This window comes from Streptomyces sp. NPDC058864 (genome assembly GCF_042742985.1).
Lineage (GTDB): Bacteria > Actinomycetota > Actinomycetes > Streptomycetales > Streptomycetaceae > Actinacidiphila.
Genome location: NZ_JBHYMQ010000003.1, coordinates 228821 through 278597 on the forward strand (window position 1 = coordinate 228821; position 49777 = coordinate 278597).

Sequence of the window (49777 nt, forward strand, 5' to 3'; positions counted from 1 at the left end):
GGCCGGGCCCGGTGGCGTGGGGCCACCGGGCCCGGCCTGGGCGGTCACGGCGTCGACCGGTAACTCCTGTGAATTTCCGGGGCGGTTGAACACTCCGGGGGAGGCGCCCGTATGTATCGGCGGCTTGTCGTGTTCAGGCCGCCAATCATCAGGCGCGCAGGAGGGTTTCCTTGGTACGCAATTCGCGCAGACGTGCTACCGGTACACGTAGCGGCACCTTTGTAGCCGTCGCCCTGATGCTGGGAGGCGGTGTCCTAGTCACGGCGAACGTGTTCGCCTCGGCGACCGAGGGGGAGACGGCGCAGACGACCTCCGCGGGCCAGGCGTACACCGTCGACTGCCCCGACGTCGGCACACAGCTGACCTCCGTGCCCGAGCAGGCGAAGGAGGACGTCGACAAGGAACTCGCCCTGCTGGACCAGCAGATAGCCGAGGCCTACCAGAGGCTCAAGGAGACGTCGGCAGCCCAGCAGCAGGACCCCGGTTTCGTGGACAACGCGATCCTGGGCCCGCTGAAGGACAAGCGCGCCGCGACGATCGCGCGCATCCTGCAGGCCATCGACCGCGTGGGGGACCCCCCGCAGGGTGTCGAGGCCCTCGCGGGGTGCACGGCGGTCCGCTCCACCGGCGCCGAGGAGGGCCAGGAGGGTCAGCAAGGTCAGGAGGGCCAGCAAGGTCAGGAGGGCCAGCAGGGCAGCCCCCAGCCGTCCACGGGTGACGGCGGCCAGAACGGCCAGGCCGGACAGGGCGACCAGGGCAACCAGGGCGGCGGAGAGCCCGGCGGCGGGCAGGGCGGCAACGGCCCCGTCATGGCGGACTTCGCCGACATCATGAGCGTCAGCCCGAACGCGCCGCGCGGCCCCCAGCCGTCGGACGCCTCTTCCGGCACGTTCTCATCCGACTGCGGTGTCAACGCCAACGGTCTGTTCAACTCCGACAACATCATCGTCGCCCCCGGAGTGACCAACGGCGCCCACCACTTCCACGACTACGTCGGCAACCAGTCCAACAACGGACTCGCCACCATCGACGACCTCGCCAAGGCCGAGACGAGCTGCAAGGACCAGGGCGACAAGTCGTCGTACTACTGGCCCGTGCTGCGCGTGCAGGACGGCACCGTCGAGCGGGACGCCCAGGCGCCCGGCGGCGGCACCGAGGGCAACGCGGGCAAGATCGTGACCCCCAGGCAGGTCACGCTCACGTTCGTCGGCAACCCCGTCAGCAAGGTCACGCCCATGCCGCGCCTGCTGCGCATCATCACCGGCGACGCGAAGGCGTTCGTCAACGGGCCGGCCAACGCCAACGCCTCCTGGAGCTGCACGGGTCTCGAGGACCGGCAGCTGAAGGACAGGTACCCGCTCTGCCCCGACGGCAGCGACGTGGTCCGCACCTTCCGCTTCCAGAGCTGCTGGGACGGCCAGAACGTCGACAGCGCCAACCACCGCACCCACGTCGCGTTCGCCGACGCGGGCGGCAACTGCCCGCAGGGCTTCAAGACCATCCCGCAGCTGGTCCAGCGCATCGTGTACGACGTCAAGGCGCCGAGCGTCCAGGACGGCGGCAAGACGGTGCCGTTGTTCGCGGTGGACTCCTTCCCCGAGAACCTGCACAAGCCGGTCACCGACCACGGCGACTTCATCAACATCTTCGACGAGGGCCTGATGCGGGAGGTGGCCGACTGCATCAACGAGGGCCGCACCTGCGGCCCCGGTGATGACGGTGCGGAGGAGCCCGGCAACGGCGGGAACGACAACCCCGGCGGGGAGGAGCCCGGTAACGGGGGCAACGACAACCCCGGCAACGGCGGGAACGACAACCCCGGCGGGGAGGAGCCCGGTAACGGGGGTAACGACAACCCCGGCAACGGCGGGAACGACAACCCCGGTGGGGAGGAGCCCGGTAACGGGGGCAACGACAACCCCGGCAACGGCGGGAACGAGAACCCCGGCGGGGAGGAGCCCCCGGCGGACACCCCGGACGACGGCCAGAACGGAGGCCAGGACGACGGCCAGAACGGAGGCGGCGACACCCCCGACGCCCCCGTCACGGTGACGCCCAAGGCCGACTCCACGCCTCCGGCGGGCCAGGACGACACGGCCGCCCCGCCCGCCGGCGGCCACGAGCACCACGGCGAGCAGCAGCCGGCGCAGCAGTCGGAACAACAGCCGGGGCAGCAGTCGGCGGCGCCGGTCCAGCAGACGCCCGCCCCCGGTGCGTTCGCCCCGAGCCCCGCGGGACAGGCCGGCCAGCAGGCGATCAACGGCGGGCTGGCCGACACCGGGACCAACCTGTGGCCGGCCGGCCTCGGAGCGGTCCTGGCGATCGCGGGATTCCTCCTGCTCCGCCAGGTGAAGCGCGGTTCGAACTAGCTCCGCCTTCCAGGCAGCCGCAGTGAAGTCCCCCTTGGCGACCGGGCCCACCGCCCGGTCGCCAAGGGCGTTGTGCCGCTAGACCGGCACTCCCGCGCCGTCGAGGAGCCGGTGCATGTCCTCGGCGGGCAGGCTGGGGTTGCCGGCGGCGAGATGGGTCGTGTCGGGATTGTCGAGCAGCTCGCGGAGCAGTGGTACGGGGACCCGCGGGTGACGGGCCGCCGCCCATCGCCGCTCCGGGTCGCGGGCGAACTCCGCCAAGGTCTCCGCGGGCAGTTCCGGGTCGGTCAGCGCGAGACGACGTTCCTCGGGGTCCGTCGAGTCCGCGAACCGTGCCGCGAGACCCCCGGCGGGGAACCGCGGATGGGCGGCGAACATCAGGACCGCGCGGTGGCTGCCGTGCAGGTAGAGGTCCAGCAGGAGCTCCGGCGGCGGCTCCGGGTGGAACTCGCACAGCAGGAGCCGCACGGCGAAGTCCTCGTCCCGGGAGAGCAGTTCGACGAGATCGGGTTCCAGGCCGGGGCACACGGCGGCGCTGCGGCGCAGCCATATGTGCGCGGAGGTCGCGCATCGCCGCAGGACTTCCGGGTCGTCCCGGGCGTCCCACACCCAGTCCAGCACGTCCAGGCGGTCCTCGGGGCCCACGGTGTAGTCGACGGCCGCGCGTTCCCGTTCCGTCAGTTCCGGCCTGGCGGAGACGACCAGCCGCACGCGCGGATCCGGATGGGCGGCCAGCCGCCGGACCAGGTCCGGCGGGAGGAAGGGGTTAGCGGCTACGAACCCCGGGTCGTCCTCGGCGACCAGGCGTTCGGCGAGTTCGCGGCTCAGCATGCCGTGGCGCAGTACCGTTTCCCGGTGCCAGGAGTTCGCGAGGCTCTCGACGAGCCAGGCGGTGCGTTCGGCGTCCTGGCGGCAGACCTGCAATGCCGCGGCGCGTCGCACGTCGAGGTCCTCATCGTGGAGCAGCGCCTCCTTGGCGTCGTCGGTGAGTGTGTCCCACGCGCGGCAGGCCGCCTTGCGCAGGGGTCCGTCCGTATGGTCCGCCAGTCCCGCCAGTAGGTGGGCGGGCACGGCGTGCGAGGTGACGGCCTCGCCGCGGATCCGCCGGTCCGGGTGGGCGAGGAGACGTTCGTACGCCCGGTCGGGCAGGGGCTCCACGGCTTTCCGGTACGCTATCGGCCCGATCGCCAGGGCCATGAGGACCTTCGGCGACGGATCGTCGAGGAGGCGGGCCCGCAGCGCGGGGTCCGCGTTCGCGCTCAGGGCGAATTCCGAACGCAGTTCCGGGTCGGGGTCCGCCAGGATCACCTCGGCCACGTGCACGGGCAGATCCCTGCGTTGGACGACGTTCCGTCGGATCGCCCGGTCGTCGTGCTTGAGCAGCCGCAGCAGGACGTCTGCGGGCGCGGAGGGGTTCCAGGACAGTTCCGGCAGGGCGGCGAGGTGGTGGTCGGCCATGGGGTCAGGCACCCCCCACCGTGCTGCGCCCGGCGATCCTGAAGGTGACGGCGGCCTCCCGGGTGCCGGTCACACCGCCCGCCGCTGCCGGCGGTTCGACGTCTTCTGGTGGCCCGTACGCCAACGACATCGCACGCACTCCGTGTCTCCCCACGCTCCGAATTCCGGTTACGGCGGGCGATTCTGCGGTACTCGCGGGGCCTTGCCGCAAGCCCCCCGGTGCGCTATACGTTGGGAACGGATTGGAGTGGACGCCCTCCTTTCCTTTTCTTTTGCGCGCTCGCGCCGGAGCCCGCCGGAGGGACGCTCAGGCGCCGCCAGAGCGCCGAGACCCGGGCCCCGCCCCGAACGCGAGAAATCCCCGTACCGCAATTGCGGTACGGGGATTTCCTCACGTATATTGAGTGTTTCTGTGCGCGCACAGAAACGGCCCCTCACCGGGGGCCACTGGAAACAGCATATCCGACAGGGAGCGAATGTGTCAACTCGCGAAAGCGTCGAACTGCAGAAGGAGCAGGAATTCATCGACCGGCTCTACGAGCGGGTCGACGCGCTGCGCGGGGTCGCCGCCCAGCGCGTGGACGACGCACTGTCCCCGGTGGGCAACGGCATGCAGGCCCGTCTCGAGCGCGACGTCCTCGTCGCCGAGCGGTCCGGGCTGCTGGCGGCCCTCGACGCCGTCGACGGCTCGCTGTGCTTCGGCCGGATCGACCTCCACGGCGGTGCCGCGCACCACATCGGCCGGATCGGGATCCGTGAGGACGACACCGACCACACCCCCCTCCTGATCGACTGGCGCGCGCCGGTCGCCCGGCCGTTCTACGTCGCCACCGGGCACACCCCCATGGGTCTGCGCCGGCGCAGGCACATCACGACCGAGGGCCGCCGGGTCACCGAGCTGCACGACGAGATCCTCGACCTCGAGGACGGCGACCGCAGCGGCTTCGAGGACCGCACCGGCGACGCCGTGCTGCTCGCCGCCCTCAACTCGGCCCGCACCGGCCGCATGGCCGACATCGTGCGGACCATCCAGGCCGACCAGGACCGCATCATCCGGGCCCCGCACCGCGGTGTCCTCGTCGTCGAGGGCGGCCCCGGCACCGGCAAGACCGCGGTCGCGCTGCACCGGGCGGCCTTCCTGCTGTACGAGCACCGCGAGCTGCTGGCCAAGCGCGCCGTCCTGATCGTGGGGCCCAACCCGGCCTTCCTGCGCTACATCGGCGAGGTGCTGCCCGCACTCGGCGAGACCGGCGTCATGCTCGCCACGCAGGCCGAGCTCTTCCCTGGTGTCCACGCCCGCGGCACCGACGCCCCGCGCGCGGCGGCCGTCAAGGGCGCCGCGGCCATGGCCGAGGCGCTCGCCCTCGCCGTCCGCGACCGCCAGGCGCTGCCCGAGCCGGGTGCGCCGATGGTCATCCGGCACGACGACGGCGAACTCGTCCTGGACTGGGAGATCGCCTACCGGGCCCGGGAGGCCGCCCGCGAGACGCGCCTGCCGCACAACCTGGCCCGGCCGTACTTCGCGTTCCACGTCATCGACGCCCTCACCGCACAACTCGCCGACCGCATCGGTGCGGACCCGTACGGCGGCCCCAACTTCCTGGGCCCGGACGACATCGCGCAGCTCGGCAAGGGCGTCGCGGCCAGTGAGGAAGTGCGGGCGGCCGTGGCGGAGCTGTGGCCGATGCTCACCCCGCAGGAGTTCCTCGCCGACTACCTGGCCGAGCCGGCGTACCTGCCGGACGCGGACGCCGGGGCGATCCGCCGCGCCCCCGGTGAGGACGAGTGGACCCCGGCCGACGTGCCGCTCCTGGACGAGGCGGCGGAACTGCTCGGCGTCGACGACAGCGCCGCACGGGCCGCCGCGGAGGCCGAGCGCCAGGAGCAGATCGCCTACGCGCAGGGCGTCCTGGAGGTGTCCCGCGGTTCGGAGTCCTTCGAGTTCGAGGACGCGGAGTCCGAGGTCCTGGCCGCCCACGACATCATCGACGCCGAGCGGATGGCCGACCGGCACGAGGAGGCCGACCACCGCAGCGCCGCCGAGCGGGCCGCGGCCGACCGGACCTGGGCGTTCGGGCACATCATCGTCGACGAGGCGCAGGAGCTGTCGCCGATGGCGTGGCGCCTGCTGATGCGCCGCTCCCCGACCCGCTCGCTGACCCTGGTCGGCGATCCGGCGCAGACCTCGGAGGAGGCGGGCGTCGGCTCCTGGGACAAGATCCTCCAGCCGTACGTCGGCGACCGCTTCGAGCACGTGCGGCTGGGCGTCAACTACCGTACGCCCGCGGAGATCATGGACCTGGCCGCGCAGGTCGTACGCACCGAGGACCCCGGCTTCGAGCCGCCGCGTTCGGTGCGTTCGACGGGCGAGAAGCCGTGGACGCGGCACGCCGGCGCGGATCTGGCGGGCGCGGTGGCGCGGGCCGTCGCCGAGCTCACCCCGCAGGAGGGGCGCCTCGCGGTGATCGCGCCGCGCGCGCTGCACGAGGAGATCGCCGCCCCGCTCGACGGCGTCACGCCCGGTGCCGAGCCCGATCTCACCCGGTCCGTGGTCCTGCTCGGCCCCCGCGAGGCGAAGGGGCTCGAGTTCGACCACGTCCTGGTCGTGGAACCGGCGGCGTTCGGTACCAGCGACCTGTACGTGGCCCTGACCCGCGCCACCCAGCGCCTGGGCATCGTCCACCGCGAGCCCCTGCCCGAGTCGCTTCGCTGACGGCCGGCGCGACGCGACGACCCCGGCCCGGTGCGCCCGGGCCGGGGGGCGTCCGGAGTCGTCCGGGCCGGGGGGAGCGTCCGGGGACGCCGCGGTGTTCCCGCGAGGTGCGCTGACGCCTCACGGGGCCGGGCACCGGCTCATCACGGTCACCGCCCTCCGCGGCGGCCATGCGGCGACAAACCGGGATGCGCGGACCGCAGGCCCCGTGAGAGTCTGCGGCGGTGCTGTTGAACGATCACACCGTCAGTGTCGAACTCTGGCCCGTCGGTTACCAGTTCCCCGCGGGACGCGGAAATCCGCACGACGACAACTGGCTGGTCATCGGCGGCGCGGTGACCACGCCCGAAGGCCGCTGGCGGTTCACCGACCCGAGCCTGCTGACCCATGAGGCGCAGGCGGTCACCAGGTGGCTGCGCGGGGTCGCCGCGGGGACGACAGCGGTGACCGGACCCGACGCCGAGGGCCATCTGTGGCCGGACGCCTGGTTCACCGAACCGGTCCTGGGGTTCAGCCTGGCGGAACGAAGCGGGGACGGGGCGCTGATCCGCGTCCATCTGTCCATGGAGGCGTTGCCGCCGTGGCAGCGGGGTGCCAACGGGGCCGACATCTACCAGTACACCGTTGACGTGCGGACCGAAGCGGCCGCTCTGCTCCATGCGGCAGACCGGTGGGAAAGCGCCCTGGCCGCCTTCCCGCCCCGCTGAACGTCCGCCGGACGGACGCCGCTGGACAAGGCCGACTACCGCGAGCGCCACGCGGTCGAGTGCGGGATCAACCGCCTCAAGCGCCACGGGGCCGTGGCCACGAGATACGACTGGCTCGCCGTCCGCTACGAGGCCACCGTCACCATCGCCGTCATCAACGAGCGGTTCCGACCTTTCCCACCAGCTTCGGTCCGCGAGAAACGCGGTATCGCTGCAGGTGGCCAGGCACTTAGCCTGTGACGCATGCATCAGCCACGAAGGCGCGACCGGCGCCCGGCTCGTCGCGCGCCGTCCAGGCCGGCCCAGCGCCGGCCGTTCCGCCTCACGGTCGTGGGCGTTGATGTCGTCCTGGTCGGCTACTTCTCCGCCAAGCAGAAGGACTTCGAAACGCTGATGGCCTCGGCAGCGACAGAACTGGCAGCACGCGGGGCTCGGGTCATCGTGCAGATCGTGCAACGACGAGGCGTCTCGGATGGCGGGGTCCGGAAGATGAGCCAGCCCTATTCCTCGCGGACTCTGCTGAGCCACGGCAAAGTCCGTGAGGTAGCTCAGGCCTGCGACCAGGCCAAAGCCGACGTGGTGATCTTCATCGGCACCTTGACCGAGCGACAGCGGCGTACGCTGACGGACCTGCTCGGCCGTCCCGCTGTGAGTCTCGCCGATATCGTCGCCACCGACTGACCGCTCACGCGAAGCGGCCTTTTGAAAGCGGCCCTAGTACCAGTTGTTGGCCTGCCAGAACGACCAGGCGCCGCACGGGCTGCCGTAACGGCTGTCCATGTACTTGAGGCCCCACTTGATCTGGGTGCCGGGGTTGGTGCGCCAGTCGGCGCCCGCGGAGGCCATCTTGGAGCCGGGCAGGGCCTGGACGAGGCCGTAGGCGCCGGAGGAGGAGTTCGTCGCGGTGTAGTTCCAGCCGCTCTCGTGGCCGACGATGTTCGAGAAGCACTGGTACTGGGAGGCGTCGCCGATGATCGCCTGTGCCATGGCCTGGACCTCGGCGACGGTGTACGAGGCCTTGACGACCAGCGCGGCGCGGGCGGCGGCCTTGGCCTTGCGGTCGGCCTCGGCCTTCTCCGCGGCGTCCTTGCGGGCAGTGGCGTCCTTGGCGGCCTGCTTCCGCGCGGCCTGCTCCGCGGCCTTCCTGGTGCCGACGTCAGCGGCGTCGGACTGAGCCTGCACCTGCTGCGTCAGGGAGGCCTGCTGGACCCGCTGGCCGGCGGGTATGTCCGCGAGGACGGTGGAGTCGGTGGCGGCGACGGGCTGCACGCTCGCCTGACTGCTCGAGGCGACACCGACGACGGCGCCCACGGAGGTGACCGCCGTGGCCGAAGCCACCGCGATCCCCCGGACCGAGATCCGGCTCACACGGTTTCCTTCCAGCGTGGCCCGTTCGGCGACCTCCCGGACACGATCGTGCCGCTGCCGCCAACTCCGTTGCCCCGTACGCGCGTACGTACGGATGTGCGGAGGACAGGGCCTGACTGGAGCGACAGCCTGCCGTAGGAGAACGGCTCAAGGCAATTCCCCCGGCACATTTACTTACCCACGCATCATCGGCCCCACGGGTCATCCCCCGTACCGGCCCAGCCGGCCGGCGGCGTTCAGTGGCCGGCGAGTTCGCCGGTGAGCCTGCCGTGGAGCGCGGCGCTGGGCCGGTTGAGGCCGGGGCGCGGACGACGCGGCCCCGGCCGAAGGAGAAGGGGCAGGGCCACGGACGTCGGCCCTGAGCGGGACGGACGCGCCTGCATCACCGGCCGTACGCCCGCTACGGCACCCTCAAATCCCCCTCTGAACCCGGCTCCGGCAGGCTTCGGACACCCCCGGCGATGGGCACGTACCCGGCAGAGGCACGGGGGGAGACGCCATGGACGAGGCAACGGCGGTCCGGCTGGAACCGCACGAGATCGCGATGCTGCGCGGCGGCCCCAGAGCCGCCCTGACGGTCGCCGTGGTGGCGCTGCACCTGCGCGGTGCCGTGGAGTCCGGCCGGCCGGGCACCCTGCGCCGGGAGCCGTCCCCGGAGCAGGCGGACCCGCCGCCGCACCGTCATCCGCTGGAGAGGGCGGTACGCGTCGGGCTGTACCGGCCGGCGGGAATCAGGGAGCTGCTCGACCGCGCGGTCGTGCGCAAGGCGCTGTCGCGGATGCGGGCCGAGCTGGCCGCGGCGGGGCTGCTGCGGCTGGTGCGGGCGAGCCCGACCCGGGCCGCCCGACGGTACATCGCGGGCCTGCGGCGGAACACACCGATGCCCCGGGACCGCACAGGGCTCGCGGAAGAGGACGTCCTGCTCGCGGTCGCCCTCTACGGGGACCCCGCGCTGACCGCGCTCGTCCCCGCCTTCACCGGTGAGGCCGGGCTGATCGGCCGGGGAGCGGTCGCGGACGAGGGCCTGTTCCCGTTCGGCCGGCACGACTTCCTGCGCTGGCGCGCCGACCACCCCGACGACGGATCGGGTTACGGCACCGACGGCACCGACGGCACCGGCGGCGGCGCGGGCCACAGCGGCCACTCCGCCGGCCATTCCGCCGACCACTCCGGCGGCGGCTTCAGCTGCGGCGGAGGGGGCGGCGGTCCGGACTGACGACGGCGACGGAGCGGGCGCCGGGCGCGCGGCAGCGGTCAGAAGCCGAGGGACTTCGTCGTGTAGGCGCACTCGGTGTAGATGTAGCCGGGCTTGAGGCTGGCCGTGTCCGACGCCGGGCTCGACCCGTCGGACGACGTCGACTTGTGCAGGAAGTACGTGGTGCCGACGGGCAGCCGGATGGTGCGCTGCGGGTACTTCTTGCCACTGTCCTGGCAGGGCTTGAAACCCGCCAGCGAGGGCGTCAGCAGGGAGTACGAGGTGCAGCTGCCGCAGGCCTTGAGCGTGAGGCTGCCGGTCACCGGCCCGGTGTAGAGCACCGTGATCGGGTTGGGGCTGTCGTTCTTGATCGTGACCGAGATGCTGCCGCCGGAGGCCAGTGTGGGCAGCCGCTTGCCCGCCGAGGGGATCTCGTCCGCGACCTCCGCGGCGATCGCGAACTTCTTGGCCAGGGCCCGGTTCCCGGCGCTCTTGTTGTCGGCGACGTATTTGTTCATCGTCTCCCGCGCCTCGCCGAAGTCGCCGTCCTTGTACTGGTCGACCCCGCAGGCGTACACCCCGGAGTCGGCGCTCCTCCCGGCCCGGGCGGCGGAGGCGGCGACGGCGTCGCCGGCGTCCCCGCTGCCCGCGTTCAGGCCCCCGGCCTGGGTGCCCAGGGTGCGCAGCCGCTCGACGGCGGCGCAGGGATCGGAGCCGCTCACGCCCTTCGCGGCCTTGCCCACGGCCGAGTCGACGGCGGGTGCGACCTTCGCGGCCTGCTCGGAGTCGGGGAAGGTGCGCAGGAGTTCCCCGAAGTTCCCCGTCCAGTCGGCGTCCTCACCGGTCAGGCGCTGCGCGCCGCACTCGTAGAGCGAGGTGGCCAGGCGGTCGTCGGGCCACGCGGCGAGCGTGCCGAGGGTCTGCCTGCCCATGGTGGCGGGGACCGTGCGCAGGTAGGTCAGTGCCGGTATCGCCGCGCAGTAGTCCTTCTGCTCGTAGGCGGCGCCGACGGTCGTGTAGTAGGTCTTCAGGCGGTCGGGCACCCGGGCGGCGGCCCGGGAGTCCGGGTGGCCGGACCTGATGTCCCGGTACTCGTGCAGGGCCTTGCGGTAGTCGGACTCGGCCACCTCGAAGGGATCGCTCCCGCCGGCCCGCACCAGCCGGTCGGCCTGGTCGAGCCGGTCGAGGAGCGCCTGCTCGTTGGCCTCGTCGCGCGCCATGTCGTACAGCACGACGCCCCCGGCCGGCACCGCCAGCAGCACGATGCCGAGGGCGATCGCCAGGGGGGAGCCCGTGGGCCACACCAGCCGGGTGCGCAGGCCGACCACGGCGCCGTGGACGGCCGCGGCCAGGAGGAAGAGCAGGTAGACGACGACCAGGCCCACGGGCACGCCGTCCGGGTCCGCGGGCAGCGCCACCAGCAGCAGGAGGCCGGTCGCGAACCAGCACACAACCATGGGCACCCAGCGCCGGGTCAGGGCGTAACCGAGGCCGAGGCCGCTGAGGTTGAGCAGTCCCACCGCCGCCGCCCGGAGCCCGTCCGGCGGCGCGGGCGGTGGTGAGGAGGGCATGGGCGGGACGGCGAAGCCGTATCCGTACCCGTACGCGGCGCCGTGCGGTTGCTCGGACATGGCGGCTCCCCCTGGTCAGCAACGCCCGCATGCCTGCAACTTGACAGTGTACGGACGGTAGCCGTATCCCGACAGTGAGTTCGGGAGGGGAATCGGCCCGAGGGGGCATGGGTGCGCCCGCGGCCGGGGCCCGGTCGGCGGCCGCTCGCCGACCGGGCCGGCGCCCGCGGCTCAGGCGGCCTTGAAGGGCTGCCGGTAGGACTTGCGGAGGGACGCGGCGGCGACGGGGAGCAGGGTGGCGAGCACCTTGCCCTTGAGCGTGCCGGGTGTGCGCGTGAGCTCGACATCGACCCGGGTGCCGTTCCCCTCGGGGGTCAGCTGGAAGACCCAGCCGCCGCCGGGCCCGAACACCTTGGAGTCGTGCGTGGCGACGGTGACCCGTCCCCGCTCGGCGTCCCAGTCGTAGCGCGCCCGCTCCCACGCGGAGGCGGTGCCCTCGGTCACCTCGGCCCAGGTGTCGCCGATCGCGTGGACCGTGAGGTGCTCGGCGTCGATGGTGGGCCAGTTCCGGGCCCGCTCGGGACCGAAGTCGGTGAGCACCGCCAGCGCCTCCGACGGGGTGAGCGAGGAGATCAGGTGAAAACGTACGACAGCCATTGCGGCGTCCCCCACATCATTAAGTAACCGTTCTGAACGGTGACGACCGTCCCACGGAGTGAAGTCACCTGTCAAGCCAGTGACGAATCCCGGATCACCGGTTAGGATGGTGATGTGAAACATGCCTTTCCCTGCGGGACGCTCGCCCTCGACTTCCTGGGCACGCTGCGCGCACGACGCAACGCGGTGCCCAAGGAAATGCTCGCCTCGCCCGAACTCCTCGACTCCTGGTTCGTCGAGTCGCGGATGCTCGACCACGAGCCCGCCGCCGACGCGTCGGACCTCGCGGCGGCCGTGGAACTGCGGGAGTCGATCTACACCCTGGTCGAGGCGCGGCTGGACGGTGCTCCGCTGCCCGCCGACGCCGTCGCCGCGGTCAACCGCCACGCGGCACGGGCCCCCGTCGTCGCCCAGCTCGCCCAGGGCGGCACGAGCCGCTCCGGTTCGGCCGCCCAGGGCCTCGCCGCCCTCGCCCGCGAGGCGGTCGAGATCATCGGCGGCGACGAAGCGGCCCTGCTGCGCGAGTGCTCCCGCCCCGAGTGCACCCAGGTCTATCTCGACCGCTCCCGGGGCCGCCGCCGTGAATGGTGCGCGATGCGCACCTGCGGCAACCGCGTCAAGGCCGCCGCCTTCCGCGCCCGCCACCGCCCCACGCCGGCGTGAGCCCGGATCCGGCCCGGTGAACGGCTCCCGCCCTCAGAACCCGACGAGGAGGTGCCGGGGCCCGCGCAGCATCGCGTTGCGGCGGTAGGGCGGCGGGTCCTGCAGCAGGGTCGCCGTGCCCAGGCCGGGGAGCAGCGCTCCGAGAGCGGCCTGGGCCTCGATACGGGCGAGCGGTGCTCCATAGCAGAGGTGGATGCCGCTGCCGAAGCCGATGTGCTCGTTGTCCTTGCGGGCGGGGTCGAACCGCTCGGGGTCCTGGAACCGCAGGGGGTCACGGCTCCCCGAGGCGAGCGCGAGGATCACGGACGTCCCCTTCGGGATGACGGTGCCCGCGATCTCCACGTCGGCGAGCGGGATGCGCTCGCGCAGGTGCACCGGCGGCTCGTACCGCAGCAGTTCCTCCACCGTCTCCGGCAGCAGCTCCGGTTCCTGGCGGAGCCGTTCCAGCTGGTCGGGGTGGCGAAGCAGGGTGAGCACGCCGTTGGTGATGAGGTTGACCGTGGTCTCGTGCCCCGCGATGAGGAGCAGGATCGCGGTCATCGCCAGCTCCTCGTCGGTGAGCCGCAGCTCCGGGTCCGGTTCGTTGACGAAGTCCGAGAGCATGTCGCCGGTGGGCCGGCCGCGGCGCTGCCCGGCCAGACCGAGCAGGTACGCCCCCATCTCCAGCCGGGCCCGGCGGCCCGCCTCGGCCCGCTCGGCGGTGTCCTCGCCGGGGCTGATGTCGGCGGAGGCGACGAGCAGGTCGGTCCACTCCCGGAACCGGGGCTCGTCCTCACGCGGGACGCCCAGCACCCGGCAGATCACCGTGACCGGCAGCGGGTAGGCCAGATCGTCCACGATGTCGACGTGGTCGCGGCCCCGGAGCCCCTCGACCAGCTCCCCGGTGATCCGGGTGATCTCACTCCGCATGGCGTCGACCCGGCCGGGGCTGTGCGGAGGGCCGAACGGCCGCATGGCCAGCGTGCGCAGCCGGTGGTGCTCGGGGTCGTCGAGCCGCAGGAACGGCAGGTGCTGCGTCTCCTCCGACGACGGGGGAGCCGGTGTCGTGCGGTTGCGCGGGTCCGCGCTGAGCCTCGGGTCGTGGAGCAGGCCCACGACCTCGTGGTACGTGCCGACCAGGTAGCTGCCGTCCGTCTGGCGCACCACGGGCCCGGCCTCCCGGAGCTCCGCGTACAGCGGGTACGGGTCGGGGCGGCTGGCGTAGTCGGTGATCCGTTCCAGCAGGGTCTCGGCGGTCATGCGTGGTGGCTCCTCGTGGATGGGCGGGGTGGATCACCCGGTGGGCCTCGCCAGGACCAGCCGGCGGTCCGGCAGGTAGCCGGTGAGCGCGACGGTCGGACCGTGCGAGAGCCTGCTCGGGTCCGGCACGTCGGAGGGGAGCGGGACCTCGGCCGCCGCACGCCGGTCCGCCGCCCCCGGCGGGGGCGGGAACGGGGCCGCGGTCTCGATGAGGCGCTCGTAGTACTCCAGCGACTTGGCCATGTTGACCGTGACCGCGGCGGTCACCCGGCCGCGGTAGCCGTAGACCATCACCAGGCGGCGCTCCTCCAGCGAGCCCTGGGCGATGACCACCTCGTCGGAGAACGTCGGGACGCCCACCGACTTGATGTTGTAGCCGAACTGGCTCGACCAGAACGTCGGGACCGAGAGGTGCGGACGCCGCAGCGGCCCCGGACTGACCATGTTGTGCGCGGCCACCGCGGCCTGGTCCACCGCGTTGCGCCAGTGCTCAAGGGAGAGCAACTGGTACTCGTACAGCGGGTGCGGGAAGCGTGAGACGTCGCCGGCCACGAAGACGTCGTCCGTGACGATGCCGTACATGTCGAACGCCCGGCACCCGGCGTCGCAGGCGATCCCGCGCGGATCCGCGGCCAGCCCCGACTCCGCCAGCCACTCCACGTTGCGGACCGCGCCCATGGCGACGACGCACACGTCCGCGTCGACGCGGGTGCCGTCCGACAGGTCCGCGCCGGTGAACCTGCCGCCGGTGCCGCGCAGCGAGGTGACGGTCACCCCGCAGCGGAGGTCCACACCGTGCGCCCGCTGCATGGCGGCCGCGAGCTTCGACAGCGTCCCGCCGAGCGCGCCCACCAGCGGGGCGGGGCCGCGTTCGGTGACCGTGACCTCCAGACCGCGCTCGCGGCAGACCGACGCGATCTCCGAACCGGTGAAGCCCGCCCCGATCACCAGCACCCGGCGCGGCCCGGCCGCCAGCCGCTCGGCAAGGCCCGCGGCGTCGTCGCTGGTGCGCAGCGTGAACACCCCGTCGAGGGCGGCCTCCTCGGGAACGTGCCAGGGCCGCGCCCGCGTTCCGGTCGTGATCAGCAGCCGGTCGTACGGCAGCGAGGAGCCGTCGCCCAGCAGCACCTGCTTCCCGACCGGATCCAGCCCCGTGGCGCTCACCCCCAGCCGCCACTCCGCCTCCGGATCACGGCGCATCGGCAGCTCGGTGGCGTCCGCCGACGCCTTGCCCAGCAGCACGTGCTTGGACAGCGGCGGCCGGTCGTACGGCGGGTGGGGCTCGTCCCCGACGACGGTCAGCGAACCGGTGAAGCCCTCGTCGCGCAGCGCCTCGGCGGCCCGCAGACCGGCCAGCGACGCGCCGACGATGACGATCCGGCCCTCCTTCAGGTCACCGGACACCGGCGCTCACCGCCTCGCCCACCAGGATCGCCTGCACCGGGCAGGCCGCGGCCGCCTGACGCACGCGTTCGTACTGGTCCTCCGGAACCGCCGGGTCGTACAGCAGTGCCTCCTCGCCGTGCAGTTGGAACACGTCCGGCGCAAGGAACACGCACTGTGCATAGCCTTGGCAACGGGTGAGATCCACGACAACGCGCATGCCCAGCCACTCTCTCCGGCCTTCTGGTGTCCCTTCATTGGTAAGCCCTGCGGGGGCCGCGCGCGCGTCCGGCTACTCCGCCAGGATGCGGCCGCGCCCGGGCGGGGCCAGGCTGAGCTGGTGCCATGCCGAGTGATCGTCCACCCGCCGTCGGGCAGCGGCGGCCGCCGTGTGCGGTACGACGGCAGGATCCTCGGGCTCGCCCACGGCCCCCGCGACGTCCTCGCGCTCGTCCGCCGCGCCGGGCTCCGCATGCGGCTGGGCGACCTGTACGACAGCGACCTCGTGGAGTGGCGCGGCGCCGGGCCGACGACCTGGTGACGGGCGCGCGTGACGGGCCCGCCCCGGGGGCCGTGCGGGCGCGGCTACGTGCGGCTACGAGCGGCTACGACGCGACCGGAGCGGCGTCCTCACGCCCGGGTCGATCACCGGCCGCCACTCCGCGGGCGGGATCGCCCGCTCCGGCACGAACCGCTCGTCCGGACGCCCGTCGCATCCGTCGAAGCCTCGAAGCAGGTCGCCGCCGGCGCCCCGGTTCCGGCGCCGGGACCTCCACCGCGATCCGCATCGTGCCGCCGCGGAAGGGGCCGGGCAGTGACCCCGGGCTCGGATCGCCGGTCGGGTGCACGGCCCGCACCTGCCCCGGCCCGTCGCTCAGACCCCGGCCGCGTGACGTGGAGAAGCAGCATGCGGCGGCGTGCGGGCGGATCGCCGCCGCGTACGTTTCCGGGATGTGCCGACGAGCGCCGCCGGCCGCAGGCGCCCGGGCGGCGTCCGCGTGCGGACGCCGCGAACGCAACCGGCGCGGTGCGACAAGTACGGGGTGAGACCGTCGTGCGACGGTCGGATACGGAGATTCCGTGGAATCGGAACACGACGCGCGCGGCGATCGCGACGGTGACGCCCAACTGTCCCTGGCCGCGGACGATCCGGCGGCGTTCACGCCGCTGGTCGAGAAGTACTCGGCGGCCCTGCACGGCTACTTCGTGCGGCGGATGCCGGGCGCGGCGGACGATCTGCTGGCCGAGGCCTGGTTGCAGGCGTTCGCCGCCCGGCGCACGTTCGACGCCTCGCGCGGGTCCGCGCGGGGCTGGTTGTTCGGGGTGGCCCGCAACGTCCTCGCGGGCCATGTGAGGCGGACCGCGCGTACCGAGCTCCCTGCGGGGACGCAGATCACCGACCCGTGGCAGGCGGTGGACCAGCGGCTGGACGCGGCAGCGCTGGCACCCGCCCTGCGCACAGCGCTGGCCGAGCTCCCCGAGGCGGAGCGGGAGGTGATGCTCCTCGTCAGCTGGGAGCAACTGACGCCGGCCGAGGCGGCCGCCGCCGTGGGCATCCCCACCGGAACGGCCCGCTCACGGCTGCACCGGGCCCGGAGCCGGCTGCGTGAACGGCTCGCGCCAGCCCGCCTCGCGGGACGGGGCCTGACCATGACGGGAGACCTGGGATGAGCACGTACGAGGTGGAGGAGACGGACATGACCGAGCGGCAGGCGCTGTTGGACTTCCCGGGCGCGCAGGCGCTGCAGGCGGCGGGCCGGGTCGAGGCGCCCTCGGCGCGGGTGGTGGCCCGGGCGCTGGCGGTCGTCGAGGAGGCCGCGCGGGAGGGGACGGCGACCGCCCCGCGGGCCGAATCGCGGGAGAACGCCGTGGTGAAGCCGTTCCGGATGCGGCGCCGCGTCGTGGCCGTGCTGGCCGCCGCCGCGGTCGCCGCCGGCATCGCGGTGACGAGCGCGAACACGGGGACGGCACCGGCCGGCACGGGGCACGGGACGCGGGCGGAGTCCGCGTCGCTCTTCCTGAACGACATCGCCGAGATCGCCGCCACCCGGCCGGCGGTCTCGGGGAAGTACTGGAAGGTCCGTTCCGGGACCGGCACCGCGTACATCTCGCGGTCCATGGAACTGACCTACGTCGGCACGGGGAAGGGCAGCCTCAAGCGTCACTTCCCCGGTTGGCGGTTCGGCTCGAAGAACCTGGACTGGAACGGACTGAACGGCCTGCCCACCGACCCGGGGGCGCTGCGCCGGATCATGCTGAGCACGAAGCAGGGCCCCTGGGAGGAGGACGCGGGCACGGTCGCGTTCGAGGAGGCCGGCGTCCTGCTCAGCAGCGCCCCCGCGAGTCCGCAGCTGCGCGCCGGGCTGTTCAAGGCGCTGTCCACGCTGAGGGGCGTCACGATGGCCGGCACCGCCGAGGACGCCGCCGGACGCAGCGGGATCCGGCTGGTGTACCACGGGGGCATCGGCACCACCGAGGTGATCGTCGACCCGAAGACCAGCACGCTCCTCGAGCTCCGCACACCGTGGAAGAACGACCGGAACGACCGCCGGGTGACGGTCCTGTCGGCCGGCCCGACCGACACGATCGGCTGACGGACAAGGTCGAACGGCGCACGGTCCCGGCCCGTAAGGGGCCGTGCGCCGCGGCCCGCGGGGGCGTTCCGAAGCCCCTGACGGCCGTCCGCGCCCACCGCCACCAGGCGACGAGGGTTCCGCCCGCCGCCGCGGTGGCGGCCCGTCACCCCGTCCGCCGTCGAGCGCGTGCGCCGCCGGCGCGCTTGACAGTACCCGGGGGTGATTTGTCCGGTTCGGCAACACGTCGTCGGGCGGGCACGGGCGCTCCCGCGCCGGACGGCGGACGCGTCATTCGTCGTCGCACCGCTCCAGGACCAGTTCCACGGACCCCTCCGCCAGTCCCATCCCCGGCTCGAGGTGCACGTGCGCACCGTCCGGTGTGCCGTCCTCGGCGAGCGTGAGCAAGTGCCGTGCGAGGGCGCGGAGTCCGTCGGCGTTCGCCTCGACGACGACCAGGTGCTCGAGGGCACGGACCTCGATGCGCGCGTCCTCGTCCCAGGTGAAGTCGCGGGCCAGTCCGTCGGTGAACGTGGTCAGGTGCATCGACGCGGGCGGCGCGGGACGCGATTCGGATGCCATGGCGGCCATCATGGCCCACGCCCCGGATCACGCCAGGCAGTCGGCCTGCTCTGTCGGTGGCCGCCCATATGGTGCGGGCAACGTCGTCGAGGAGGAGTTCCCGTGGGATTTTCAGGACACCTGGTTTTTGCCCGCAGCGGGCGCCCGCTGCTGGAAGCGCCCGTGTTCGACGGCGTCGACCAGGAGCTGAAGGACGCCGTTCATACGTGGCGCCCGCGGGAAGGCGGTTGGCAGACCCTCCAGTTCCGCAATGAGATCTGGGAGAACGACGATCTGCCCGCCCTCGTCGAATGGACCGGCGCACCGGCCTGCGTCGCGGACGTGTCCGAGAGCAGCCTCGCCCTGGTGAGAGGTCTGGGCACCGATGGGCGGCGTTGGCAGGCATGGCTCAACCTGCACATTGCCGCGGGATTCCTCACCGACGTGCCCGAGGACGTGGACGAGGTGATCCATTGGGTGGGCACACCCGAGTTCGACGTGGCTGTGAGTCGCACACGCGCGGAACTCGACGCGGAGGTCCCTGCCGACGCCGCGGGCGCTCTCGCCTGGGCCGCTGCGGCGGGGGTCCCGGCCGCGGCGTCGCAGTCGCGGATCGAGGAGCTGCTGCGCTCGGAGGAGACATTCGTCGAAGACCTCTTCGGCATGATGCTCGACGCTTTGGGCTTTCCAGTGGCGACGGAGCCCACGTCACAGCGGTAGGGGACCGCCTGTTACAGCTTGGTCATGCGTTGAGCCAGGGCCCATGACGTGCGGGCGCCAGGGTGATCGCCGACGCGCCGCGATCCGCGTGCCGTCGGTTGATCTCCTCGCGCTCGAAAGGCACGGCATTGTTCGCTCTCGTCTTCGGAGGGCACATGTTGTACCTCCTGCTCGTCGCCCTCGTCTCCGCGGCCGTGCTGGGGGTCGTCGCGACAGCCCTGCGCGGCCGTTCCGACCGGCCCTGGACCTACGGGGCCTGGGCGGCCACGACGACCGCCGCCCTGTTCCTGACGCTCTGGCTGAGACCCGTCGGCACTGGGGCGGTGAGGTGCACGGTGAGCAAGGACGTATGGGAGTCGTTCGGGACGACCCAGGGCTGGATGAACGTCGCCCTGTTCGTGCCGATCGGATTCCTCGGAGTACGCGCCGCCCGGCGTCCGCTGCCGCCCCTGCTGCTGTCCGTCCTGCTGGCCTGCGGCATCGAGACCGTCCAGGCATGCCTTCCCGTCATCGGCCGCTACTGCGACACCAGCGACTTCGTCACCAACGTCACGGGCGCCGCGGCGGGGGCGGGCGCCGGTCTGCTGTCCCTGCGCCTCGCGGGTTCGGGGCTGCCGCCCTGGCCCACCCGTCACCGCGGGTTCCTGGCCGTGACCGGGGCGGGATTCGTCGCCGTCGCCTGCGTGCTGTCGACCGTCGTCGACGTGCGCGTGGTGGACCACGCCGAGCCGAGCAGGCAGGCGTCCGCGGAACAGCAGGCGTTGATCGGGCAGGCGGTCCGCGAGGCGCTGGGCGACGACGTCGCGATCGGCCGCGTCTCGGACAACACGCCGTGCGGTGTCGACGGCGTGAACGAGGAGGTCTGGGCCGAACTGGAGCCGACCGGGATCGCCTTCATGAGCTGGCCCGACAAGGACCGGTTCGTGGTGGACGTGTCCATGGGGCCCCGAACCGAGGCCGCGGCCGTCGGGAAGCCCATCCCGGGCGCCGCCGGGCACGTGCGTGACGCGGCGGCCGCCGGGCGGACCGCCGGCCGCTACGTGGCCGCGCACTATCCCGCCGCCGACACGAAGCAGCCAGCGGTGGCCCACGCCGACGACGGCACGGGGGGCGGGACTTGGACCGTCACGTACCCCTACCGCAACGACCGCATGCCGGCCGTGACGTCGCTGGAGGTGAGGGTGAACTCCGCCGGACGCCTGCTCGGCGTCCGCCTCGCCGCACCCGCCGGCGACAACCCGCAGAAGAACTCCGCCAACTGCGCCTGACGCCCCGGTGGTGGCGGCGGAGGCTCCGTGCGTGCCGCCCTTCGAACGCCGCCTTCTGCCGGGGATCCATGAAGCCCTGGGGACGTTGCGGGCCTTCTCCCCGAGCCAGTGCGCCTCGTCGGCGCCGTCCCGGTTACCGCGGACGCGTCCCGGGGATTCCTGGAGTGGGTCCAGCGGTGGCAGTCCGGGGAGGCCGACTGGGTCTGAGTCGTTGTTCCCCCTCTGGCGACCGGCTGCTCGGCGGCAATACGCTCCCGGCATGGAACCGGGGGATGGGGACACGGGGTTCGCGATTCTTGCAGCCGGGCCCGGGCGGCTTTCGCCCGTCCGGCACGACGGCAGCGGCTGGGCGTCCGGGGTCTGGGGGCTGGTCGCGGTGCTCGTCGTCGTGACGCTCGTTGCGGTACTGGTGATCTCCGTGCGACGGGGTTCCTCACCGGACGACGAGGACTGAGCCGGCCCAGGCGGTGCGGCGGCCCCCGCAGCGGCAGGCGGCGGCGGCAGGACGCCGCCGGTGTCGGTGGTGGCGCCTAGCATCGGGCCGGACATCACGTTCCGCCACGATCACCAGCGTCACCGGAGGCCGCAGTTGCCCTCGATCCATGACTTCGCGACGTGGGAACCCCTGCTGAGGGTCCTGCGGGCCGGAAACGCGGCGAAGCTTGCCACCCCCGGCGGCTACGTGGCGGGACGGATCGGCCTCCACTCGTGGAGTGTGCCGATGCCGCCGAGGTTCCCGCAGCCGGGACGGGCCCTGCAGATCGAGGACATGCAGGACGAGTTCGACGCGGTGGGTCAGGTGCGGAGCGCCCTGTCGGACGCCGGTGTCGACGACGTCTCGTTCACCGCCGAGATCGAGCCGGACGGGAGGACCGTCCTCCACCTGCACGGTCCTGGTGCCGCGGTGGAGCCCGGGATCGGTACGCACCCGGGCGCGCTGGTCCTCGTCGAGGGCGCGGTCCCGGAGCCCTGGCGCCGCCTCCCCGAACCGGCGCCGGAAGCGGTGCCCGCCCCGACGGCCGATCCGGCGTGGCTGGAGCGGACGCTCCGCGAACGGATCCCCGACGCCATCGGGGCGACCGAGGCGGAGATCGCCGCGGCGGAGGAGCGCCTGGGCCTCGCGTTGCCCGACGAGCTGAAGGCGCTGTACCGCGTGACGCGGGCACGGTGGGAGGACTGGGACGACGACTACGAGGTGGCGGCAGGGGTGTTCGGGGCGGTCGGCTGCGAGCTGCTGCCACTCGAGGACCTCTACGTCGCCGACGCGGCCTCACGCCGGTGCCCCTGGGAGTTCGCGGCGACCGAGGCGGTGGTCACCCCGCCCGACGCCGCCGTGCAGGGGGTGGTCGGCTCGCCCGGCTGGATCGCCTTCGGCGACAACGGGGGCGGCGACCGGATCGCCGTCGACCTGACACCCGGCCCGCGCGGGCACATCGGACAGGTCATCATGCTCAGCCACGAGGAGAACATCGGCGCCGGGCTTCTCGCCGACTCCCTCACGGACATGGTCGCGAACCGGCGCCCGAGCCGCGTCGGCCGACGCCGGACGGACGAGCCCGCGGCCGTGGCCCGGGTCAACGTCCGGGGCCTCGCCGGCGTCCAGGCGGCGGCACACCCCGAACTCGAGGTCCTGCGCATCGGCGTCCACGAGGGTGAGCCGCTGAGCCTCGCCCCGGTCGTCGGACTGCCCCGCCTGCGCGCCCTCACCGCCTACCCGGGCACGCTCGCCGACCCGCTGGAGATCGCCAAGCTGACCGGACTGGAGTACGTCAAGCTCAGCCCGGAGCAGTGGCGCGTCCTCCTGGACGCCGGGGCAGTCCCGCGCGGCCTGCTGGCCGCCGCCATCGAGGTGCACGGCGACCGGCACCCGCTCCCCGTCGTGGGCCTGGCCAACGAGATCCTCGCCCTCTGGGACCGCCCGCCGATTCCCGTCACCGTCCTCGAAGGCCACCTCGGCCCCGTGGGGTAGCCGTTCGTGGCGTGGTCGAGCGGACCGCGTCGTGCTCGGGGATGCGGCGGGCCTCGGTTCCTCCCGGGGTCAGTTCCCTGCGTCGTGGCTGTGCACGATCTGGATCAGGTTGCCGCAGGTGTCGTCCAGGACGGCGGTCGTGACCGGGCCCATCCGCACCGGTTCCTGGGTGAAGTGGACCCCGAGCGCGCGCAGGCGCTCGTACTCCGCCCGCACGTCGTCGACGGCGAAGGAGGTGGCCGGGATGCCGTCCTCGGCGAGCGCCGACGTGTAGGGCTTCACCGCCGGATGACCGGAGGGCTCCAGCAGCAGCTCCGTCCCGTCGGGGTCCTCCGGCGAGACCACGGTCAGCCACCGGTCCGTGCCGAGCGGGACGTCGTGCTTCTTCACGAAGCCCAGCACGTCCGTGTAGAAGCGCAGCGCCTTCTCCTGGTCGTCGACGAAGACGCTGGACAGGTGGATCCTCATGGGGTGCTCTCCGGTGCGTCGGGCCTGAGCCACCGCGTCACGATGCGCTCAAGGGGTTCGGTGTTCAGGTCGTGGTACTTGTAGCGGCCCTGGCGCCGCGTGAGCACCAGTCCCGCGGTCTCCAGTACGGCCAGGTGCTGGCTGACCGCCTGCCGGGACAGCCCCAGCCCGTGCTTCATCGCCAGCCGCCCGCAGATCTCGAACAGGGTCTGGCCGTCCCGTTCCACCAGCTCGTCCAGGATGCGTCGGCGGGTGGGGTCGGCCAGCGCCTTGAAGACATCCTCTGCCATGACCCGAGCATAGGCAAGTAGCGACTTGCCTATCAAGCGCGGGGTCGTGGGTGCCGGGTCAGAAGTCCATGCCGTGGCCCGGCTCCTCCGCGGCCGTGTGCCGGAAGGAGCCTCTTCGGCCCACCATGAGCCGCCTGCTCGCAGGCCCGGTCAACGCGGCAACCGGCGTTCGAGCGTGACGCAGTCGACCACGTAGGGCTCCAGCAGCCGTCCGAGGCCGTCCAGGGCCGGGGGGAGCACGGTGGGCTTCAGGTCCTTGACGCATCGGGGCGCGTGGAAGTCGTAGTGCTCGGGGTCGCGGCCGAACGCCCGCGCGCCTGGGGGCAACGACCGCCCGAGCTCCGGCTGGACGGCCAGGTAGGGAGTGGGGCCGTGCCGGTAACCTCCGCTGCCCTGCCGTTCGACGACGACGTGGTCCATGGCCCACTCGACTCTCCGCGTGCGCCAGGGCCGGCGACGGCGCGGCCGTTCAGCCGTTCGCGATCCGGTCGGTCTCGGAGACGTGCGTGATGGCCAGCAGCGCCGTGTCGTCGTTCCGCCGTCCGCCGGTGTGCCGGTGGTGGTCGGCGAGCAGGGCGTCCACGAGGGCATCCGGGCCGGGGTGGCGGCGGCCCGTGCATCTTCCGACGGGGTCGTAGAAGGTGCCGGACGCGTCGCGGGCCTCGGTGAGTCCGTCGGTGTAGAGGAGCAGCGTGGCCCCTTCGGGGAACGGCAGCGTGTCGACGGCGTCGTGTCCTTCGCCGAGGGCGGCGAGACCCAGCGGCAGGCCCGGCCGGGCGGGTTCGACGTAGCGCACCGTGTCGCCCAGGAAGAGCAGCGGCGCCGGGTGGCCGCGGTTGATCAGCCGGACCTCGTGTCCGCTCCGGGAGAACTCCGCCAGCACGCCCGTGATGAAGCCCTCCAGCTCGGCCGGCGTCCCCGACTGCCCGGCCTCTAGGGTGACGGCCCGCTCCAGGCGCCGCACGAGGCCGGTCAGGCTCGGCTCCTGGAGGGCCGCCTCGCGGAAGGTGCCGATGCCGACCGAGACCGCCCTGACCGCCCCCATCCCCTTGCCGCGCACGTCGCCGATGACGCAGCGCACGCCGAAGGGGGTGTCGACCACGGCGTACAGGTCCCCGCCGATCTGCGCGTCCGTCTGGGCGGCCTCGTAGCGTGCGGCGAAGCGCAGCGGGCCGATCCGTTCCGGGGGCCGGGGCAGGACGGCGCGCTGGACGGCGGCGGCGATGTCCCGTACGGACTGGAGCTGCCTCTCGCGGTGGTGGAGGAGCCGGTTGAGGAGGACGCCGATTACCGTCACCGTGGCGACCATGACCAGCTCGCTCAACGCGATCGCGCTCTCCCGGTAGCCGAAGTAGCGGAACATGGCCCAGTCGAGGAGGAACGCGGCCACCCCGGTGAGGATCGTGCCGCGCAGGGACAGCAGGGGCGCGGCCGCCAGGATCGCGGCCGCGTAGAGCGCGGCGGCGCTGACGGTCCGGGGGGTGACGAGGTCGATCAGCACGGCGAAGAACAGCAGGGCGGCGGGCAGCAGGCGGCTCCGCATCCCCGCCCGTTTCCACGTTCCCAGCCTCGCCACCTGCTGCTCCCGACTCCGACCGGGCTCCTGGCCGGCTCAGGCTAACCGTCGGCCGTCCGCCCCGCTCTTCGCGTGACCCGAACGGCGCATGCGTTCCTTCAGCCCCCGTCCGGTGTCCGCCGCGCGGCTGCGAGGGCGGCGCCCGCCACGAGGAGGGCGGCGAGGGCGGCGTAGCCGTAGGGGAGGGCGGCCGCGGCGGCGACGCCGCCCACGAGCAGCGGGCCGCCCGCGTCCCCCAGTTCGCGCCCGAGTTCGGCCGCGCCCATGGTCTGGCCGAGGCGTTCGCGGGGCGTGGCGGTGGCGAGGGCGGCGAAGCCGAGCGGGGTGATCAGTCCGGTGCCGGCGCCGATGAGGGCGGCGCCGCACAACACCCCGCTCGGTCCCGGGAGCACGGCGCAGCCCAGGCCGCCCGCGGCGAGCAGCAGTCCTGCGGTGATGCCGCCCTGCACGGTGAGCCGGCCCGCGTCCAGCGCGCGTCCGGCGCGGGGCTGCACGAGCGCCGCACACCCGGCGAGGACCGACACGGCCGCACCGGTGGCGACGGTGCCCAGGCCGGCCGCGCGACCGGAGACCGGCAGGAAGCCCACGCCCACCGACAGCGCGGCGGTCGCCCCGGCCAGTGCCGCGGTCGGGGCGAGGAAGACCGGGTCCGCCAGCCGTCGAGCGAGGTCCAGCAGGGTCTGCCGGGACTTGGGCAGCGGCGGTACGACCGGGACCGCGAGCGCCGCCCAGACGGCGACCGCCGCGCCCAGGACCGTCAGTACGGCGAAGAGCAGGCGCAGCCCGCCCGCCCACACCAGGACGCCGCCCAGCAGCGGCCCGAGGGTGTAGCCGATCGACTTGCAGAAGCCGTACGAGCCGAACGCCCGCCCTTGCCCCGCCGCCGGGTTGAGACGCGCGACGAGTGCGGAGGCCGACGGGGAGAAGGCGGAGGCGGCCGCGCCCTGGCCGAGCCGGGCCGCCCACAGCCAGCCCGGGCTGCCCGCGGCGGCGTACAGGGCGGAGGCGGCGGCGAAGGCGACGAGGCCGCCCAGCAGGACCGGGCGGGCTCCGACCCGGTCGGCGAGGGTGCCGAACAGCGGCTTGAGGACGACTTCGGCGCCGTCGTACAGGGCCAGCAGCCCGCCGAGCACGATCAGGGAGGTGACGGCGTCCCCGGAGAGTCCGCCCAGGCTGGCGGCGATGCCGTGCGCGCCGAAGGCGGTGGTGAAGCCTGCCGCGTACAGGGGCCACATCTGCCGGCGCGGCGCCGCCGCCCGGGCCTCCGCCGCCGGGGTCATCGCGGCACCGCCTCTGTTTCGTCCGGGACGGCGCGCGGGCCGCGTCGCACGTCGCCCACTGCCACTGCGTACGGCACACCGGAGAACGTACCGCCGCCGCAATGTGCCAGCCGGGCGGTCACGCGTTGAGCGCCCCCGTGGCGAGGAGCCCGAGGAGCAGCAGACCCACGGCGACGCGGTAGACCACGAAGGAGTTGAAGGTGTGCCTGGCGACGAACTTCAGCAGCCACGCGATCGAGGCGTAGGCGACGACGAACGAGACGGCGGTGCCGACCAGCAGCGGGGCGGCGCCCACGCCCGCGCCGACGGCGTCCTTCAGTTCGTACAGGCCCGCTCCGGTCAGGGCGGGGATGCCGAGGAAGAAGGAGAGCCGGGTCGCCGCCACCCGGTCCAGGTCGAGGACGAGCGCGGTGGACATGGTGGCGCCGGAGCGGGAGAAGCCGGGGAAGAGCAGCGCGAGGATCTGCGAACTGCCGACCAGCATGGCGTCCTTGAGGCCGGTGTCGTCCTCGCCGCGCTTGTGGCGGCCCATCTGGTCCGCCGCCCACATCACGCCGCTGCCCACGATCAGGGAGCCGGCCACCACCCACAGCGAGGCGAGGGGGCCTTCGACGAGCCGTTTGGCGGCCAGGCCGACGGCGACGATCGGGACGGTCGCGCAGATGACCCACCAGGCGAACTGGTAGTCGCGGTGGTGGCGCTCCTCGCGGTCGAGGATGCCGCGGCCCCAGGCGGAGACGATGCGCACGATGTCCTTGGAGAAGTACACGAGCACCGCGGCGATCGCGCCCACCTGGATGACGGCGGTGAAGCCGACGACGGAGGTGTCGTCGACGGGGATGCCCATCAGCCCCTCGGTGATCTTCAAGTGGCCGGTGGAGGAGACCGGGAGGAATTCCGTTATCCCTTCGACCACGCCCAGGACTGCGGCCTGGCCGATGCTGATGGCGCTCATGTGGCTCCGTTTCCGTGCTGCGGTGCGGGTGGATGTCGTTGCGAGGTGCGTGAGTCGGTCAGCGGCGCAGGCGGCGCAGGGCGCGGCGGGCCCGGTCGCGCAGGCGCGCCGTGCGGCGCCGCCGGGCCCGGGAGCGCCGGGTGGCGGCGAGGCCGACGAACAGTTCCCCGTAGGTACGGGCGACGTGGGCGGGGTCGAAGCGCTCGGCGGCGCTGCGGGCCGCCTCGCCCATGCGGCGCCGGCCGGGCCCGTCGGCGATCAGCTCGCACAGCGCGGAGGCCAGGGCTCGCCGGTCGCCCACCGGGACCAGGCGGCCGTCGACGCCGTCGTCGATGATCTCGGCGGGGCCGAGCGGGCAGTCGGTGGAGACGACCGGCACGCCGCAGCGCATCGCCTCGACCAGCGTCATGCCGAAGGACTCGGCGTCGGAGGCGGAGGCGACGATCGATGCCTTGGCGAACTCGGCCTCGATGGGTGAGACCGCGCCCATCAGTGCCGCCCGCCCTGCCAGGCCCAGCCGGTCGATGAGCTCCCCGAGCCGCTGCCGGTCGGTTCCCGCGCCGTAGATGCGCAACGTCCAGTCCGGGTGCTCGGCGGCGACCGGGGCGAACGCCTCGATGAGCAGGTCGAACCGCTTGGCGGGTACCAGCCGGCCGGCCGCGGCGATCACCTTGGGCGTCCCGTCCGCGGGCGGCGGACCGGGGTCGGGGACGCTGTTGGGGATGGCCATGACGCGCACACCGGGCAGGCGCATCTTCGCCCGGTAGACGGCGGCGTCCGCCTCGGTGGTGGTGACGACCGCGTCCAGTTCGCGGTACCAGCGGGCCAGTTGGGCGAGGAGCTGCTTGCCGTGGCTGTCGTGGGTGAGGTGTTCCTGGGCGACGCGCAGGGCGCTGGCCGGTCCGAAGCGGGCCAGGTAGACGTTGACGCCGGGCCGGGTGCCGATGATCACGTCCGCGTCGCAGCTGCTCAGGTACCGCTCGACGCGCCGGTCGGTGAGGCGGCTGTACTGCTTGTACCGCTTCTCCGCCGCGGGGAAGGCGCGGGCCGGCTCGTGCAGCAGCGGATCGGCGGCGTCGGCCGCGTCAGGGCGGATGTCGACCAGCGGCACGACGGCGATCCGGGGGTCGACCGTGAAGCGGGGACGGGCGCGGTGGCGCAGCATCGAGACCACCGTCACCTCGTGGTCCTCGTCGGCCAGGGCGGCCGCGAGGTTGAGCGTGGTGCGGATGGTGCCGCCGATCCCGTAGACGTTGTGGATCAGGAATGTGATCTTCATGCGGTGGGCTCCCGGCGCGCCCGTGTGCCGGTGCCGTCGTCGCGGCGGCGTGACCGGAGCAGTTCCAGGGCCAGGGGCAGCAGGGAGAGCGCGACGATCACGCCGACCAGCGGGAGCAGGTAGCGGTCGACGTGGGGGACGCTCGCCCCGAGGGCGTAGCCGCCCAGCACGAGGGCGACCGTCCACACCAGGCCACCCGTGACCTGCCAGAGCGCGAACGTCCTGCCGGGTACGCCGACGATCCCGGCGAGCGGGTTGAGCACCGTCCGCACGACGGGGATGAAGCGGGCGAGCACGACGGCCTTGCCGTGGCCGTACCGGGCGAGCAGGTCCTCGGCCCGGGCCATGCCGTCGATCAGGTGCCGGTTGCGGGCGCGGGCCAGGAGGGTCCGTCCGGCGCGGCGGCCGATCAGGTAACCGGTCTGCGCACCGAGGAGTGCCCCGGCCGCGGCCGCCGTCAGCACCCGGGGGAGTGACAGGGGCAGGCCGTCCGTGCCGCTGCTGCAGAGGAGCCCGGCCGTGAACAGCAGCGAGTCGCCGGGCAGGAAGAAGCCGATCAGCAACCCGGTCTCGGCGAAGAGCACCAGGAAGACTCCCGCCGTGCCGAACGCCGTCAGCAGCGACGTGGCGTCCAGGGGATTGAGGGCCGAAGGCACCTGAGGGTCCTTTCCTGTCGTGCCCGGGCGTGCCCTGACCGGGGCGGAGCCGGGGCAGAGCCGGGGCAGGGCTGTTCCCGGGTGCGAGGGCATGGCACACTCGGGCAGGCGGCTTTTACACCGCCGTAGAAGTTCTACACGAATGTAGAAGATGAGCGAGCGAACGACAAACCCCACGGGCGAACCTGCGCACGGACGCGGTCCCAAGCGCGCCAACGGTGCGCGCGAGGCGGAGATACTCGGCCTGCTGCAGCAGGCCGACGGCGCGCTGACCCCCGGCGAGGTCGCCGAACGCCTCGGCGGTCAGCTGACCTACAGCACGGTGGTGACGATCCTCACCCGCATGCACACCAAGCAGCTGCTCAACCGCACCCAGCGCGGCCGGGCCTACGCCTACGCGCCGGTGACCGACGACCCCGGGTTCGCCGCCCGGCGCATGCGGTCCGTCCTGGAGGAGCGCCCGGACCGCGAGGCCGTCCTCGCCCGCTTCGCCGACGGGCTCTCGGACTCCGACGCCGACCTGCTGCGCCAGCTGCTCGGCCCCGACCAGTAGGAAGGCGCCGCCGCATGCGCATCGCCGTCTACCTTCCGCTGCTGCTGTCGCTGCTCGCACCCTTCGGCGCCCGACCGCTGTCCGAGCGGTGCGAACCCCGCCTGGCGACCTGGCTGCTCACCGCGTCCACGGTCGTGCTGGGGATCGCGAGCACGGTCTCGCTGGGCCTGCTCACCGTCGTCGGCCTGATCCGCGTCCCGCAGCTGGCCGGCCTCGGCCACTGGTCGGCCCAGGCCGCCCAGCGCGACGACCCCGCCGAACTGTCCGTCTCGCTGATCGCAGGACTGCTGCTCGGCGGCGCCGTCGTCATGGCCGCCCGCATGCTCTGGCGGCGTGCCCGCACGCTGGCCGCCGCGGCCCTGGAGGCCGCCTGCATGCCCGCCCGCGACGGGCTGGTCGTGGTCGAGGACGACACCCCCGACGCCTTCGCGATCCCCGGCATGCCCGGTCGCGTCGTGGTCTCCACCGGGATGCTCCACACGCTGGACGACTCCGAGCACGACGTACTGCTGGCCCACGAGCGCGCCCACCTGACCGGCCACCACTACGCGTTCGTCGCCCTGGCCCAGATCGGCGCCGCGGCCAACCCCCTGCTGCGGCCGCTCGCCACCGGCGTCACGTACACGATCGAGCGCTGGGCCGACGAGAGGGCCGCGGCCACCACCGGGGACCGCACCCGGGTCGCCCGGTCCGTGGGCAAGGCCGCCCTGGCCGCCCGGAACGGCCCGGCCCGCATCCGGGGCGCCGCCATGGGCATCCTCGGCCGGCGCCCCGGCCGGCGTTCCGGCCACCGGCCGCGGCAGGCCGGAGCGGGCCCAGTGCCGCGCCGCGTCGCCGCCCTCCTTGCTCCGCCTCTCGGGCGGCACCCGGCGCTCGCCGCCGCCACCGCCGCCGTGCTCACGGCCGCGACGCTGTCCACCGCCGAAGCCGCGCACGACCTCCACCGCCTGCTGGAGGCCGTCGGGGCCTGGTAGGGCCCCGGCCCGCAGGCCGCGGCGCAGGGCGTCGAGCCGCTCGGCGATCATGCGCCGGCTCACCTCGGTGCGTGGGGCCAGTCGGGCCGCACCGTGGAAGGCCCCCGGGAAGTGGTGCATCTCGGTGGGCACGCCCGCCGTGATCAACCGCCGGGCGTAGGCCAGGTCCTCGTCGCGCAGCGGGTCGAACTCGGCCGCCGCGACGTGGGTGGGCGGCAGTCCGGCCAGCTCCTCCGCCCTCGCCGCCGAGGTAGTGGTCCCAACTCTGCTGAGAGTTGAGGCGGTTGAACCCCGGGGTATCGGTGAAGGTCGGCATCGAGGGGTGGTGAGCCGGTCGTCCGGGATCGGAACGCCGAGGTACTGCATGCTCAGGGCGAGGCCGCCGTGGGCGTCGGGCTCCTCGAACCGCGCCCGCCGGCGCAGCGGATCCGCCTCGCTCATCGGGAAGGTCCGTTCCGGGGTGCCGGCCCGGCGCCGCGTGACGCGGTCCCGCTGCGTCTGGTGATCCACTCGTACGTGGACGAGGTGACAGCACCCGCCCGCGGATTCCGCCAGGTGGCGGATGGCCGACCTCTCGACACGCGACCAGCATCCGAAGTCCAGGACGGCGTTCGCCCCGAGCACCGGGGCCTCCGGCGCGAGCCGCAGCAGCAACCCTTCCGGCACGTCACGCCCGCCGTCCGCCTCGGAGGCGCCGGACAGCGGGATCATCCACTCGTCCGGCGTCAGGCGCAGTGCGACGTGCTCCTCGGCGAGCCGCCGGGCCACGGTGGTCTGGCCGGCCCCGGGCGGACCGGCCACCAGAAAGAGCGAGCTCACACGGAGATCCCGCCAGGGCGGGGACGGGGCCATCGGTGGCACGGCATCCGACCCCCATGGACCTAACGTCCGGCGTGCCGCGCGCCGGACGGCGCCGCATCGCGTCACGCTGCTGGCGTGATCGGCCGTGCGGTGAGCCGCCCGTCGCGACGTCCGGTTCGCAGGCCGCACACGGCATCCCCACGAAGGGCCTCAGACATGTCCGCTTCCCCTCTCGGCACACTGTCCCGCTCCGGCTCCCACGCCATCGCCGAGCACGCCGTTCCGCAGTACGTCCACGACGCGGGGCTGCTGCTCCTGCGACTGGCGCTCGGACTGACGATGGCGGGCCACGGAGCGCAGAAGCTGTTCGGCTGGTTCTCCGGGGTGGGCCTCGACGGCGCCGGACGGGTCTTCACCTCCGCGGGCTACCCGGCGGGCAAGGCGATGGCCGTGATGGCCGGACTGAGCGAGGTGCTCGGGGGTGTGGGCCTGGCTCTCGGGCTGCTGACCCCGCTCGCCGGGGCGGCGGTGGTCGGCGTCATGGTCAACGCCGTCACCCTGAAGTGGGGCGGCGGGTTCTTCGCCCCGTCGGGGGTGGAGTACGAACTCCTCATCGCCGCCGTGGCCGTCGTGCTGGCCGTCGTCGGGCCCGGCCGCTTCGCACTGGACCGTCACGTTCCGGGCGTGCGGGCGCACCGGGCGGGCAACGGTGTCGCCGCGGTCGTCCTCGGCGTGGTGCTGGGCGTGATCGTGCTGCTGTTCCGCGGCTGATCACCGGGCATACGGCCCGGCCGGCGGCTTCCCGCCGTCCGGACCGCCGCGGACGCGAATCAGCTCCCCTCCCGTACGCGTGGCGACCGCAGGAGACCGGCGCGTTCGGCGAGGAGAGCGGCCTGGACGCGACTGTTGACCTGCAGCTTGACGAAGAGCGAGCTGACGTGGTCCTTGACCGTGCCGGTGCTCAGGCAGAGGCGTGCGGCGATGTCCCTGTTGGACATGCTCTGCGCGATGAGGAGGAGGACGCTGCGCTCGCGGTCCGTCAGCCGCGCCACGTCCCGGGCGGCGGCCTCGTGAGGTGCGGCGTCCAGATAGCCGTCCACGACCGTCCGGGCGATCTTTGAGGCGAGCACGGTCCCGCCACTGGCCAAGGCGCGCACCAGAAAGGGGAGTTCCTCCGGGTCCGTGTCCTTCAGCAGGAAGCCCGCCGCACCGGAGCGCAGGGCGGCCGCGACGTACTCGTCCATGCCGAAGGTGGTCAGCATCGCCACCACGGGAGGCCGCGGCAGGCGGCGCAGCCGGGCGAGGACCGTCAGCCCGTCCGTGTCCGGCATCCGGATGTCCAGAAGCACCAGGTCAGGCCGCGCATCATGCACCGCCTGGACCGCCTGCCCACCGGCGACGGACGCGACGACCTCGATGTCGTCAGCCGCTTCGAGGATCCGCTGGAAACCGGTACGGATCAGGGCTTCGTCGTCGACCACCAACACCCGGATCACATGTGCTCCACTCGCAGCCGATCACCGCCGGATCCCTACCACGCCGCGAGCAACCCATTCATCACAATAGAGGGCGAAATGAGGCGGTTGGGCCAGCCGGTCGGCGGGGGAGAATCCGGACATTCGCCGGATGGTGTGCGGGTGGCCGCGTCACAAACCTGGGGGCATGACCAACGCATCGCCGGCCACAGCCCCGGCTCCCGCAGCACCCCCCGGGTCCGTGGAGGGGCACCGTGGTTTCCGTCCGGCGGGGACGGGCCGACTGGTCGGCGTGGATCTCGCGCGAGGTCTGGCGATCCTGGGGATGTTCGCGGCGCACGTCGGTCCCGACCCCTCGGTGGGCGGCCCGCTCGGCTGGACGATGGAGTTGGCGCGGGGCAGGTCCTCCGCGTTGTTCGCCTTCCTCGCCGGCTTCTCCCTGATCCTGCTCACCGGGCGACCGGAGCCCCGCAGAGGGCAGGCGGGCAGGCAAGCGGTGGGGCGAGTGCTGATCCGCGCGGGCGTGCTGGTCGTCCTGGGGTATCTCCTGACGGCCCTGGACACCTCCATCGACGTGATCCTGTCCTTCTACGGCCTCGCCTTCGTACTGCTGCTTCCCCTGTACCGGCTGCGGGCCGGAACGCTGGCGGTGACCGCCGCGGCCACCGCGCTCGTCCTGCCGCAGGTCCTGTACGTACTGCGGGTCTCCGTCGACCGCGGGAGCTGGGGCGACGCGGTGATCGCCCATGACCCGCTGGCCCGGCTGACCGGTTCGGACGGGTTCCTGGAACTGCTGATCACCGGCTCCTACCCGGTGCTGACCTGGGTGCCCTTCCTCATCGGCGGCATGGCCGTGGCCCGCCTCGACCTCGGCCGGGCCGGGGTCCGCGCCAAGACCGCCGTCTGCGGCGGCGTGCTGGCCGTCGTCGGTTACGGCGGTTCGTGGCTGGCGCTGCACTTCGTCCCGGGGGCGGAGGCGGCGATCAGGGCGGCCACGGACGGCGCGCCGACCGCCTCGGCCTGGTGGTCCGACGCGCTCTCGCAGGCATACGGGGACCAGGTCGTCGACACCCCGTCCTGGCTGCTGGTGGCCGCGCCGCACAGCCAGACCACGTTCTCGATCCTCGGCAACACCGGAGTCGCGATCTTCGCCGTGGCGACCTGCCTGGCCGTGATGGAGCGCCCGACCTGGCTGCGATGGGCGGCCACGCCTGTCACCGCGGTCGGATCGATCTCCTTGACCGCCTACGTGGGCCACATCGTCGCCATCAAGGCCCTAGGAGCAGACGATCTGCCGGACTCGGCCGCCCTGCCGGTCCTGCTCTGCTTCGCCGCGGCAGCGATGGTGGCGGCCATGGCCTGGACGCGGATCTTCCGGCGCGGGCCGCTGGAAGGCGTACTGCACGCGATCACCGCGCCTGCCCGGCTGATCACCTGACGGGTGCGACGTGTCCGCCGTGCACCGGCCTCCTTCGGGTGCGGGGCGAACGCCGAGGCAGCGGGCCGGCCCTTTGACCAAGACGAGGAAACGGACCCCCGACGGCGACTCACGTCACCGCCGAGAGCCCGTTTCGCTGGTACCCCTAGCCCGCCACGGAGGCGGTGAGGCGCTCGGCGACCTCCGAGGCCGACGGCATCGCGGCGATCTCGTCCCGCAGGCGGTGTGCCGCCGCGGTGAACCCGGGCTCGGCGAGCAGCCGGCCGACCGCCGCCGTGACCGACTCCGGGGCCTGGTCGCCGATCGGCAGTGCCAGACCCGCTCCCGCGGCCTGCAGCCGGAACGCCTGGCGCTGCTGCCCCGGCGCGCCCGGCACGACGACGGCCGGGATCCCGCGCGCCGCGGCCCCGAAGGTGGTGCCGGAACCGCCGTGGTGCACGATGACCGAGACGCCGTCGAGCAGTTCCGCCGCCGGGACGAAGGTGACCAGCTCGACCCGGCCCGGCTCCAGCCCGAGGTCGCCGACCGGGATGCCTCCGGAGGTGGCCACCAGGTCGACGTCCAGGGCGCTCAGCGACCGCAGCAGCGGACCGAGCGTGGGCGCCGCGTCGCGGGCGGTGCTGAGGCTGACGAGCACGCGGGGACGGCCGGTACCGGGGACCCGGGCCGCGCGGGGCGTGCCCTCCGGGCCCTGGTGGGGCTCGGGCCGCAGTGCGATGCGCTCGAGGGGCGGCAGCGCACCGTCGCGCTGCAGGCCGGGCGGGCAGATGTCCAGCAGCCAGCGGCCGGACGGGGCGTGGGCCGGTGCCTGCAGACCGCGGTCGAGGTAACGGGACTGCGCCGTCGTGGCCAGCGCGTCCAGCACGTCGGGCTCCAGCGCCGGGTCGATGCCCATCACGGCGGACGGCACCTTGAGCACCGCGGCGACGAGCGGCCCCACGAAGTCGCAGTGCTCCGAGACGACCAGGTCCGGCTCCCACGCGCGCGCCGCCGCGACCGCGTCGTCCACGGCGAGGTCGACACGCGCCCCGGCGAAGAACTCGGCGACCAGCGCCGGCGACGGATCGGTCATCAGGTCGGCGCCGGTGCGGCGGGTCACTTCGGCGATCGCCACGTCGACGGTCGGACCGGCGGGGACGAACTCGAAGCCCTCCGCGCCGACCGGGCCGGCCATCGAGGCGGCGGACACGAAGGCGACCTCGTGCCCCTGTGCACGCAACGCGCGGGCGAGCGGCAGCAGGGGCAGGAAGTGGCCGGTCATGGGGGTGTTGAACATGAGGATGCGCATGGGTATCGAGATCACCTGTGTGCTTGTGCCACGAGAGCGACCGCTGAGCGGCGGATCGTCGTCGCGGCGCGACTCCCCGGTCCGATGTGCTGCCCTGGACCCGGAATTGATTGCGGGTACAAGTATATGCGGGCTATTTGCCGAAGCAAGGACGCCCGGGCCGACCCCTGCCGAGCGGTGGGGCGCGACCATGCCGACCGACCGGCGCGTTGCCCCGCGACCGATGAGTTCCGGACGCGGCGGGAGTCCGCAGGAGTGACCGTCGCAGAAGGCGGTACGAGGCCGCCCGGCACGAGACCAACGGAGACCGCCATGACGACCGCACCCGACGACGCGACCACCGCACCCGACGACCCGACCACCGCGCCGACGGGCCGCCCGCCCGTGGTGGACCTGGCCACCTGGCAGGCCGCCCGGGACGAGCTGCTGGTCCGCGAGAAGGCCCACACCCGTGAGGGCGACGCCCTCGCCGCGGCCCGGCGCCGGCTGCCGATGGTGGAGCTCGACGGGACGGTCGAGGTCGTCGGGGCCGAGGGCCCGGTGCCGTTCCTGGGCCTGTTCCAGGGCCGCGACGAGCTCGTCGTCTACAAACACATGTGGTACGACGGCGCGCCGCACCAAGGGCAGTGCGAGGGCTGCACCACCACGGCCTGGCACCTCAAGGACGCCGTCTACCTCAACGCCCGCGGGGTGTCCTTCGCCGTCCTGACCACCGGCCGCTGGGAGGAGGTGGCCCCCTACGTCGCGTTCATGGGCTACACCCAGCCCTGGTACTCGGTGCGCGACGTCGAGGGCCCGGTCGGCGAGGACATGGGGCACATCACCTCCTTCCTGCGCGACGGCGACCGTGTGTTCCTCACCTACTCCACGACGGGCCGGGGGAACGAGCGGGTCAACGCTTCCCTCGGCCTGCTCGACATGACGCCGTACGGCCGCGGCGAGGCGTGGGAGGACAACCCCGAGGGCCGGCCCGAGGGCGGCGACTCGTGCTGGTCCTGGCGCTCGGACGCGGACGGGAACGCCACCTGGGGCCCGGCAAGCCGACCCGTACCGCAGTGGACCCGCCCCGGCGCGACGCCGGTGGAGACCCTCGGCCGGCGCGGCCACCACCACTGACGCCCCACCGTCCCGCCTCAGTAGCGGGCGCCGGCGGGAGGCTGGATGGCGTCGAGGTCGGCGCGGTCGGCCGGGGACAGCCGGACGTCCGCGGCGGCCGCGTTGTCGGCGAGGTACTTCGGGGTCTTGGTTCCGGGGATGGGGACGACGTGCGGGCCCTGGGCGACGAGCCAGGCGAGGGCCACCTGCGCGGGGGTGGCGCCGGCCCGGTCGGCGACCTCGCGGACCTTGGCGGCGATGTCCAGGTTGGCACGCAGGTTGTCGTCCTGGAAGCGTGGCAGACGCCGCCGCTGGTCGTTCTGCGGCAGCTCGTCGAACGCGGCGAACCGGCCCGCGAGGAAGCCGCGGCCCAGGGGCGAGTACGGCAGCAGGCCGATGCCGTGCCGCTCGCAGAAGGGCAGGACCTCGGCCTGCACGTCGCGGGTCCACAGGGAGAACTCGGACTGCACGGTGGTGACCGGGTGGATGGCCTGGGCGCGCTGGATCTGGTCGACGCCGACCTCGGAAAGCCCCAGGTGGAGGGCCTTGCCGGCGGTGACGGCCTCGGCCATGGCGCCCCAGGTCTCCTCGAGCGGGACGTCGGGGTCGACGCGGTGCAGCTGGTAGAGCTCGACGTGGTCGGTGCCCAGGCGGCGCAGGCTGGCGTCGATGGCGGCACGGATGTGCTCGGGCCGGCCGTTGGGGCGGACGAGGGGGGAGCCGCCGGGGCCGCCGGTCGGGTCGATGCACTCCATGCCGGCCTTGGTGGCGAGGACCGCGCGGTCGCGGTGGCCGGCCAGGGCCCGGCCGAGGAGCTCCTCGTTGGTGTACGGGCCGTAGACGTCGGCCGTGTCGATCAGGGTCACGCCCAGGTCCAGGGCCTGGTGGATGACGGAGACGGAGGTGGCCTCGTCGCGCGGGGTGGCCATGTCGTAGGCGAAGCTCATTCCCATCGCTCCCAGGCCGATGACGCCGACCTGCGGTCCGTGGACGCCCAGGGTGGTGGTGCGCATGGTGTGTCTGCCTTCGTGTCGATCGGGGCGGGCTGCACGGTCACAGTCCGTGAACGGGATGCCGCCCGGGGCGGGGGCCCCTTGCGGCCCTGTCACCCTCGCGCCCCCGGGGAAGCCGTGGCAGGCCGCGCGGTGGCGGGGAGCGGCGTTCGGGGGTGCAGCGCGGCCCCCCACGTCCGCCTCGCTCGTGCCGGCCGGCTGGCACACTGGCCGAATGAGCTCTGACCAGCACAGCAATGACCTGGCGGGGTTCCTGCGCGCCCGCCGCACCCAGGTCACCCCCGAGCAGGTCGGCCTCCCGGAGGGACTGGGACTCCGTCGCACCCCGGGGCTGCGCCGCGAGGAGCTCGCCACCCTCGCCGGGGTCAGCATCGACTACTACACGCGTCTGGAGCGCGGCAAGGAGACCCGTCCGAGCCCCGCCGTCGTCGACTCCCTCGCCCGTTCGCTGCTCCTGGACGGCGACGAGCACGAGCACCTGCGGCGGCTGGCCGCCCGGGCCGCGCGCAACGCCCCCGAGCCGCCCGCCGCCCCCAGCCGCGCGGTGCAGCCCGGCGTCCGGCTCGTACTGGAGAACCTGCGGCCGGGCCCCGCGTACGTCCTCAGCCGCACCCTGGACGTGCTCGCCGCCAACCCCGGAGGCCTGCACCTCTACGCGGGCATCGACAGTTGGCCGGCCAAGCAGCGCAACCTCGCCCGCTACTACTTCCTGCACCCCGCCGCCCGCGAGCTGTTCCCCGAGTGGGAGTCCCGCATCCGAGGCTGCGTCGCCCGTCTCAGGGCGCTGGCCGGTATCGACCCCGACGCGCCCGACCTGGCCCAGCTCGTCGGCGAACTCCTGCTGAAGAGCGACGACTTCGCCCGCCTGTGGGAGCGGTACGACGTCCGGCCGCACCGCCCCGGCACCAAGCACTTCCGCCACCCCGAGGTCGGCGACCTCACCCTCGGCTACCAGCCCATGCAACTGGACGGCACTCCCGGGCACCGGCTCGTCGCCTACTACGCCGAGGAGGGCAGTCCCGACCACGACGCGATGGTCCTCCTCGACATGATCGGCACCCAGCGCGCCACCGGGGCCGGCGCCGCCGAGGACGACACGCGCCCCGCCTACGACTCCGTCCCGGCCCCGCTGCGACGGCGGGACACCCCGCGGTAGAGCGGCCACAGGCTCGACAGGAACACCACCGCCGCCAAGGCCGGCATGAACGTGCCCATCGTCACGGGGGAGCCGACGAGGTCCTCCGGGCCGCCGAGGACGTGCGCCACGCCCCATCCGGCGAGTCGGCGCCGGAGCGCAGTCGTGCCGGTCGTGGGGTGAGTGGGGACATCGGCTGATCCGCCGGACTCTCGCGACAGTTCGTGCAGTTCGTGGGTGCGGTCGCTCCGGTTGCACCCAGGGCGCGATGCGGACAGCATGTTGCGGGGGTGAAATGTCCGGCTGTCACCTCTCCGGCACCGGCGGTGGCCGCTTCCCGTGCTGCCCGTCGCGCTCAGCGCCGCCCGGCGAGGTCGGCACCCACGCCACCGGAGGTCCGGCGCCCGCGGCGGTGGTGCCGTCACCAGGAAAGGAACCTCCTCATGTCCACCACCGTCATCCAGCATGTCCTGGACCGGCTGAGCGACATCGGTGTGCGTCATGTCTTCGGTGTTCCGGGCGACTACGCCTTCCCCGTCAACGACGCCATCGCGCAGCATCCGGACATCCAGTGGATCGGCAGTTGCAACGAGCTCAACGCGGGCTACAGTGCGGACGGTTACGCCCGCGTCCGCGGCGTGGGCGCGGTGAGCACGACCTACGGGGTCGGGGAGCTCAGCGCGATCAACGCCGTCGCCGGCGCCTACACCGACCACCTGCCGGTGTTCCACCTGGTGGGCATGCCCAAGATGCCCGTCCAGGCGCACCACTCGATCGTCCACCACACGCTGGGCAACGGCGAGTTCGACCTCTTCCTGAAGATGACCGACGCCGTGGTGTGCGCGAGCGCGGTCATGACGCCGCAGAACGTCGCGTCCGAGACCGAACGCCTCATCGCGGCGGCGTTCCACCACCGCCGCCCGGTCTACATGGCCTTCCCCGCGGACCTCGCGACGATGCCCGTGGTCGGATCGGCCCAGCCGATCCCCGCGCCCGCCAGCGACCCCGCGCAGCTGGACGCCGCCGTACAGGCCGTCGCCGACATGCTCGGCCGCGCGAGGAGCGCGTGCGCCCTGCCCGGCGTGCTGACCGCCCGTTCCGGCCTCGCGGACGAGGTCCAGCGCTTCCTGGACGCCACGGGGATGCCCTTCGCCACGATGATGGCCGACAAGGGCGTCCTGAACGAGGAACAGCCCGCCTACTCCGGCATGTACGACGGCAAGCTCATGAACGAGGGCGTCCGCCGTTTCGTCGAGGGCAGCGACGTCGTCGTCCTGATCGGTGCGCTGATGCACGACTTCAACAGCGGCGCGTTCACCGCCCATCTCGACCCCGGTCGTACGATCGACATCCGCCACCACCACGTGAGCGTCGACGGCATGACCTACCAGAGCGTGGAGATGAAGGACCTCCTCCCAGCGCTGGCCGCGAAGCTGCCGCGCAAGCAGTGGCCGCACATCCCGTCCGAGGTGACCCGCATGGGCCCGGCGGGCGGCAGCGCCGACGACTCCATCACCGCCGAGAACCTCTACCCCCGCTGGGAGAACTTCCTCAAGCCGAACGACATCCTGGTCGCCGAGACCGGCACGGTCTCCATGGGCCTGGCGTTCGCCAGGCTGCCCAGCGGGGCGACCTTCCACAACCAGACGCTGTGGGGCTCGATCGGCTGGGCCACCCCCGCCGCGGTCGGTGCGGCCGTCGCCGCCGCCGGGGACGACCGGCGCGTCGTCCTCATCACGGGTGACGGTTCGCACCAGCTCACCGCGCAGGAGATCAGCCAGTTCGGGCGGTACGGGCTGCGGCCGGTGGTGTTCGTCCTGAACAACCACGGCTACCTGATCGAGCGCCTGCTCTGCAAGCACCCCGACACCGCCTACAACGACCTGGCCAACTGGCGCTACTCCGAACTCCCCAAGGCCCTGGGCTGCGAGGACTGGTTCACCGCCCGCGTCTCCACCCTCGCCGAGCTCGACCGGGCGATGGACGCGGCGGGGAAGGCCGGCACCGGCTGCTACATCGAGGTCATGACCGACACCTACACTGCGCCGCCGCTGGCCACCCAGCTCCACGACAACATCGAGAGCCTCTACTCCACCTGACCGGCGCCGCCCCCCACCGCGCCGTCGCGTCGCGGTGGGGCGGGGGGTTGGGGCAGAATCTGCGGTCATGGCCCCGCGACGTGACACGGCAGAGCTCTATCCGGACGTCGCGGGGCGCGGCGGACTCGCCGCGGCGCTTCGGATGGCTGCGGAGGAGGGGGGCTTCCTCCTCCCCGTGACCGCCTCGTCCGGCGACCCGCTGACCGGCGCCGCCGTCGGGAGCAGGCTGGCGCACCGGGACGCGCTGCAGATCAACGCCTCGGAGTTCGAGCGGAGTTGGTGGATCCGCGGTGCGGACACGCTGCAGGGGATGCCGCTCGTCGAGGGCTGCGCAAGGGAGCTCGGGCAGCTCGTGAGGGCCGCGCGGGCCTGGCACGAGGGGGCGTCGCTGAGCGACATCCGCCGGGCCGCGCCGTTCGTGCGCCTGACCGACCGGTTCGAGGTCCCCGACGGCGATCCCGCGCTCCTGGCCGAGTCCGAGTGGCGCGGCCTGCGCAACGAGGCGAGGACGGTGTCCGTGCCCGGGTACCGGCCGCTGCTGGAGCAGGCGTACACCCAGCCGGCGCTGCGGGCCCTCTACCCCTTCCGGATCGGCTGGAAGCTGTGCTTCTCGACCACCGCCCGCCCGGAGCTGACCGTGGTCGGGCCGCGCCTGAGCTCGTACGACGGCGACGATTTCACGGTCAGCGCGGAGCTCGTCGGTGGGGGCGTGCTCGCCGTGACGGCCACGGCGCGGGAGGCGGTCGCGGTGGCCGTTCGTCATCTGCCGGGCGGACTGGGCCCCGTCGGGTCCGGGGCTCCCGGCTGACCGCCGCCGCGCCGGCGTGCGGTCAGGGCCGCAGCAGTTCCGCGGCCCGTTCCGCGATCGCGTAGACCGTGGCGTTGGTGTTCGCGGAGGGGATCGAGGGGATGACGGAGGCGTCGGCGACGCGCAGGCCGTCGACGCCGTGGACGCGCAGGGCGGGGTCGACGACGGAGCCCGGTTCGCCGTCGCCCATGCGGCAGGTGCCGACGGGGTGCATGTAGGAGCACAGGCTCCTGAGCGCGTACTCCCGCAGCCCTGCGGCGTCCGCGACCCGCGGGCCCGGCTGGACCTCGTGCCCGCGCCAGTCGCCGAGAGCGTCCGCCCGGCCGATCTCCCGTGCCAGGCGCAGCCCTTCGACCACGGCGGTGAGGTCCCGGCCGTCGGCGTAGTAGTCCGGGTCGACGAGCGGCAGGACGTCCGGGTCCGCGCTCGCGAGGCGTACGCTGCCGCGGCTGTGGGGCAGTATCGCGGAGACGGCGATGGTGTAGCCCTGGCCCGCGCCGGGCGCGCCGGGGGCGGGGACGTGGCCCGCGGCGTCGACGAAGAGCACCTGGAGGTCAGGGCCGTCGAGCCCGGTCCGGCTGCGCACCAGGCCGAGCGCCTCGCCGTGGTTGTTGACGCCGGCGGGAACGGGACGCGCCGCGCGGTAGACGAGGTTCGCGACCGGGTGGTCCTGCAGGTTGGCCCCGACGCCCGGGAGGTCCGCCACGACGTCGATGCCCGTGCCGCGCAGGTGTTCCGCGGGGCCGACGCCGGAGAGCAGCAGCAGCTGCGCCGATCCGATGGCACCCGCCGTGACGACGACCTCGCCCGAGCAGCCGACGGCCAATGGCGTGCCGCGTCCGGTGACGTACTCCACCGCGGTGCACCTCCCGCCGCTGATGTGCAGCCGGCGCACCTGTGTGCCGGTGACCACGGTCAGGTTGGGACGGTGCAGGGCCGGACCCAGGTAGGCGTCGGCGGCGCTCTGCCGTCTCCCGCCGACGATGTTGAGGTCGGACCACCCGAAGCCCTCCTCCGCGCCGCTGCCGATGTCGGCCGCGCGGGGGTGACCGGTTTCGGCCGCGGCCTCGAGCATGGCCGCCACGACCGGGTGCGGCGGGTCGGGCGGCCCGACGGTCAAGGGGCCGCCGACGCCGCGCAGGGCCGGATCCCGCCCCGAGGTGTTCTCGCTGCGCTTGAAGTAGGGCAGCAGCCCGTCGAACCCCCAGTCCTCCAGGCCGGGCCGGGCCCACGCGTCGTAGCTGGAGCGGTGGCCGCGGACGAAGTTCATGGCGTTGATGGCGGACCCGCCGCCGAGCGTGCGTCCGCGTCCGAGGAGGACCCGGGTGCCGCCGGCCCGCTGCGGGACGGTGGTGTCCCCCCAGTTCGCGGACGTCCGCAGCAGCGCCGGCCAGGCCGGCGGTGTGCTCATGTCGGTCGAGGTCCGCGCCGTGCCCGCTTCGAGGAGCAGGACGCGGGGGCCGTCGAGCTCGGACAGCCGGGCGGCGATCACGCTGCCGGCCGTCCCGCCGCCGACCACGACGTAGTCGTAGCTGTCGGTCATCGGTTCCATGGTCGTCCCGGTCGGTCATTCGGAGATGGGGTAACGCGGCGGCTGGGAGCCTTCGATGGTGATCCACTGGAGTTCGGTGAACTCCTCCAGGCCCGCGCGTCCACCGGACTTGCCGTGGCCGCTGTTCTTGACGCCGCCGAAGGGCATCTGGGCCTCGTCGTCGAGCGTGGCGCCGTTGATGTGGCACATGCCGGCGTTGATCCGCTTGGCGAGGTCGAGGGCGAGCGGGATGTTCCGGGTGAAGACGGCGGAGGTCAGGCCGTAGTCGTTGTCGTTGGCGACGCGGAGGGCCTCCTCGGGACCGTCGACGGTGATGACGCTGACGACGGGGCCGAAGGACTCCTCGCGGTACACGCGCATGTCCGGGGTGACGTCGGCCAGCACGGTCGGCGCGAAGCACGGCCCCTCGGACGTACCGCCCGCCATGAGCCGCGCGCCGCCCGAGACCGCGTCCACGACCAGCCCGGACAGCCGCGCGATGCTGTCCGGTCCGACGACCGGGCCGAGCGCGGTTCGCGGGTCCCGTGGGTCGCCGCAGGTGACGCTGGTGGCGACGGCCGCCAGGCGCCGGGTGAACTCCTCGGCGACGGTGCGGTCGACGACGACGCGTTCGGTGGACAGGCACGCCTGCCCGGAGTTGGCGAACGCGCCGAATGCGGTGGCGTTGACCGCCCGGTCGAGGTCGGCGTCGGCGAGGACCAGGACGGGCGCCTTGCCGCCGAGTTCGAGGATCACCTGCTTCATGTGCGCGGCGGCCAGTTGCGCGATGAGGCGGCCCACCCGGCTCGACCCGGTGAAGTGCACCCGCCGTACGGCCGGATGCGCGATCAGCGCCTCCACCACTTCGGGGCCGTCCTCGGGCGCGTTGGTGACGAGGTTGTACACCCCGTGCGGCAGGCCCGCCTCGGTGAGGCATTCGGCGACCAGGCCGTGCGTGCGCGGGGTCTGCTCGGAGGCCTTCATCACCACGGTGTTGCCCACGGCCAGCGCGTACGGGACGGAGTTGCCGACGAGCAGCGCCGGGGCGTTCCACGGGACGACGCAGGCGACCACGCCGACCGGTTTGCGGATCGCGATGGAGGTGCGGCCCGGTGCCTCGGAGGGGATGAGCTCGCCGGTGAGGCCGTCGTGGACCGCGCTCGCCGCGTAGCGGAACTTCTCCGCGAGGGCGCTGGTGTTGTAGTGGCCCCATGCGGCGGGGCCGCCCATCTCGACGGTGATCGCCTCGGAGATCTCCGCGGCTCGTGCCTCCAGGGTGTCGGCGGCGTCCCACAGGATGCGGCGGCGCTCGTTGGGTGGCAGCGCCGCCCAGGCGGGGAAGACCCTCTCGGCGGCGTCGGCCGCCCGCAGGACGTCCGCGGAGAGGGCCGCCGCGGCCTGGGAGGCGATGTCGCCGGTGAACGGGTCGCGGGTCGCGAAGGTGTGGGCGTCGGCCGCTTGTTGCCAGGTGCCGTCGATCAGCAGTTGCTGGACGGCGTTCTCGCCGGTGAGGGTCACGGGTGGTTCTCCTGCTGTGCGGGGGCGGCGTCGTGCTTCGTGCGCAGCACGGGGCCTGGAAGTGGCGCTGGGACCGGCTGGGACCAGAGGTGCCGCTGGTGCCAGAGCGCAGGGTGATGCCGATCGGGCGCGGGCCCGCTGGATGCGGGGCCCGGCCGGGGACGCTCGGGGTGGCGTCGTGCACGTCGGCGTTGCCGAGGCTTTTCCGGGCGGCGCTCATCCCACGTCCTGCTCCGGCTCACGGAGCGGGAGTTGGCGACCGCTCACCACTGGCCTCGGTGTGTGTGCGGAAGGCTTCGGGGACGCCTTCCGCAGGGGTGGGGGAAGGGAAGGTGATGCTCTTCGCGGCGTCCGGAAGCCTTCGGCCAGTGCTATGGGGGATGTCCAGGAAGCGTAGCGCTGATAAGCCGCAATGTGCAACAGGTGCTAACATTTTTGTGCGAACCGGACATGGCTGCGTCGCGGTCAAGGGCCTGGGCTCGGTGTCAGTTCCCGGTCGACGCACATGAGTTTGCCGTCCGGAAGGTGCCGGGAGCCCCACGCGCGGGACAGCCGGGAGACGAGGAAGAGCCCGCGGCGGTGTTCGTCGGACGCGGTGGGGCTATGGGGCAAGGGGCGGCCGTGGCCGGGGTCGAAGACCTCGCAGTTCAGTACGGCGTGCCGGACCAGGCGCAGGCCGACCGTCCGGTCGCGGTCGCAGTCCCCGCCGCCGTGGATGACGGCGTTGGTGACCGGCTCGCTGACGATCAGTTCCGTGGCCTCGGCCGGATGGTCCAGCCGCCGGCGGGCCAGTTGCCAGTTGCCGTTTGACGTGCGACCGGGCGCGGTTGACGACGGACGCGTCGCCGGGGAACCGCCACGACGCGACGTCGCCCGCGCCGAGCGCGACGCGGGGGCCCTGGCGCGTGGATTCCGCGGGCGGGCCGGGAGAGGGCGGCGCCGCGACGACAGGGTGCGGCCGGCTGCCGGCACCTCACACCCGGTGCACCTGCGTCGTCATTCCCTGCGAGTGCCGCACCGCCGCACCGCCGCACGAGGGCCAGCGCGGCGCGAAGCCGGCAACGTTCATGACGTACGTTGTCCGGCCGTTTCAGGGACGCCGCTCGAAAGGCCGGGTAAGCCGATGAACCACCGGGAAATTGTCGCGCCCATTTCCGATCTGCTGGAAGAGCGGAAAAGGCTGCTCGACCTCGCTCGCGGATTCCTCTCCTCCACGACGGCGGCGGAAGAAGCGGTCCGGGAGACCTACGGGCGCTGGTACGCCGTGGGCGACCACGTCGCGGACCCGGAGCCCTGGCCGGCCGGGACGCCGGCGGACGTCTGCCTGAGGCGCCCGGGGCGGGCGCCCGGCGGGGCGGCGCGCGGTGACGAGCCGCGGGCCGAGGCCGTCGCGGAGACGGCCCGGCGGCCCCTGCGCGGCCTCCGGGCTCGGCGTGCCGGGGCCGGACGGCACCATGAAGTGGTCCGGGCGTTCCGGAAGGCGTGCGAATCGCACGATCCGCGGCTCCTGGCCGGCCTCCTGGCCTCCGACGTCTCGGCCGTGTTCGACGGCGGCGGCAGGATCCGGACGCCGGAACCGCCGGTCGGCGGAGCCCGGAACGTCATCCGCTGCCTCGGCGCGCTGCTGGACCCGGACACCGGAGTCGTCATCGCCGAGGACTCCGTCAACGGCCGGACCGGGCTCGTGGCCGGATGCGGCCGCCAAGTCGCGGCGGCGATCAGCCGCGACGTGCACGCCGACCGGGTCGTGAACGTCTGGCTCGTCCTGAACCCCGGCAAACTGCGCCGGTGGAACCGGGCCTGAGGGGCGGGCCGGGGCCGGCCCCTCACGTCCGGCCGGGCTGCGCCGTCGTACCCCTGTGAAAGAAAAGCGATCTCTTCCGGAAATACCGGGCACTCCCCGTGCGGACACCGCCGCACGATGTCCGGATGACGACCATAGGCTGTGTCTATCGACGCCTTCCAATATGCGTCTTGGACGGCACGGCGCGCCCGTCAATAGCATCCGGACATGGCACTCGCAGGAATTCGTCCGGCATGGGGCGGCACCACCGGGAAACGGCCGTGACCACCCATGAGGAGGCTCCCATGAATTGGCGCGACGCCGCCGCCTGCAGCGGGGAAGATCCGGAACTCTTCTTCCCCATCAGCGGCAGCGGCCTGGGAATGGTGCAGATCGGCGAGGCCAAGGCCGTGTGCGGGCGGTGCCCCGTGCAGGCCCGGTGCCTGGAGTGGGCACTGGGAGCGGGCCCGATGGAAGGCGTCTGGGGCGGCACCACGGAGGCCGAGCGACGCGCGATGCAGCGCCGCAGCACCCGCGAACGGCTGAGAGCGACGGGCGGGACCGCCGCCTGAGTCGTCCCAGGGCGGCGGCTCGCCGGTTTCCGTCACTGCCTGCACGATGGAAGCAAGACACTCATGGAGGCCCTGCGCCGCCGCACAGGTGTCTCCTCGGCCATAGGAAACCCATGCTCATGCGGGGCAACGACGCGGGGCGGCTGAGCACCCGCTCGAACCCGGCGCTCAAGGACCGGCCCATGCTGATGGCGCTGGCCTTCCGGATGCTCGGATCGACGCACGACGCCGAGGACGTCGTCCAGGAGACCTACGCGCGCTGGTACGCGATGTCCCCGTCGGCGCGCGCCGGCATCAGGTCCCCCACAGCCTGGCTGGTCCGCGTGGCCGGCCGGATCTGCCTGGACCACCTCGGCTCGGCCCGGGTACGACGGGAGAAGTACACGGGCGAGTGGCTGCCGGAACCGCTGCCGGACAGCGCGGCGTGGAGCAGCGTACGGACGCCCGGGCACCTGGACGACCCCGCGGACCGGGTCGCGCTCGACGACTCCGTCACGATGGGGATGCTCGTCCTGCTCGAGGCGCTCACCCCGGCGCAACGCGTGAGCTTCGTCCTGCACGACGTCTTCAAGGTCCCCTTCGCAGAGATCGCCGCCATCGTCGGCCGCAGCGCCGAGAGTTGCCGCTCGCTGGCCGTGGCCGCCCGCCGCGGCATCGCCTCCGCCCGCAGGAACGAGGCGGACCAGCAGGAGTACCGGCGGCTGGCCCGCGAGTTCAAGAGGGCCTGCCGGACGGGTGAACTCGACCGCCTGATTGCCCTGCTGGACCCGCAGGTCACCGCCCGGGCCGACGGCGGCGGACACGTCCGCGCCGCGCTCAGGCCCATCCGCGGAGCGGACCGGACCGCGCGCTACCTCATCGGCGCGTTCCGCAGGGAGAGCCGCCTCACCACGACCCTCATGCACCTGGAGAACGCCGCTCACCGCCCCGCCCTGGTCTGCCGGGTGGACGGGGCGGTGGTCGCCGTCGTCAGCCTGCACGTCGCGGGATCGCGGATCACCGACGTGTGGATCACGCTGAACCCGGAGAAGCTGGCCTCCTGGTCCTGACCGGCCGCCGGCCGCCGACCACCGGCCGTGCCGCGCAGCGGTCAGTGCCCGACGGCGTGCCGCGCCTTCTCCTCGGCCGCTGGCCGTGCCACCTGGGACGAGGGCCCGTAGAAGACGTGCGACAGACGCAGCCTCAGGGGTTCGCGGCGGGTCCGCCTGCGCGGGAGAGTGTCGGCGTCCTCGTCGGGCCGGAGTCCAGGGGCCGGTACTGCTCGTGGGAGCCCAGGACGTGACGCTGCGCGGCGTCGAGGGGCCGGTGTACCTCGACGTATTCGCTGTGCGGCAGCCGGCGGACCGGTGGTCGGGACGGTGCGCGCGGCTTCACGCGCCGGATGGATCGTACGTCACGACGGCCGGGGCGCCGTGGGTGTGAGGTGACGCAGGACACAGGCACGCGCCCGGGAGGGCGCCGGTGCCGGGAGCGCCTCACATTCGCGGGCGCCGCCTCGTCATAGGGACATGCTGATCGGACAGGTGAAGGACACGCCGCACACGGCGATCGCGGGCCGCCTCGCACGCCTCGCACGCCTCGCACGCCGCGCACGCCGCGCACGCCTCCAGCGACGGCTCGCGGCGACCGTCGCGCACGCCGGCGCCACACCGGCGACCGCGTGCACCCGCGGCCCGGGCATGCACGTCGTCGACGGGCGCGGCGCGGAGCCCGGCAGGGTCCGGACCCGGCGACGGGGGCGGCGGAATGCCTGACGCATCCCTGCCCGAAGCCGCCGACCACTCGCTGAGCGCCGTCTTCGGCGAGCGCCGGGTGCTGCTGAACCTGGCGTTCCGCATGCTCGGTTCGTCGTACGACGCCGAGGACGTCGTGCAGGAGACCTACCTGCGCTGGTACGCCCTCTCCGAGGACGACCAGCGCGCCATCAGGTCGCCCATGGCGTGGTTGGTGCGCGTGGCGAGCCGGATCTGCCTGGACCAGCTGTCCTCGGCCCGCGTACGACGGGAGCGGTACGTGGGGGAGTGGCTGCCCGAGCCGCTTCCCGGGTCGGCCGGGGACAGCGTGGGCCCGGTGGCGGGCGCCGCCGATCCCGCGGACCAGATCAGCCTGGACGAATCCGTGACGATGGGGGTGCTGGTCGTCCTGGACTCCGTCACCCCGGCCGAGCGCGTCGCCTTCATCCTGCACGACATCTTCGGGGTGCCGTTCACGGAGATCGCGGAGACGGTGGGGCGTTCCGCGGCGGCCTGCCGGCAGCTCGCCACGTCCGCCCGTCGCCGTCTCCGGGCGGCCGAGCCTCCCACGATCCGCAGTTCACGGCACCGGGACGTCGTGTCGGCCTTCAAGCACGCCTGCGAGACCGGCGACCTGGACTCGCTCGTCGGGCTCCTCGACGTGAACGCGACCGCGACCGCCGACGGCGGCGGAAGGGTCAGGACCGCCCTGCGGCCCGTCGCCGGAGCCGACAGGATCGCCCGCCTCTTCCTCGGCGTCCTGCGGAAGGAGCCCGGGGTCTCCTTCCGCGTGGAGGACGTCAGCGGCCGTCCGGGACTCGTGGGGCGCATGGACGGCGTGACGTCGGCGGTCATCGGGATCGGCTTCGGCGAGGAGGACCGCATCGACCGGTTGTGGCTCATGATGCACCCCGACAAGCTGCACGCCTGGCGTGCCAGGGACGGCGTCTAGTGGCTTGTCACGCAGCCTTGGCCGGGTAATCGGTCCAGGTGCGGATCGGTGAGTCGGGGGCGAAGTTGGTTTTCGGGTTGGCGCGGGCGTT

General features: G+C 73.2%; 47 protein-coding genes and 2 pseudogenes. 26 read left to right on the plus strand and 23 right to left on the minus strand.

Annotated features, from left to right (window positions below; translation table 11 throughout):
• The first annotated feature begins 236 nt into the window (after window positions 1-236).
• Window positions 237-2369, plus strand: coding sequence for a DUF1996 domain-containing protein (locus tag ACFW3D_RS04275; protein ID WP_500501110.1), 2133 nt, complete (start codon window positions 237-239; stop codon window positions 2367-2369).
• Window positions 2370-2447: 78 nt separating this feature from the next.
• Here ACFW3D_RS04275 and ACFW3D_RS04280 read toward each other — a convergent pair whose 3' ends face one another.
• Window positions 2448-3827, minus strand: coding sequence for a HEAT repeat domain-containing protein (locus tag ACFW3D_RS04280; protein WP_500501112.1), 1380 nt, complete (start codon window positions 3825-3827; stop codon window positions 2448-2450).
• A gap of 502 nt (window positions 3828-4329) precedes the next feature.
• On the opposite strand from ACFW3D_RS04280, the gene ACFW3D_RS04285 reads away from it, so the two are divergent.
• The 4 genes and pseudogenes from ACFW3D_RS04285 (at window position 4330) to ACFW3D_RS04300 (ending at window position 7928) form a co-directional block, all read left to right on the plus strand.
• Window positions 4330-6540, plus strand: a complete 2211-nt coding sequence (locus ACFW3D_RS04285; RefSeq protein WP_500501201.1) for a HelD family protein — start codon at window positions 4330-4332, stop codon at window positions 6538-6540.
• A 224-nt stretch (window positions 6541-6764) separates the two neighbouring features.
• Window positions 6765-7247, plus strand: coding sequence for a WapI family immunity protein (locus tag ACFW3D_RS04290; protein WP_500501114.1), 483 nt, complete (start codon window positions 6765-6767; stop codon window positions 7245-7247).
• 9 nt (window positions 7248-7256) lie between these two features.
• Window positions 7257-7409: pseudogene (locus ACFW3D_RS04295) on the plus strand (IS5 family transposase); the annotation flags it as partial.
• Between the two features lie 81 nt (window positions 7410-7490).
• Window positions 7491-7928: an HflX-like GTP-binding protein gene (locus ACFW3D_RS04300; RefSeq protein WP_500501116.1), complete on the plus strand. Its 438-nt coding sequence runs from the start codon at window positions 7491-7493 to the stop codon at window positions 7926-7928.
• A gap of 33 nt (window positions 7929-7961) precedes the next feature.
• Here ACFW3D_RS04300 and ACFW3D_RS04305 read toward each other — a convergent pair whose 3' ends face one another.
• Window positions 7962-8615 (minus strand): aggregation-promoting factor C-terminal-like domain-containing protein, encoded by a 654-nt coding sequence (locus tag ACFW3D_RS04305; RefSeq protein ID WP_500501118.1) that lies wholly within the window; start codon window positions 8613-8615, stop codon window positions 7962-7964.
• A 499-nt stretch (window positions 8616-9114) separates the two neighbouring features.
• On the opposite strand from ACFW3D_RS04305, the gene ACFW3D_RS04310 reads away from it, so the two are divergent.
• Window positions 9115-9831, plus strand: a complete 717-nt coding sequence (locus tag ACFW3D_RS04310; RefSeq protein ID WP_500501120.1) for a TIGR04222 domain-containing membrane protein — start codon at window positions 9115-9117, stop codon at window positions 9829-9831.
• A gap of 38 nt (window positions 9832-9869) precedes the next feature.
• Here the strand turns inward: ACFW3D_RS04310 and ACFW3D_RS04315 are convergent, their stop codons facing one another.
• Both ACFW3D_RS04315 and ACFW3D_RS04320 read right to left on the minus strand, forming a co-directional pair.
• Window positions 9870-11441, minus strand: coding sequence for a hypothetical protein (locus ACFW3D_RS04315; RefSeq protein WP_500501122.1), 1572 nt, complete (start codon window positions 11439-11441; stop codon window positions 9870-9872).
• A 171-nt stretch (window positions 11442-11612) separates the two neighbouring features.
• Window positions 11613-12038, minus strand: a complete 426-nt coding sequence (locus ACFW3D_RS04320; RefSeq protein ID WP_500501124.1) for a hypothetical protein — start codon at window positions 12036-12038, stop codon at window positions 11613-11615.
• Window positions 12039-12152: 114 nt separating this feature from the next.
• Here ACFW3D_RS04320 and ACFW3D_RS04325 point away from each other — a divergent pair, with 114 nt between their 5' ends.
• Window positions 12153-12701, plus strand: coding sequence for a CGNR zinc finger domain-containing protein (locus ACFW3D_RS04325; RefSeq protein ID WP_500501126.1), 549 nt, complete (start codon window positions 12153-12155; stop codon window positions 12699-12701).
• A gap of 33 nt (window positions 12702-12734) precedes the next feature.
• On the opposite strand, the gene ACFW3D_RS04330 is transcribed toward ACFW3D_RS04325, so the two are convergent.
• The 3 genes from ACFW3D_RS04330 to ACFW3D_RS04340 are packed head-to-tail and all read right to left on the minus strand — an operon-like array spanning window position 12735 to window position 15543.
• Complete coding sequence (locus ACFW3D_RS04330; RefSeq protein ID WP_500501128.1) at window positions 12735-13940, minus strand: cytochrome P450; 1206 nt, start codon at window positions 13938-13940, stop codon at window positions 12735-12737.
• Window positions 13941-13973: 33 nt separating this feature from the next.
• Window positions 13974-15344 (minus strand): NAD(P)/FAD-dependent oxidoreductase, encoded by a 1371-nt coding sequence (locus ACFW3D_RS04335; protein ID WP_500501130.1) that lies wholly within the window; start codon window positions 15342-15344, stop codon window positions 13974-13976.
• Window positions 15334-15543 (minus strand): ferredoxin, encoded by a 210-nt coding sequence (locus ACFW3D_RS04340; RefSeq protein WP_500501132.1) that lies wholly within the window; start codon window positions 15541-15543, stop codon window positions 15334-15336. Before ACFW3D_RS04340 ends, ACFW3D_RS04335 begins: the two co-directional genes overlap by 11 nt.
• A gap of 120 nt (window positions 15544-15663) precedes the next feature.
• Here ACFW3D_RS04340 and ACFW3D_RS04345 point away from each other — a divergent pair, with 120 nt between their 5' ends.
• From ACFW3D_RS04345 to ACFW3D_RS04355, 3 genes are all read left to right on the plus strand, one after another.
• On the plus strand, window positions 15664-15864 hold the full coding sequence (locus ACFW3D_RS04345) for a hypothetical protein (RefSeq protein ID WP_500501133.1): 201 nt from the start codon (window positions 15664-15666) through the stop codon (window positions 15862-15864).
• Window positions 15865-16403: 539 nt separating this feature from the next.
• On the plus strand, window positions 16404-16994 hold the full coding sequence (locus ACFW3D_RS04350; RefSeq protein WP_500501135.1) for an RNA polymerase sigma factor: 591 nt from the start codon (window positions 16404-16406) through the stop codon (window positions 16992-16994).
• Window positions 16991-17917, plus strand: a complete 927-nt coding sequence (locus tag ACFW3D_RS04355; RefSeq protein WP_500501137.1) for a hypothetical protein — start codon at window positions 16991-16993, stop codon at window positions 17915-17917. Before ACFW3D_RS04350 ends, ACFW3D_RS04355 begins: the two co-directional genes overlap by 4 nt.
• 270 nt (window positions 17918-18187) lie before the next feature.
• Here ACFW3D_RS04355 and ACFW3D_RS04360 read toward each other — a convergent pair whose 3' ends face one another.
• Window positions 18188-18478, minus strand: a complete 291-nt coding sequence (locus ACFW3D_RS04360) for an Imm32 family immunity protein (RefSeq protein ID WP_500501139.1) — start codon at window positions 18476-18478, stop codon at window positions 18188-18190.
• Between the two features lie 102 nt (window positions 18479-18580).
• Here ACFW3D_RS04360 and ACFW3D_RS04365 point away from each other — a divergent pair, with 102 nt between their 5' ends.
• The 4 genes from ACFW3D_RS04365 to ACFW3D_RS04380 all read left to right on the plus strand — a co-directional run bounded on the left by ACFW3D_RS04365 (window position 18581) and on the right by ACFW3D_RS04380 (window position 22414).
• Window positions 18581-19177 (plus strand): hypothetical protein, encoded by a 597-nt coding sequence (locus ACFW3D_RS04365; RefSeq protein WP_500501141.1) that lies wholly within the window; start codon window positions 18581-18583, stop codon window positions 19175-19177.
• A gap of 155 nt (window positions 19178-19332) precedes the next feature.
• Complete coding sequence (locus tag ACFW3D_RS04370; RefSeq protein ID WP_500501143.1) at window positions 19333-20445, plus strand: VanZ family protein; 1113 nt, start codon at window positions 19333-19335, stop codon at window positions 20443-20445.
• A gap of 259 nt (window positions 20446-20704) precedes the next feature.
• Window positions 20705-20899 carry a hypothetical protein gene (locus tag ACFW3D_RS04375; RefSeq protein WP_500501145.1) on the plus strand — a complete coding sequence of 65 codons (195 nt, stop codon included), beginning with the start codon at window positions 20705-20707 and terminating at the stop codon, window positions 20897-20899.
• A 135-nt stretch (window positions 20900-21034) separates the two neighbouring features.
• Window positions 21035-22414 (plus strand): SMI1/KNR4 family protein, encoded by a 1380-nt coding sequence (locus ACFW3D_RS04380; protein ID WP_500501148.1) that lies wholly within the window; start codon window positions 21035-21037, stop codon window positions 22412-22414.
• 69 nt (window positions 22415-22483) lie between these two features.
• Here ACFW3D_RS04380 and ACFW3D_RS04385 read toward each other — a convergent pair whose 3' ends face one another.
• The 8 genes from ACFW3D_RS04385 to ACFW3D_RS04420 form a co-directional block, all read right to left on the minus strand.
• Window positions 22484-22882, minus strand: coding sequence for a VOC family protein (locus ACFW3D_RS04385; RefSeq protein WP_500501150.1), 399 nt, complete (start codon window positions 22880-22882; stop codon window positions 22484-22486).
• On the minus strand, window positions 22879-23172 hold the full coding sequence (locus ACFW3D_RS04390) for an ArsR/SmtB family transcription factor (protein WP_500501152.1): 294 nt from the start codon (window positions 23170-23172) through the stop codon (window positions 22879-22881). Before ACFW3D_RS04390 ends, ACFW3D_RS04385 begins: the two co-directional genes overlap by 4 nt.
• Before the next feature lie 150 nt (window positions 23173-23322).
• Window positions 23323-23592 (minus strand): hypothetical protein, encoded by a 270-nt coding sequence (locus tag ACFW3D_RS04395; protein WP_500501154.1) that lies wholly within the window; start codon window positions 23590-23592, stop codon window positions 23323-23325.
• Between the two features lie 49 nt (window positions 23593-23641).
• Window positions 23642-24715, minus strand: coding sequence for a PP2C family protein-serine/threonine phosphatase (locus ACFW3D_RS04400; protein WP_500501155.1), 1074 nt, complete (start codon window positions 24713-24715; stop codon window positions 23642-23644).
• A 131-nt stretch (window positions 24716-24846) separates the two neighbouring features.
• Window positions 24847-26028: an MFS transporter gene (locus ACFW3D_RS04405; RefSeq protein WP_500501157.1), complete on the minus strand. Its 1182-nt coding sequence runs from the start codon at window positions 26026-26028 to the stop codon at window positions 24847-24849.
• A gap of 118 nt (window positions 26029-26146) precedes the next feature.
• Window positions 26147-26983 (minus strand): undecaprenyl-diphosphate phosphatase, encoded by an 837-nt coding sequence (locus tag ACFW3D_RS04410; RefSeq protein WP_500501159.1) that lies wholly within the window; start codon window positions 26981-26983, stop codon window positions 26147-26149.
• Between the two features lie 58 nt (window positions 26984-27041).
• Complete coding sequence (locus ACFW3D_RS04415) at window positions 27042-28262, minus strand: glycosyltransferase family 4 protein (RefSeq protein WP_500501161.1); 1221 nt, start codon at window positions 28260-28262, stop codon at window positions 27042-27044.
• The gene (locus tag ACFW3D_RS04420) at window positions 28259-28918 is read right to left on the minus strand and encodes a DedA family protein (RefSeq protein WP_500501163.1); all 660 of its coding nucleotides are present in this window, start codon (window positions 28916-28918) and stop codon (window positions 28259-28261) included. Before ACFW3D_RS04420 ends, ACFW3D_RS04415 begins: the two co-directional genes overlap by 4 nt.
• A 151-nt stretch (window positions 28919-29069) precedes the next feature.
• Here ACFW3D_RS04420 and ACFW3D_RS04425 point away from each other — a divergent pair, with 151 nt between their 5' ends.
• Window positions 29070-29471: a BlaI/MecI/CopY family transcriptional regulator gene (locus ACFW3D_RS04425; protein ID WP_500501165.1), complete on the plus strand. Its 402-nt coding sequence runs from the start codon at window positions 29070-29072 to the stop codon at window positions 29469-29471.
• 14 nt (window positions 29472-29485) lie between these two features.
• Complete coding sequence (locus ACFW3D_RS04430; RefSeq protein WP_500501167.1) at window positions 29486-30445, plus strand: M56 family metallopeptidase; 960 nt, start codon at window positions 29486-29488, stop codon at window positions 30443-30445.
• A 99-nt stretch (window positions 30446-30544) separates the two neighbouring features.
• Here ACFW3D_RS04430 and ACFW3D_RS04435 read toward each other — a convergent pair.
• Window positions 30545-31297, minus strand: a pseudogene (locus tag ACFW3D_RS04435) (P-loop nucleotide/nucleoside kinase family protein); the annotation flags it as partial.
• Window positions 31298-31462: 165 nt separating this feature from the next.
• On the opposite strand from ACFW3D_RS04435, the gene ACFW3D_RS04440 reads away from it, so the two are divergent.
• Entirely contained in the window at window positions 31463-32017 is a 555-nt protein-coding gene (locus tag ACFW3D_RS04440; RefSeq protein ID WP_500501169.1) for a DoxX family protein, read from the plus strand.
• A 59-nt stretch (window positions 32018-32076) separates the two neighbouring features.
• Here ACFW3D_RS04440 and ACFW3D_RS04445 read toward each other — a convergent pair whose 3' ends face one another.
• Window positions 32077-32742 (minus strand): response regulator, encoded by a 666-nt coding sequence (locus tag ACFW3D_RS04445; protein ID WP_500501171.1) that lies wholly within the window; start codon window positions 32740-32742, stop codon window positions 32077-32079.
• Between the two features lie 166 nt (window positions 32743-32908).
• Between ACFW3D_RS04445 and ACFW3D_RS04450 the strand changes: the two genes are divergently transcribed.
• The gene (locus tag ACFW3D_RS04450; RefSeq protein WP_500501173.1) at window positions 32909-34159 is read left to right on the plus strand and encodes a DUF418 domain-containing protein; all 1251 of its coding nucleotides are present in this window, start codon (window positions 32909-32911) and stop codon (window positions 34157-34159) included.
• 145 nt (window positions 34160-34304) lie between these two features.
• Here the strand turns inward: ACFW3D_RS04450 and ACFW3D_RS04455 are convergent, their stop codons facing one another.
• Complete coding sequence (locus tag ACFW3D_RS04455; protein WP_500501175.1) at window positions 34305-35447, minus strand: glycosyltransferase; 1143 nt, start codon at window positions 35445-35447, stop codon at window positions 34305-34307.
• Window positions 35448-35759: 312 nt separating this feature from the next.
• Between ACFW3D_RS04455 and ACFW3D_RS04460 the strand changes: the two genes are divergently transcribed.
• Window positions 35760-36563 carry a DUF899 family protein gene (locus ACFW3D_RS04460; RefSeq protein WP_500501177.1) on the plus strand — a complete coding sequence of 268 codons (804 nt, stop codon included), beginning with the start codon at window positions 35760-35762 and terminating at the stop codon, window positions 36561-36563.
• 17 nt (window positions 36564-36580) lie between these two features.
• On the opposite strand, the gene ACFW3D_RS04465 is transcribed toward ACFW3D_RS04460, so the two are convergent.
• A complete protein-coding gene (locus tag ACFW3D_RS04465; RefSeq protein ID WP_500501179.1) occupies window positions 36581-37555 on the minus strand; it encodes an aldo/keto reductase in 975 nt (324 codons plus the stop codon).
• Window positions 37556-37769: 214 nt separating this feature from the next.
• On the opposite strand from ACFW3D_RS04465, the gene ACFW3D_RS04470 reads away from it, so the two are divergent.
• The 3 genes from ACFW3D_RS04470 (at window position 37770) to ACFW3D_RS04480 (ending at window position 41597) form a co-directional block, all read left to right on the plus strand.
• Window positions 37770-38711 (plus strand): helix-turn-helix transcriptional regulator, encoded by a 942-nt coding sequence (locus ACFW3D_RS04470; RefSeq protein WP_500501181.1) that lies wholly within the window; start codon window positions 37770-37772, stop codon window positions 38709-38711.
• Between the two features lie 422 nt (window positions 38712-39133).
• Window positions 39134-40789 carry an alpha-keto acid decarboxylase family protein gene (locus ACFW3D_RS04475; protein WP_500501182.1) on the plus strand — a complete coding sequence of 552 codons (1656 nt, stop codon included), beginning with the start codon at window positions 39134-39136 and terminating at the stop codon, window positions 40787-40789.
• Window positions 40790-40856: 67 nt separating this feature from the next.
• Complete coding sequence (locus ACFW3D_RS04480; protein ID WP_500501184.1) at window positions 40857-41597, plus strand: DUF6193 family natural product biosynthesis protein; 741 nt, start codon at window positions 40857-40859, stop codon at window positions 41595-41597.
• A 22-nt stretch (window positions 41598-41619) separates the two neighbouring features.
• On the opposite strand, the gene ACFW3D_RS04485 is transcribed toward ACFW3D_RS04480, so the two are convergent.
• The 3 genes from ACFW3D_RS04485 to ACFW3D_RS04495 form a co-directional block, all read right to left on the minus strand.
• On the minus strand, window positions 41620-43149 hold the full coding sequence (locus ACFW3D_RS04485; protein WP_500501186.1) for a GMC family oxidoreductase: 1530 nt from the start codon (window positions 43147-43149) through the stop codon (window positions 41620-41622).
• 15 nt (window positions 43150-43164) lie between these two features.
• Window positions 43165-44646: an aldehyde dehydrogenase gene (locus tag ACFW3D_RS04490; RefSeq protein WP_500501188.1), complete on the minus strand. Its 1482-nt coding sequence runs from the start codon at window positions 44644-44646 to the stop codon at window positions 43165-43167.
• Window positions 44647-45111: 465 nt separating this feature from the next.
• Window positions 45112-45618 carry an ATP-binding protein gene (locus ACFW3D_RS04495; RefSeq protein WP_500501189.1) on the minus strand — a complete coding sequence of 169 codons (507 nt, stop codon included), beginning with the start codon at window positions 45616-45618 and terminating at the stop codon, window positions 45112-45114.
• Between the two features lie 151 nt (window positions 45619-45769).
• Between ACFW3D_RS04495 and ACFW3D_RS04500 the strand changes: the two genes are divergently transcribed.
• The 4 genes from ACFW3D_RS04500 to sigJ (ACFW3D_RS04515) all read left to right on the plus strand — a co-directional run bounded on the left by ACFW3D_RS04500 (window position 45770) and on the right by sigJ (ACFW3D_RS04515) (window position 49686).
• Complete coding sequence (locus ACFW3D_RS04500) at window positions 45770-46450, plus strand: sigma-70 family RNA polymerase sigma factor family protein (protein ID WP_500501191.1); 681 nt, start codon at window positions 45770-45772, stop codon at window positions 46448-46450.
• 284 nt (window positions 46451-46734) lie between these two features.
• Window positions 46735-47001 carry a WhiB family transcriptional regulator gene (locus ACFW3D_RS04505; protein ID WP_500501193.1) on the plus strand — a complete coding sequence of 89 codons (267 nt, stop codon included), beginning with the start codon at window positions 46735-46737 and terminating at the stop codon, window positions 46999-47001.
• Window positions 47002-47120: 119 nt separating this feature from the next.
• Window positions 47121-48050 carry an RNA polymerase sigma factor SigJ gene (sigJ, locus tag ACFW3D_RS04510; protein WP_500501195.1) on the plus strand — a complete coding sequence of 310 codons (930 nt, stop codon included), beginning with the start codon at window positions 47121-47123 and terminating at the stop codon, window positions 48048-48050.
• 697 nt (window positions 48051-48747) lie between these two features.
• Window positions 48748-49686, plus strand: a complete 939-nt coding sequence (gene sigJ, locus ACFW3D_RS04515; RefSeq protein WP_500501197.1) for an RNA polymerase sigma factor SigJ — start codon at window positions 48748-48750, stop codon at window positions 49684-49686.
• Window positions 49687-49777 lie beyond the last annotated feature (91 nt).

Excerpts from the sequence above, each read along its gene's own strand:
- sigJ (WP_500501197.1), top strand. The coding sequence starts at position 48,748 with ATGCCTGACGCATCCCTGCCCGAAGCCGCCGACCACTCGCTGAGCGCC.
- ACFW3D_RS04360 (WP_500501139.1), bottom strand. The coding sequence starts at position 18,478 with ATGGCATCCGAATCGCGTCCCGCGCCGCCCGCGTCGATGCACCTGACC.
- sigJ (WP_500501195.1), top strand. The coding sequence starts at position 47,121 with ATGCGGGGCAACGACGCGGGGCGGCTGAGCACCCGCTCGAACCCGGCG.
- ACFW3D_RS04310 (WP_500501120.1), top strand. The coding sequence starts at position 9,115 with ATGGACGAGGCAACGGCGGTCCGGCTGGAACCGCACGAGATCGCGATG.
- ACFW3D_RS04465 (WP_500501179.1), bottom strand. The coding sequence starts at position 37,555 with ATGCGCACCACCACCCTGGGCGTCCACGGACCGCAGGTCGGCGTCATC.
- ACFW3D_RS04370 (WP_500501143.1), top strand. The coding sequence starts at position 19,333 with ATGTTGTACCTCCTGCTCGTCGCCCTCGTCTCCGCGGCCGTGCTGGGG.
- ACFW3D_RS04355 (WP_500501137.1), top strand. The coding sequence starts at position 16,991 with ATGAGCACGTACGAGGTGGAGGAGACGGACATGACCGAGCGGCAGGCG.
- ACFW3D_RS04400 (WP_500501155.1), bottom strand. The coding sequence starts at position 24,715 with ATGCGGAGCCGCCTGCTGCCCGCCGCCCTGCTGTTCTTCGCCGTGCTG.
- ACFW3D_RS04415 (WP_500501161.1), bottom strand. The coding sequence starts at position 28,262 with ATGAAGATCACATTCCTGATCCACAACGTCTACGGGATCGGCGGCACC.
- ACFW3D_RS04320 (WP_500501124.1), bottom strand. The coding sequence starts at position 12,038 with ATGGCTGTCGTACGTTTTCACCTGATCTCCTCGCTCACCCCGTCGGAG.
- ACFW3D_RS04485 (WP_500501186.1), bottom strand. The coding sequence starts at position 43,149 with ATGGAACCGATGACCGACAGCTACGACTACGTCGTGGTCGGCGGCGGG.
- ACFW3D_RS04340 (WP_500501132.1), bottom strand. The coding sequence starts at position 15,543 with ATGCGCGTTGTCGTGGATCTCACCCGTTGCCAAGGCTATGCACAGTGC.
- ACFW3D_RS04390 (WP_500501152.1), bottom strand. The coding sequence starts at position 23,172 with ATGGCAGAGGATGTCTTCAAGGCGCTGGCCGACCCCACCCGCCGACGC.
- ACFW3D_RS04280 (WP_500501112.1), bottom strand. The coding sequence starts at position 3,827 with ATGGCCGACCACCACCTCGCCGCCCTGCCGGAACTGTCCTGGAACCCC.
- ACFW3D_RS04450 (WP_500501173.1), top strand. The coding sequence starts at position 32,909 with ATGACCAACGCATCGCCGGCCACAGCCCCGGCTCCCGCAGCACCCCCC.
- ACFW3D_RS04460 (WP_500501177.1), top strand. The coding sequence starts at position 35,760 with ATGACGACCGCACCCGACGACGCGACCACCGCACCCGACGACCCGACC.
- ACFW3D_RS04330 (WP_500501128.1), bottom strand. The coding sequence starts at position 13,940 with ATGACCGCCGAGACCCTGCTGGAACGGATCACCGACTACGCCAGCCGC.
- ACFW3D_RS04395 (WP_500501154.1), bottom strand. The coding sequence starts at position 23,592 with ATGGACCACGTCGTCGTCGAACGGCAGGGCAGCGGAGGTTACCGGCAC.
- ACFW3D_RS04410 (WP_500501159.1), bottom strand. The coding sequence starts at position 26,983 with ATGAGCGCCATCAGCATCGGCCAGGCCGCAGTCCTGGGCGTGGTCGAA.
- ACFW3D_RS04480 (WP_500501184.1), top strand. The coding sequence starts at position 40,857 with ATGGCCCCGCGACGTGACACGGCAGAGCTCTATCCGGACGTCGCGGGG.
- ACFW3D_RS04425 (WP_500501165.1), top strand. The coding sequence starts at position 29,070 with ATGAGCGAGCGAACGACAAACCCCACGGGCGAACCTGCGCACGGACGC.
- ACFW3D_RS04375 (WP_500501145.1), top strand. The coding sequence starts at position 20,705 with ATGGAACCGGGGGATGGGGACACGGGGTTCGCGATTCTTGCAGCCGGG.
- ACFW3D_RS04315 (WP_500501122.1), bottom strand. The coding sequence starts at position 11,441 with ATGTCCGAGCAACCGCACGGCGCCGCGTACGGGTACGGATACGGCTTC.
- ACFW3D_RS04475 (WP_500501182.1), top strand. The coding sequence starts at position 39,134 with ATGTCCACCACCGTCATCCAGCATGTCCTGGACCGGCTGAGCGACATC.
- ACFW3D_RS04455 (WP_500501175.1), bottom strand. The coding sequence starts at position 35,447 with ATGCGCATCCTCATGTTCAACACCCCCATGACCGGCCACTTCCTGCCC.
- ACFW3D_RS04505 (WP_500501193.1), top strand. The coding sequence starts at position 46,735 with ATGAATTGGCGCGACGCCGCCGCCTGCAGCGGGGAAGATCCGGAACTC.
- ACFW3D_RS04275 (WP_500501110.1), top strand. The coding sequence starts at position 237 with ATGCTGGGAGGCGGTGTCCTAGTCACGGCGAACGTGTTCGCCTCGGCG.
- ACFW3D_RS04440 (WP_500501169.1), top strand. The coding sequence starts at position 31,463 with ATGTCCGCTTCCCCTCTCGGCACACTGTCCCGCTCCGGCTCCCACGCC.
- ACFW3D_RS04405 (WP_500501157.1), bottom strand. The coding sequence starts at position 26,028 with ATGACCCCGGCGGCGGAGGCCCGGGCGGCGGCGCCGCGCCGGCAGATG.
- ACFW3D_RS04500 (WP_500501191.1), top strand. The coding sequence starts at position 45,770 with ATGAACCACCGGGAAATTGTCGCGCCCATTTCCGATCTGCTGGAAGAG.
- ACFW3D_RS04385 (WP_500501150.1), bottom strand. The coding sequence starts at position 22,882 with ATGAGGATCCACCTGTCCAGCGTCTTCGTCGACGACCAGGAGAAGGCG.
- ACFW3D_RS04430 (WP_500501167.1), top strand. The coding sequence starts at position 29,486 with ATGCGCATCGCCGTCTACCTTCCGCTGCTGCTGTCGCTGCTCGCACCC.
- ACFW3D_RS04300 (WP_500501116.1), top strand. The coding sequence starts at position 7,491 with ATGCATCAGCCACGAAGGCGCGACCGGCGCCCGGCTCGTCGCGCGCCG.
- ACFW3D_RS04470 (WP_500501181.1), top strand. The coding sequence starts at position 37,770 with ATGAGCTCTGACCAGCACAGCAATGACCTGGCGGGGTTCCTGCGCGCC.